The 54892-nt window shown below is 71.7% G+C and carries 64 protein-coding genes and 1 pseudogene (2 of these 65 only partly in view); 33 read left to right on the forward strand and 32 right to left on the reverse strand.

Annotated elements, in window-relative coordinates; all coding sequences use genetic code 11:
* A protein-coding gene (locus tag OG730_RS34475; RefSeq protein WP_327307893.1) for an AAA family ATPase crosses the window boundary here: on the forward strand, position 1 shows a 1-nt sliver of it. Its footprint begins 3011 nt before the window's first position; a 1-nt sliver of its 3012-nt coding sequence is all that appears in the window; its start codon lies beyond the left edge, outside the window; its stop codon straddles the left edge of the window (only 1 of its three bases is visible, at position 1).
* Between the two features lie 90 nt (positions 2-91).
* On the opposite strand, the gene OG730_RS34480 is transcribed toward OG730_RS34475, so the two are convergent.
* The gene (locus OG730_RS34480; protein ID WP_327307894.1) at positions 92-1810 is read right to left on the reverse strand and encodes a DUF885 domain-containing protein; all 1719 of its coding nucleotides are present in this window, start codon (positions 1808-1810) and stop codon (positions 92-94) included.
* 71 nt (positions 1811-1881) lie between these two features.
* Positions 1882-2364, reverse strand: coding sequence for an Lrp/AsnC family transcriptional regulator (locus OG730_RS34485; protein WP_327307895.1), 483 nt, complete (start codon positions 2362-2364; stop codon positions 1882-1884).
* Positions 2365-2424: 60 nt separating this feature from the next.
* Here OG730_RS34485 and OG730_RS34490 point away from each other — a divergent pair, with 60 nt between their 5' ends.
* Positions 2425-3645 (forward strand): trans-sulfuration enzyme family protein, encoded by a 1221-nt coding sequence (locus tag OG730_RS34490; protein WP_327307896.1) that lies wholly within the window; start codon positions 2425-2427, stop codon positions 3643-3645.
* A gap of 1 nt (position 3646) precedes the next feature.
* On the opposite strand, the gene OG730_RS34495 is transcribed toward OG730_RS34490, so the two are convergent.
* The 3 genes from OG730_RS34495 to OG730_RS34505 form a co-directional block, all read right to left on the reverse strand.
* Positions 3647-5110: a GNAT family N-acetyltransferase gene (locus OG730_RS34495; protein ID WP_327307897.1), complete on the reverse strand. Its 1464-nt coding sequence runs from the start codon at positions 5108-5110 to the stop codon at positions 3647-3649.
* A 115-nt stretch (positions 5111-5225) separates the two neighbouring features.
* Positions 5226-6824, reverse strand: coding sequence for an alkaline phosphatase D family protein (locus OG730_RS34500; protein ID WP_327307898.1), 1599 nt, complete (start codon positions 6822-6824; stop codon positions 5226-5228).
* A 153-nt stretch (positions 6825-6977) separates the two neighbouring features.
* Complete coding sequence (locus tag OG730_RS34505; RefSeq protein WP_327307899.1) at positions 6978-7817, reverse strand: alpha/beta fold hydrolase; 840 nt, start codon at positions 7815-7817, stop codon at positions 6978-6980.
* A 305-nt stretch (positions 7818-8122) separates the two neighbouring features.
* Here OG730_RS34505 and OG730_RS34510 point away from each other — a divergent pair, with 305 nt between their 5' ends.
* Positions 8123-8881, forward strand: coding sequence for a GntR family transcriptional regulator (locus OG730_RS34510; protein ID WP_327307900.1), 759 nt, complete (start codon positions 8123-8125; stop codon positions 8879-8881).
* Between the two features lie 587 nt (positions 8882-9468).
* On the opposite strand, the gene OG730_RS34515 is transcribed toward OG730_RS34510, so the two are convergent.
* The 3 genes from OG730_RS34515 to OG730_RS34525 form a co-directional block, all read right to left on the reverse strand.
* A complete protein-coding gene (locus tag OG730_RS34515; RefSeq protein ID WP_327307901.1) occupies positions 9469-10626 on the reverse strand; it encodes an ROK family transcriptional regulator in 1158 nt (385 codons plus the stop codon).
* Between the two features lie 112 nt (positions 10627-10738).
* A complete protein-coding gene (locus OG730_RS34520; RefSeq protein WP_327307902.1) occupies positions 10739-11389 on the reverse strand; it encodes a response regulator in 651 nt (216 codons plus the stop codon).
* A gap of 4 nt (positions 11390-11393) precedes the next feature.
* The gene (locus OG730_RS34525; protein ID WP_327307903.1) at positions 11394-12590 is read right to left on the reverse strand and encodes a sensor histidine kinase; all 1197 of its coding nucleotides are present in this window, start codon (positions 12588-12590) and stop codon (positions 11394-11396) included.
* Between the two features lie 108 nt (positions 12591-12698).
* Between OG730_RS34525 and OG730_RS34530 the strand changes: the two genes are divergently transcribed.
* Together OG730_RS34530 and OG730_RS34535 are read left to right on the forward strand one after the other, a co-directional pair.
* A complete protein-coding gene (locus OG730_RS34530) occupies positions 12699-13610 on the forward strand; it encodes an ABC transporter ATP-binding protein (protein ID WP_327307904.1) in 912 nt (303 codons plus the stop codon).
* A gap of 26 nt (positions 13611-13636) precedes the next feature.
* Positions 13637-14386 (forward strand): ABC-2 transporter permease family protein, encoded by a 750-nt coding sequence (locus tag OG730_RS34535; protein ID WP_327307905.1) that lies wholly within the window; start codon positions 13637-13639, stop codon positions 14384-14386.
* Between the two features lie 102 nt (positions 14387-14488).
* Here the strand turns inward: OG730_RS34535 and OG730_RS34540 are convergent, their stop codons facing one another.
* The 8 genes and pseudogenes from OG730_RS34540 to OG730_RS34575 form a co-directional block, all read right to left on the reverse strand.
* Positions 14489-15118: an HAD family hydrolase gene (locus OG730_RS34540; RefSeq protein WP_327307906.1), complete on the reverse strand. Its 630-nt coding sequence runs from the start codon at positions 15116-15118 to the stop codon at positions 14489-14491.
* Positions 15102-15311, reverse strand: a pseudogene (locus OG730_RS34545) (IS5/IS1182 family transposase); the annotation flags it as partial. The pseudogene OG730_RS34545 and the gene OG730_RS34540, both read right to left, overlap by 17 nt.
* 497 nt (positions 15312-15808) lie before the next feature.
* On the reverse strand, positions 15809-16444 hold the full coding sequence (locus OG730_RS34550) for a VOC family protein (protein ID WP_327307907.1): 636 nt from the start codon (positions 16442-16444) through the stop codon (positions 15809-15811).
* Between the two features lie 128 nt (positions 16445-16572).
* Positions 16573-17133 carry a G/U mismatch-specific DNA glycosylase gene (gene mug, locus OG730_RS34555; RefSeq protein WP_327309546.1) on the reverse strand — a complete coding sequence of 187 codons (561 nt, stop codon included), beginning with the start codon at positions 17131-17133 and terminating at the stop codon, positions 16573-16575.
* Positions 17130-18563, reverse strand: coding sequence for an adenylosuccinate lyase (gene purB / locus OG730_RS34560; RefSeq protein ID WP_327307908.1), 1434 nt, complete (start codon positions 18561-18563; stop codon positions 17130-17132). Before purB ends, mug begins: the two co-directional genes overlap by 4 nt.
* 160 nt (positions 18564-18723) lie before the next feature.
* Complete coding sequence (locus OG730_RS34565) at positions 18724-19515, reverse strand: SGNH/GDSL hydrolase family protein (RefSeq protein WP_327307909.1); 792 nt, start codon at positions 19513-19515, stop codon at positions 18724-18726.
* 84 nt (positions 19516-19599) lie between these two features.
* Positions 19600-20619, reverse strand: coding sequence for a hemolysin family protein (locus tag OG730_RS34570; RefSeq protein WP_327307910.1), 1020 nt, complete (start codon positions 20617-20619; stop codon positions 19600-19602).
* The gene (locus OG730_RS34575) at positions 20616-21956 is read right to left on the reverse strand and encodes a hemolysin family protein (protein WP_327307911.1); all 1341 of its coding nucleotides are present in this window, start codon (positions 21954-21956) and stop codon (positions 20616-20618) included. The genes OG730_RS34570 and OG730_RS34575 overlap by 4 nt, the downstream gene beginning before the upstream one ends.
* Before the next feature lie 368 nt (positions 21957-22324).
* Between OG730_RS34575 and OG730_RS34580 the strand changes: the two genes are divergently transcribed.
* Positions 22325-22756, forward strand: a complete 432-nt coding sequence (locus OG730_RS34580; protein ID WP_327307912.1) for a GNAT family N-acetyltransferase — start codon at positions 22325-22327, stop codon at positions 22754-22756.
* An 85-nt stretch (positions 22757-22841) separates the two neighbouring features.
* On the opposite strand, the gene OG730_RS34585 is transcribed toward OG730_RS34580, so the two are convergent.
* The 4 genes from OG730_RS34585 to bioB all read right to left on the reverse strand — a co-directional run bounded on the left by OG730_RS34585 (position 22842) and on the right by bioB (position 27168).
* Positions 22842-23708: a DMT family transporter gene (locus OG730_RS34585; RefSeq protein ID WP_327307913.1), complete on the reverse strand. Its 867-nt coding sequence runs from the start codon at positions 23706-23708 to the stop codon at positions 22842-22844.
* A 134-nt stretch (positions 23709-23842) separates the two neighbouring features.
* Positions 23843-24544: a dethiobiotin synthase gene (bioD, locus tag OG730_RS34590; RefSeq protein WP_327307914.1), complete on the reverse strand. Its 702-nt coding sequence runs from the start codon at positions 24542-24544 to the stop codon at positions 23843-23845.
* 1 nt (position 24545) lies between these two features.
* Positions 24546-25883: an adenosylmethionine--8-amino-7-oxononanoate transaminase gene (locus tag OG730_RS34595; RefSeq protein WP_327307915.1), complete on the reverse strand. Its 1338-nt coding sequence runs from the start codon at positions 25881-25883 to the stop codon at positions 24546-24548.
* Positions 25876-27168, reverse strand: a complete 1293-nt coding sequence (bioB, locus tag OG730_RS34600) for a biotin synthase BioB (protein ID WP_327307916.1) — start codon at positions 27166-27168, stop codon at positions 25876-25878. The genes OG730_RS34595 and bioB overlap by 8 nt, the downstream gene beginning before the upstream one ends.
* Before the next feature lie 158 nt (positions 27169-27326).
* Between bioB and OG730_RS34605 the strand changes: the two genes are divergently transcribed.
* Positions 27327-28502 carry an 8-amino-7-oxononanoate synthase gene (locus tag OG730_RS34605; RefSeq protein WP_327307917.1) on the forward strand — a complete coding sequence of 392 codons (1176 nt, stop codon included), beginning with the start codon at positions 27327-27329 and terminating at the stop codon, positions 28500-28502.
* A gap of 44 nt (positions 28503-28546) precedes the next feature.
* Here OG730_RS34605 and OG730_RS34610 read toward each other — a convergent pair whose 3' ends face one another.
* Both OG730_RS34610 and OG730_RS34615 read right to left on the reverse strand, forming a co-directional pair.
* A complete protein-coding gene (locus OG730_RS34610) occupies positions 28547-28768 on the reverse strand; it encodes a DUF397 domain-containing protein (protein WP_327307918.1) in 222 nt (73 codons plus the stop codon).
* A gap of 12 nt (positions 28769-28780) precedes the next feature.
* Positions 28781-29668 carry a helix-turn-helix domain-containing protein gene (locus OG730_RS34615; RefSeq protein ID WP_327307919.1) on the reverse strand — a complete coding sequence of 296 codons (888 nt, stop codon included), beginning with the start codon at positions 29666-29668 and terminating at the stop codon, positions 28781-28783.
* 197 nt (positions 29669-29865) lie between these two features.
* Between OG730_RS34615 and OG730_RS34620 the strand changes: the two genes are divergently transcribed.
* Positions 29866-30324, forward strand: a complete 459-nt coding sequence (locus OG730_RS34620) for an ATP-binding protein (protein ID WP_327307920.1) — start codon at positions 29866-29868, stop codon at positions 30322-30324.
* A gap of 120 nt (positions 30325-30444) precedes the next feature.
* Here the strand turns inward: OG730_RS34620 and OG730_RS34625 are convergent, their stop codons facing one another.
* Positions 30445-30834, reverse strand: coding sequence for a VOC family protein (locus OG730_RS34625; protein ID WP_327307921.1), 390 nt, complete (start codon positions 30832-30834; stop codon positions 30445-30447).
* A gap of 304 nt (positions 30835-31138) precedes the next feature.
* Here OG730_RS34625 and OG730_RS34630 point away from each other — a divergent pair, with 304 nt between their 5' ends.
* The 7 genes from OG730_RS34630 to OG730_RS34660 all read left to right on the forward strand — a co-directional run bounded on the left by OG730_RS34630 (position 31139) and on the right by OG730_RS34660 (position 37731).
* Positions 31139-31441 (forward strand): urease subunit gamma, encoded by a 303-nt coding sequence (locus tag OG730_RS34630; RefSeq protein ID WP_266876111.1) that lies wholly within the window; start codon positions 31139-31141, stop codon positions 31439-31441.
* Positions 31442-31455: 14 nt separating this feature from the next.
* Positions 31456-31767, forward strand: a complete 312-nt coding sequence (locus OG730_RS34635; RefSeq protein ID WP_250740174.1) for an urease subunit beta — start codon at positions 31456-31458, stop codon at positions 31765-31767.
* Positions 31760-33481, forward strand: a complete 1722-nt coding sequence (locus tag OG730_RS34640; RefSeq protein ID WP_327307922.1) for an urease subunit alpha — start codon at positions 31760-31762, stop codon at positions 33479-33481. The genes OG730_RS34635 and OG730_RS34640 overlap by 8 nt, the downstream gene beginning before the upstream one ends.
* 31 nt (positions 33482-33512) lie before the next feature.
* The gene (locus OG730_RS34645; protein WP_327307923.1) at positions 33513-34187 is read left to right on the forward strand and encodes an urease accessory protein UreF; all 675 of its coding nucleotides are present in this window, start codon (positions 33513-33515) and stop codon (positions 34185-34187) included.
* Between the two features lie 61 nt (positions 34188-34248).
* The gene (gene ureG, locus OG730_RS34650; RefSeq protein ID WP_327307924.1) at positions 34249-34950 is read left to right on the forward strand and encodes an urease accessory protein UreG; all 702 of its coding nucleotides are present in this window, start codon (positions 34249-34251) and stop codon (positions 34948-34950) included.
* On the forward strand, positions 34950-35798 hold the full coding sequence (locus tag OG730_RS34655) for an urease accessory protein UreD (RefSeq protein WP_327307925.1): 849 nt from the start codon (positions 34950-34952) through the stop codon (positions 35796-35798). Before ureG ends, OG730_RS34655 begins: the two co-directional genes overlap by 1 nt.
* A 244-nt stretch (positions 35799-36042) precedes the next feature.
* Complete coding sequence (locus OG730_RS34660) at positions 36043-37731, forward strand: alpha/beta hydrolase (protein ID WP_327307926.1); 1689 nt, start codon at positions 36043-36045, stop codon at positions 37729-37731.
* A 46-nt stretch (positions 37732-37777) separates the two neighbouring features.
* Here OG730_RS34660 and OG730_RS34665 read toward each other — a convergent pair whose 3' ends face one another.
* The 6 genes from OG730_RS34665 to OG730_RS34690 all read right to left on the reverse strand — a co-directional run bounded on the left by OG730_RS34665 (position 37778) and on the right by OG730_RS34690 (position 43093).
* Entirely contained in the window at positions 37778-38488 is a 711-nt protein-coding gene (locus OG730_RS34665; RefSeq protein ID WP_327307927.1) for a lysophospholipid acyltransferase family protein, read from the reverse strand.
* A gap of 132 nt (positions 38489-38620) precedes the next feature.
* Positions 38621-38779, reverse strand: a complete 159-nt coding sequence (locus OG730_RS34670; RefSeq protein ID WP_254386935.1) for a hypothetical protein — start codon at positions 38777-38779, stop codon at positions 38621-38623.
* Between the two features lie 32 nt (positions 38780-38811).
* Complete coding sequence (locus tag OG730_RS34675) at positions 38812-39756, reverse strand: cytochrome c oxidase assembly protein (RefSeq protein WP_327309547.1); 945 nt, start codon at positions 39754-39756, stop codon at positions 38812-38814.
* A gap of 131 nt (positions 39757-39887) precedes the next feature.
* Positions 39888-40916: a 6-phosphofructokinase gene (locus OG730_RS34680; RefSeq protein ID WP_327307928.1), complete on the reverse strand. Its 1029-nt coding sequence runs from the start codon at positions 40914-40916 to the stop codon at positions 39888-39890.
* Between the two features lie 190 nt (positions 40917-41106).
* Positions 41107-41835, reverse strand: coding sequence for a type 1 glutamine amidotransferase (locus tag OG730_RS34685; protein WP_266876102.1), 729 nt, complete (start codon positions 41833-41835; stop codon positions 41107-41109).
* Between the two features lie 19 nt (positions 41836-41854).
* A complete protein-coding gene (locus OG730_RS34690) occupies positions 41855-43093 on the reverse strand; it encodes a MurT ligase domain-containing protein (RefSeq protein WP_266876101.1) in 1239 nt (412 codons plus the stop codon).
* 123 nt (positions 43094-43216) lie between these two features.
* On the opposite strand from OG730_RS34690, the gene def reads away from it, so the two are divergent.
* Positions 43217-43780 carry a peptide deformylase gene (gene def / locus OG730_RS34695; RefSeq protein WP_327307929.1) on the forward strand — a complete coding sequence of 188 codons (564 nt, stop codon included), beginning with the start codon at positions 43217-43219 and terminating at the stop codon, positions 43778-43780.
* 171 nt (positions 43781-43951) lie between these two features.
* Here the strand turns inward: def and OG730_RS34700 are convergent, their stop codons facing one another.
* A complete protein-coding gene (locus OG730_RS34700; RefSeq protein ID WP_327307930.1) occupies positions 43952-44596 on the reverse strand; it encodes a TetR/AcrR family transcriptional regulator in 645 nt (214 codons plus the stop codon).
* A 186-nt stretch (positions 44597-44782) separates the two neighbouring features.
* Between OG730_RS34700 and OG730_RS34705 the strand changes: the two genes are divergently transcribed.
* Positions 44783-46012, forward strand: coding sequence for an acyl-CoA dehydrogenase family protein (locus OG730_RS34705; RefSeq protein ID WP_327307931.1), 1230 nt, complete (start codon positions 44783-44785; stop codon positions 46010-46012).
* 93 nt (positions 46013-46105) lie between these two features.
* On the opposite strand, the gene OG730_RS34710 is transcribed toward OG730_RS34705, so the two are convergent.
* Together OG730_RS34710 and OG730_RS34715 are read right to left on the reverse strand one after the other, a co-directional pair.
* Positions 46106-47401, reverse strand: a complete 1296-nt coding sequence (locus tag OG730_RS34710; RefSeq protein WP_327307932.1) for a tyrosine-type recombinase/integrase — start codon at positions 47399-47401, stop codon at positions 46106-46108.
* Positions 47402-47782: 381 nt separating this feature from the next.
* Positions 47783-48319: a helix-turn-helix domain-containing protein gene (locus tag OG730_RS34715; RefSeq protein WP_327307933.1), complete on the reverse strand. Its 537-nt coding sequence runs from the start codon at positions 48317-48319 to the stop codon at positions 47783-47785.
* Between the two features lie 212 nt (positions 48320-48531).
* On the opposite strand from OG730_RS34715, the gene OG730_RS44375 reads away from it, so the two are divergent.
* The 16 genes from OG730_RS44375 to OG730_RS34790 form a co-directional block, all read left to right on the forward strand.
* Complete coding sequence (locus OG730_RS44375; RefSeq protein WP_442815123.1) at positions 48532-48738, forward strand: helix-turn-helix domain-containing protein; 207 nt, start codon at positions 48532-48534, stop codon at positions 48736-48738.
* Positions 48735-49097 carry a hypothetical protein gene (locus OG730_RS34720; RefSeq protein ID WP_327307934.1) on the forward strand — a complete coding sequence of 121 codons (363 nt, stop codon included), beginning with the start codon at positions 48735-48737 and terminating at the stop codon, positions 49095-49097. Before OG730_RS44375 ends, OG730_RS34720 begins: the two co-directional genes overlap by 4 nt.
* A gap of 102 nt (positions 49098-49199) precedes the next feature.
* On the forward strand, positions 49200-49505 hold the full coding sequence (locus OG730_RS34725; RefSeq protein WP_327307935.1) for a hypothetical protein: 306 nt from the start codon (positions 49200-49202) through the stop codon (positions 49503-49505).
* Positions 49502-49696: a hypothetical protein gene (locus OG730_RS34730; protein ID WP_327307936.1), complete on the forward strand. Its 195-nt coding sequence runs from the start codon at positions 49502-49504 to the stop codon at positions 49694-49696. The genes OG730_RS34725 and OG730_RS34730 overlap by 4 nt, the downstream gene beginning before the upstream one ends.
* Positions 49689-49991 (forward strand): hypothetical protein, encoded by a 303-nt coding sequence (locus OG730_RS34735; RefSeq protein ID WP_327307937.1) that lies wholly within the window; start codon positions 49689-49691, stop codon positions 49989-49991. The genes OG730_RS34730 and OG730_RS34735 overlap by 8 nt, the downstream gene beginning before the upstream one ends.
* Entirely contained in the window at positions 49988-50158 is a 171-nt protein-coding gene (locus OG730_RS34740; RefSeq protein ID WP_327307938.1) for a hypothetical protein, read from the forward strand. Before OG730_RS34735 ends, OG730_RS34740 begins: the two co-directional genes overlap by 4 nt.
* A gap of 11 nt (positions 50159-50169) precedes the next feature.
* Positions 50170-50370 carry a hypothetical protein gene (locus OG730_RS34745; RefSeq protein WP_327307939.1) on the forward strand — a complete coding sequence of 67 codons (201 nt, stop codon included), beginning with the start codon at positions 50170-50172 and terminating at the stop codon, positions 50368-50370.
* Positions 50367-50618, forward strand: coding sequence for a hypothetical protein (locus tag OG730_RS34750; protein ID WP_327307940.1), 252 nt, complete (start codon positions 50367-50369; stop codon positions 50616-50618). The genes OG730_RS34745 and OG730_RS34750 overlap by 4 nt, the downstream gene beginning before the upstream one ends.
* Positions 50611-50994 carry a hypothetical protein gene (locus tag OG730_RS34755; RefSeq protein WP_327307941.1) on the forward strand — a complete coding sequence of 128 codons (384 nt, stop codon included), beginning with the start codon at positions 50611-50613 and terminating at the stop codon, positions 50992-50994. Before OG730_RS34750 ends, OG730_RS34755 begins: the two co-directional genes overlap by 8 nt.
* Positions 50991-51179 (forward strand): hypothetical protein, encoded by a 189-nt coding sequence (locus tag OG730_RS34760; protein ID WP_327307942.1) that lies wholly within the window; start codon positions 50991-50993, stop codon positions 51177-51179. Before OG730_RS34755 ends, OG730_RS34760 begins: the two co-directional genes overlap by 4 nt.
* Positions 51176-51559: a hypothetical protein gene (locus OG730_RS34765; protein ID WP_327307943.1), complete on the forward strand. Its 384-nt coding sequence runs from the start codon at positions 51176-51178 to the stop codon at positions 51557-51559. The genes OG730_RS34760 and OG730_RS34765 overlap by 4 nt, the downstream gene beginning before the upstream one ends.
* Before the next feature lie 113 nt (positions 51560-51672).
* Positions 51673-52314, forward strand: a complete 642-nt coding sequence (locus OG730_RS34770; protein WP_327307944.1) for a DNA polymerase III subunit beta family protein — start codon at positions 51673-51675, stop codon at positions 52312-52314.
* A 219-nt stretch (positions 52315-52533) separates the two neighbouring features.
* Positions 52534-53355: a PD-(D/E)XK nuclease-like domain-containing protein gene (locus tag OG730_RS34775; protein ID WP_327307945.1), complete on the forward strand. Its 822-nt coding sequence runs from the start codon at positions 52534-52536 to the stop codon at positions 53353-53355.
* An 8-nt stretch (positions 53356-53363) separates the two neighbouring features.
* Positions 53364-54335 carry an AAA family ATPase gene (locus OG730_RS34780; protein ID WP_327307946.1) on the forward strand — a complete coding sequence of 324 codons (972 nt, stop codon included), beginning with the start codon at positions 53364-53366 and terminating at the stop codon, positions 54333-54335.
* A 73-nt stretch (positions 54336-54408) separates the two neighbouring features.
* On the forward strand, positions 54409-54777 hold the full coding sequence (locus OG730_RS34785) for a hypothetical protein (RefSeq protein WP_327307947.1): 369 nt from the start codon (positions 54409-54411) through the stop codon (positions 54775-54777).
* Positions 54774-54892 carry the beginning of a hypothetical protein gene (locus OG730_RS34790; RefSeq protein WP_327307948.1) on the forward strand. 160 nt of this gene lie beyond the right edge of the window, so 119 of the gene's 279 nt are visible here — the first part of the coding sequence; its start codon is at positions 54774-54776; its stop codon lies beyond the right edge, outside the window. The genes OG730_RS34785 and OG730_RS34790 overlap by 4 nt, the downstream gene beginning before the upstream one ends.

Raw genomic sequence — 54892 nt, forward strand, 5'->3', positions numbered from 1 at the left:
ACATACCTGGTCAGCGGCGTCGCTCGTACGGACGGCCGGGCCGGCTCCCACGCGGAGCCGGCCCGGCCGTGCGTCAGAGGTGTCCCGGCGGTCAGAGCTTCGAGAGCTCGTCCACCAGGTCGTCCAGGCCCAGCGAACCCTGGGACAGGGCCGCCATGTGCCAGGCCTTCAGGTCGAAGGAATCACCGTGCGCGGCACGCGCGTTGTCACGGCCCTGCAGCCAGGCGCGCTCGCCCAGCTTGTAGCCGATGGCCTGGCCCGGCATCGACAGGTAGCGGGTCAGCTCGCTCTCGACGAAGTCGCCCGGCCGGCCGCTGTGCAGGCCGAAGAACTCCTGCGCCAGGTCGACCGTCCAGCGCTCGCCCGGGTGGAACGGCGAGTGCTCCGGGATCTCCAGACCCAGGTGCATGCCGATGTCCACGATGACGCGCGCGGCGCGCATCATCTGGGCGTCCAGGTAACCGAGGCGCTGCTCGGCGTCCTTGAGGTAGCCCAGCTCGTCCATCAGGCGCTCCGCGTACAGCGCCCAGCCCTCGCAGTTGGCGCTGACGAGACCGATGCCGGCCTGGTAGCGGGAGAGCTGGTCCGCCACGTGCACCCACTGCGCCAGCTGGAGGTGGTGGCCCGGAACGCCCTCGTGGTACCAGGTGGACACCAGGTCGTAGACGGGGAAGCGGGTCTCACCCATCGTCGGCAGCCAGGTGCGCCCCGGACGGGAGAAGTCCTCCGAGGGGCTCGTGTAGTACGGGGCCGCGGCGCCGCCCGGAGGGGCGATCCGCGACTCCACGCGCTTGACCCGGTCGGCGAGTTCGAAGTGGGTGCCGTCGAGGTTCTCGATGGCCTCGTCCATCAGGCCCTGCAGCCAGGCCTGGACCTCGTCCACGCCCTCGATGTGGGTGCCGTGCTCGTCGAGGTGCTTGAGGGCCTCCCACGGACCGGCGCCCGGCAGGATCTTGGCGGCTTCGGTCTTCATCTCCGCCAGCAGCCGGTGGTACTCCGACCAGCCGTAGGCGTACGCCTCGTCCAGGTCCAGGTCGGCGCCGTTGAAGTAGCGCGACCAGAGCGCGTAGCGCTCGCGGCCCACCGGGTCGGGCTTGCCCTCGACCGCGGGGGCGTACACGTCCCGTACCCAGTCGCGCAGTTCCACGACGGCGGCGGTCGCGGCGGCGGCGGCCTCGTCGAGCTCGGCGCGCAGCGCCTGGGGGCCGGCGGCGGCGAACTCCGCGAAGTAGCCGCCCTTGCCCCCGCTCTCGGAGCCCTCGCCCTGGCCCGCCCACCCGGTGAGCTGCTCGATGAAGGTGGCGGTGGGGCGCGGGCTGCCGAACAGGCCGCGGTCCAGGCCGAGCGCGAGGGACTCGCGGTAGCCCGCGTACGCGGCCGGTACGGCGCGCAGCCGTTCCGCGATCGCGGCCCAGTCCTCGTCGGTCTCGGCCGGGGTCAGGGAGAAGATCTCGCGGACCGAGTGCGCGGGGGAGTGGATGTTGCTGACCGCGCGCAGGCCCTCGTCGGCGTCGAGAACGGCGAGTTCGGCGTTGAGGCGCTCGCGCAGCAGGCGGGCGCAGCGGCGCTCGGCTTCGCTGTCGGCGCCCGGCAGCAGCTCGGCGGCGTCGAGCTTGGCGAGGGTGGTGCGGCAGAGTTCGGCGGTCGCCGCCTGGCCGGCCGGGGAGAGGTCCGGGAGCTTGCCGGAGCTCGAGGCGACACCGAGGTAGGTGCCCGTGATCGGGTCGAGGGCGATGAGGTCGTCGACGTAGGCATCGGCGATCTGGCGGGGCAGCCGCGCGGTGCTGTCACTGGTGATGGTGTCTGACATGTGGACATCTTCGTATGCGCGAAGGGTCCGCGTCATCACCAAAGAGCGTCAGCCTGCTGACCTGAAGAGCGTCAGCCCGCTGCCGTGGGGGGCAGCAGCGGGCCGCAGTCCCACTCCTGGAAGATCAGTCGGGTCTCCACCCGGGCCACTTCGCGGCGCGAGGTGAACTCGTCGAGGACCAGCCGCTGGAGTTCGCCGGGATCGGAAACGGCAACGTGGACGAGGTAGTCGTCCGGGCCCGTCAGATGGAAGACGGACCGCGACGCCGGCAGCGAGCGCACGCGTTCGACGAAGGGACCGATCAGCTCGCGCCGGTGCGGACGCACCTGCACGAGGAGCAGCGCCTCCAGCCCGCGCCCGAGTTTGGCCGGATCGAGCTGGAGCCGGTTGCCGAGGATGATTCCGCAGCGGCGCATCCGGGCGACCCGGTCCAGACAGGTCGACGCGGCGATGCCGACCTCGGCGGCCAGATCGCGGTAGGTGGTCCGGGCGTCGTTCTGTAGAAGGCGCAGAATCCGCAGATCGACCGGGTCCAGAGCGACGGATTCGGACATTGGCCGAACGTAGCACGGAGATTTCCCGCCGGAGCCGTCGCGCTGCGCACAGTACGGCGCATGGAGACGAACGCCCCGACCGTACGACGGTCACTGGCCACAGAAGCGGTTCATGCCGGACGCGAGGACCTCGCCGGGCTCGGACTGCACGCGCCTCCGCTCGATCTGTCGACGACCTACCCGTCGTACGACAGCCGGGCGGAGGCCGCCCGCATCGACGAGTTCGCCACGACGGGAGCCCGGCCCGAGGGCCCGCCGGTCTACGCCCGGCTGGACAATCCGACCACCGCCCGGTTCGAGACGGCCCTGGCCCGGCTCGAAGGCACCGAGAGCGCCGTCGCCTTCGCGAGCGGGATGGCCGCGTTGTCGGCGTGCCTGCTGGTGCGGGGGATGAAGGAGCTGCGTCACGTGGTCGCCGTACGGCCGTTGTACGGGTGCAGCGACCACCTGCTGAGCAGCGGCCTGCTGGGATCCACCGTGACCTGGGTGGACCCGGAGGGCATCGCCGGCGCCATCCGGCCCGACACCGGTCTCGTCATGATCGAGTCGCCCGCCAATCCGACGCTCGCGGAGATCGACCTGCGCGCCGCCGCCGAGGCCTGCGGGGAGGTTCCGCTGCTGGTCGACAACACCTTCGCGACGCCCGTCCTGCAGCGGCCGGCCGAGAGCGGGGCCCGGCTGGTGCTGCACAGCGCCACCAAGTACCTCGGCGGCCACGGGGACGTGCTCGGCGGGGTCGTCGCCTGCGACGAGGAGTTCGCCCGGCAGCTGCGCCAGGTGCGGTTCGCCACCGGCGGAGTCCTGCACCCGCTGGCCGCCTACCTGCTGCTACGGGGGCTCTCGACGCTCCCCGTACGGGTCCGGGCGGCCTCCGCGAGCGCCGCGGAGCTGGCCGGGCGGCTCGCGGCCGACCCGCGGGTGCTGCGCGTGCACTACCCGAAGATCGGCGGAGCCATGGTGGCCTTCGAGACGGCCGGCGACCCGCACGAGGTGATCGCCTCCGTACGGCTGATCACCCCGGCGGTCAGCCTGGGCAGTGTCGACACCCTCATCCAGCACCCGGCCTCCATCAGCCACCGCATCGTGGCCGAGGGGGACCGCCACGCCTCGGGCGTGAGCGACCGGCTGCTGCGCATGTCGGTCGGGCTGGAGGACGTGGACGACCTCTGGGCCGATCTGGACCAGGCGCTGGACCGGGCGATGGCCCGGGAGGGGGCCGGAGTCGGGGTCGGGGTCGGGGCTGGCGCGGCGGTCGGCGCCGGGGTCGGCGCGGGGGTCTAGCTCACTGCCGGCCGCGGGGCAGGCCGCGGGATTCGCCCGGGAGCTCGTACGGGAGCTCATACGGCAGCCGGGAGCTGACCGGGGTGGCGTCGAGCCGGGCCGTGATCACCAGGGTGCCCTCCTCGATCTGGTAGTCGAGGGGGAGGCCGAGACCGCGCATGGCGGCGACCATGCCGGTGTTGTGGGCCTGGGTGACGGCGTACACGCTGTCGCATCCGGCCTCGACGGCCATCGCGATCAGTCGGCCCAGCAGCTCGGAGCCGATGCCGCGGCGCTGCCAGTCGTCCTCGATGAGCAGCGCCACCTCGGTCTCGTCGCCGTCCCAGAGCAGGTGGCCGAGGGCGACGAGCTTGCCGGAGGCGGTGGTCGCGGCGAGGGTGCGGCCGAAGCGCGGGCTCAGCAGGTGGCCGAGGTAGCGGTCGGCGTCGGCGACGGGGCCGTGGTACCGCAGGGCGAGGGTGCGCTCCGAGCAGCGGTCGTGCATGGCGCGGGCCGCGGGCAGGTCGGAGCCGTCGGCGCGGCGGACGGTGATCTCGTTGCCCTCGGGGAGGGTCAGTACGTCCCGGCTGCGCGGGACCCGCGGCCCGAGCCGGGCGTCCAGCTCGACGAGGGCGCGGGCGCGCGCGAACTCGGTCGGGGTGAAGGGCAGGTACGGCCGCTCGATGGTGATCGCACCGCCGGAAGGGTCGCGCAGCTTCATGACCGTGGCCTCCAGGACGCCTTCCACGGGCGCGTCGGCGCCGGTGTTGGGGCGCCCGGAGAGGGTGGTCGCCGGGATCGAGTGGATGGTGCAGCGGCCGAGCAGCTGGCGCAGGGCGAGCGGCAGCTCGGCGGCGTCCAGTGCGGTGCGGGTGGCCAGCCCCAGGACCCGGGTCGGGGTGTCGACCAGGTCGTGGGCGTCGGCGCGCTCGATCCAGGTGCTGTGGCCGCCGGCGCCGGAGATGGCCCGGGTGAGGTCGGCGGAGGGGAGCTGCTGCGGGGCGCGCAGCAGGAACTCGTCCACCGTGCCGCCCTCGGGCAGGGGGTGCGTCTGCAGGGTCAGGATGTCGACCCCGCGGCCGGCCAGCGCGGTGCAGAGCGCGGCGAGGCTGCCGGGCTCGTCGCGCACGGTGGTCCGCATCCGCCACAGGGCGGCGGCGGGCGGGGTGTCCGTACCGTCGGGACCGGTCGTACCGGCCGCCTCCGCGACCGTCCCGGTACCCGTGGCCGGGTCCGGGAGGCCGGTGTCCGTGGGCGGCGGCGCATGGCTGTGGCGGCGTGCCCACCAGGTGTGGAACGCCGCCGTGACCAGGAGCGCGACGGCCGAGGCGACGAGCAGGACCGGGCCGCGGGGGCCGTGCACGACGAGATTGGCGATGGCGTCGGCGACCGCGACGGCGCAGAAGAGAGCGGCGAGTTCGACGACGTCGCGGCGCCAGTGGTGGCGGTGGGGACGCTGGGCAGGGGCAGGAATACGCTCAGTCATGCAGACCACTGTGACGCAGGGGTGTTGCGTGATCACGAACGATCTGTGACCGACTGGTTAAGGATCCATCTGGCCGATTTCGCCCTGTTTTCCGGCCGATTTCAGATGGAGGCGCCTACTGCCCCACCCGTCCGGGCTGCAGGGTCCGCGTGAACAGTACGCCGCCTCCCTGGCGGCGCAGCCGGACGGTGAGCTCGCCGCACTCCCCGTCGATCTCGACCTCACCGTAGTACGGGGGGTTCTCGGACGGGGACATGTTGGCGAAGGGCGCGGACTGGACGTAGACCGTCTCCGGGCCGAAGGTGGCGTCCAGCCGGCCGGCGGGGAACCCGCCCGCGCCGATGGGGCCGGAGACGAACTCCCAGAAGGGCGCGAAGTCGGTGAAGGCGGCCCGCTCGGGCGCGTAGTGGTTCGCGGCCGTGTAGTGGACGTCGGCGGTGAGCCAGAGGGTGCCGGTGATGCGCTGGTGCTTGACGTGGCGCAGCAGCTCGGCGATCTGCAGCTCCCGCCCGAGCGGCGCGCCGGGATCGCCCTGGGCGACGGCCTCGAAGTTCGCGGCCCCGTCGGCCACCACGATGCCCAGCGGCATGTCGGCGGCGATCACCTTCCACGTGGCGCGGGAACGCGACAGCTCGCGCTTGATCCAGGCCAGCTGCTCGGGACCGAGGATGCCGATGGGGTCGTCGGTCTGGCGGCCGGGGGAGTTCGCGTCGCGGTAGGTGCGCATGTCGAGGACGAAGACGTCGAGCAGCGGGCCGTAGCGCATCACGCGGTACATCCGGCCCTCGGCGCGGCCTCCGCGCAGGTCGGTGACCGGGAAGTACTCGCCGAAGGCCCGGCGGGCCCGGCCGGCGAGGGTGTCGACGTCCTTCACGGTGTAGCGGGGGTCGTCGAGGATCTGGCCGGGGTACCAGTTGTTGCGCACCTCGTGGTCGTCCCACTGGGCGAGGACCGGCACCTGGGCGTTGAAATCGCGCAGGTTGCGGTCGAGGAGGTTGTAGCGGAAGTTGCCCCGGTACTCGGCGAGGGTCTCGGCGACCTTCGCCTTCTCCTCGGTGGTCACGTTGTGCCACAGGGTTCCGTCGCGCAGCGGTACGGAGGCCTGGATCGGCCCGTCGGCGTAGATGGTGTCCCCGCTGAAGAGGAAGAAATCGGGGTCCCGCAGCCGCATTTCGTCGAAGACGCGGTAGCCGCCGAGCTCCGGGTTGATGCCCCAGCCCTGGCCGGCGAGGTCCCCGGACCACAGGAAGCGCACGTCGCGGCGTCGGGAGGCCGGGGTGGTCCGGAAGGTGCCGTGGACCGGCTCGCCGCTGCGGCGCGGGTCGTCGGGGTCGGTGAGGGTCACCCGGTAGTGGATCTGCTGGCCGGGCGGGAGCTCGCGCAGCGTGGTGGTGCCCGTGAAGTCGGTGTCCGGGCCGAGCAGCGGGCCGCGGTGGCGGCGCACGGCGTAGCGGAACGACTCGCTCGGGGAGGTCTCGACGTACATCCGCGCGGGGCGGTCGGAACGCGTCCAGACGGTGGCGGAGTGGGCGGTGATCTCGCCGGACTGGACGCCCCAGAAGGCGTTCGGGCGGTCCGAGCGGACGAAGGCGGGCACCGCCGCGTGGGCGGGAGTGGTCAGGACGCCCGTGAGGGCGCTGGACAGGGCGAGGCTCACGGGAACGGCGAGGGAACCGCCGAGCAGGGAGCGTCGGGTGTGCGGCAGAGGTGCCATCGGTGCGTCTCCAGAGGCCGGCGGGGACGGGCCGGACCAGTGTGCTGCCGTACACCGGCCGCACACCGGACCGCCCACGTCGCGCACGCGAACCATGCGTGAACACTGATGCGCATGGCTAGGGCTGACGGCCGGTCAGCACCGGTCAATGCCTCACCGGGCGAGCTTGGTCGTGTCCAGGATGACGCGGGCGACCAGGGCCGGGTCGTCGTTCATGGGGACGTGGCCGCAGCCGGGAAGCGTGACGAGGCGCGCGCCGGGGATGGTGTGCTTCGCGCGGACGCCCTGGCGGCGCAGGAGCAGCCGGTCGCGACTGCCCCAGGCGATGGTGACGGGCAGATCGGGCAGATCCGCGGTGAACCGTACGGAGCCGCCCGCGGCCAGGGTCTGCTCGAAACCGGTGGCCTCGCGCAGGGCGACGGTCTCGGCGACCACGGAGCCGGGCGAACGCCGTCCCGGGCGCGCGTAGATGCTGCCGGTCAGCGCGGCGCGTCCGGCGGAGCTCCGGGCGAGCCGTTCCACCGCGGACAGGGGCAGTGCGCCGGCGCCGGCGCGCATCGCGCGCAGCGCGGTGAAGGCGTAGCGGCGTTCGCCCTCCGACCAGAACCCGGCGGGGGAGAGGGCGGTGACCGAGCGGGCCAGGCCGACGCGCCCCATCTCCAGGGCGAGCAGCCCGCCGAGGGAGTTGCCCGCGACGTGCGGCCGCTCCGTGCCCAGCGCCGCGCAGAGGGCGCCCAGCGCCGGGGCGACGATGCCCAGATCGTACGGAACCCCGTGCGGCAGCGGCTCCGAGACGCCGAAGCCGGGCAGGTCGACGGCGATCACGTCGTACTCGGCGGCCAGGACGTCGGTCACCGGGCGCCAGGCCTGGAGGTGGTGGCCGATCCCGTGGAGCAGCAGGAGCGGCTCGCCCGCGCCCTTGCGCTCGTAAGCGGCGGTGGTGGTGCGGGGGCCCAGCGGCGAATCGATCGTGAAGGAGACCGTGGCGGTCATGCTGCTCCTCGTCGGGGTCGGGCGGCTTCGGCGGCCGTGTGAGACGGCTTGTCAGTAGTGTCTCTCGGCCGGTTACCGCCCGGTAGCCCCTGGGGCCGGGACTTCGTCTTTCGTGGTCCGCGCGAACATCCCGTGAACAGCTTGATGCATATGCCCGATCTGCCCGGTAAAGGGGTGAGCATTGGTCTTGACCAAGGGGGTGCGCCGTCCTATCGTCGCAGGCATAGTGCAGGAACCTTTAATAAACAAAGGCGCGGAACTCACGCTGGAACACGGCGAGTGCGGCGATTGCAGGAGGAGTCAGGGTGGGGACCATGCAGCTCGAATCGGTGCCGGAGCCGAAGTACTTGCACCTCAAGACCGTCCTCAGTGAGGCGCTCGACCAGGACTTCGCCGTGGGCGAGATCCTGCCGAACGAGCGCGAGCTCGCCGCCCGCTTCGGTGTCGCCCGGGCGACCCTGCGCCAGGCCCTGGAGCAGCTCGAACTCGAAGGCCGCCTCCAGCGCCGCCGCGGCGTCGGCACCACCGTCGCCCCGCCGCGCGTGGGCGTCGACGTCGGCGGAGCCCGGAACGGCTGGCCCGGCGAGAGCGTCGACGGGTGGGAGCCGGTCGACGCGGCCGAGGCCGTCGTGCCCTCCGCCGTCCTGAAGCTCCTCGGAACGGCCCCCGGCGAGCTGGTGCTCGCGGTGCGCCGCAGCCGCGTCGAGCAGGGCCAGGTCCTCGCGGCCGAGCTGCTCTACGTGCCGGCCTCCTCGGTGCAGGGCCTCTCCGCGATCGACGCCCCGGCCGGTCCGGCCCGCGCCCGCGCCGTGATGCGCGAGCTGCGGAAGCTGGTCCTCGACGGACAGGACCGCTCGGTGGAACTCGGCTCCGCCCGCGCCGACGACGCGAAGGAACTGGACCGCCTGCCGGGCGCCCCGGTCCTGCTGGTCACCACCCGCTACTTCACGGCGGCGGGCACGGCGGCCGTCTCGGTGGCCACCTACCGCGCGGACACCTGCCGGCTCACCTTCGGCGACTCGGGCGATGTACAGATCACGCACGACACGCGGGTCGCGTCCTGACCCCGCGCTGACGACGTACCGACCGGGGCCGCCACACAGTGGGGGCCCCGCTCTGCGGGGTCTGGGGCGGAGCCCCAGAGTCTTTGCAGCCCGCCAGGCCTCGGAGGCCCGGGGCTGGGGGCCTGGGGGCCTGGGGCCTGGGGCCTGGGGGCCGAGGCTTTCAGCCGTCCGGCCTCCGAGGCCCGGAGCCTGGGACTTTTCAGCCGTCCGGCGTTCGAGGACCGGGGTCCGGGGCGGAGCCCCAGGGGGTCCGGGCGCAGGCCGGTACCCCCTCCAGCCCGTCCGGCGTTTGAGGACCGGGTCCGGGCAGAGCCCGGGGGCCCCTCCCAGCCCCGTCCGGCGTTTGAGGGGCGGGTCCGGGCAGCGCCCGGGGAACGGTGGAAGGGCGGGTAGGGGACTCAGCCCCGCAGGGCCTCACCGACGCCGCCCCGCGGGCTCGACCGGCGCCAGTCCCTGAGCGGCGGCGCATGCACGAATCCGCAGCCCCGCAGCCGGCGACGCGGACCGGTACCGGCAGCGGCACCGGTACCGAGCCCCCAGAAGATCAGCCGCGGCGGGCACCGCATCCGCAGCGCCCCCCAAAAAAATCAGCGGCGGCGCGCGGTGACCGTCTTCTCCACCGCGAACAGCTCCTCCTCCACATGATCCAGCGCCAGCCGCAACGCTCCCGTCGCCACCGCCGCCTCGCCCAGCAGCGACAGCGCCACGCGCGGCGGCCGCAGGCAGTACCGCTCCAGCTCCCGGCGCAGGGGATCCAGTACGCCGTCCAGTCCGGCGGCCCAGCCGCCGACCACGACCAGCTCCGGATCCATCGCCAGGACCAGCGCGGTCACGTCGTGGACGAGGCGCTGGATGAACCGCTCCACCGCCGCCACCGCGCCCACGTCCCCGCGCCTGGCCATCGCGAAGACCTCCGCCACCGCCCGTTCGTCCAGTGGGTGCAGCGGTTCGCCGGTCGTCGACAGCAGTGTCTCCGGAGTGGCCTCGCGCCCCAGCAGGTGCAGCGCGCCGATCTCCCCGGCCGCCCCGCCGAACCCCCGGTGCAGCCGGCCCCCGATCAGGGAGCCCGCTCCGGGGCTGAGCCCGGCCATCACGAAGACCATGTCGTCCGTGTCGGTCGCGGCGCCCTTCCAGTGCTCGGCGACCGCCGCGGCGTTGGCGTCGTTCTCCACCTGTACCGGGCAGCGGAACGAGCGCCGGAGCCGTTCCCCGAGCGGCAGCCCGGTCCACCCGGGCAGGGCCGTGCCGAGGCGGACGGTGCCGTCGGCCTCCACGATCCCGGGGCTGCCCACGCCGACCGCCCGCAGCGAGTCGCGGGGTACCCCGGCGCGGCGCAGCAGGTCGGCCACCGCACCGCGGACCCGGTCGAGGCGTTCGTCGGCGGAGGCCGTCTCGGCGACCTCTTTGGTGCCGGCGCCGATCACCCGGCCGTCCAGCCCTGACAGCAGCACCGCGATCCGGTGCGCACCGATCTCCACACCGAGCAGGTGCCCCGCCTCCGCGCGGAAGCGGAACCGTCTGGCCGGGCGCCCCTGGCGCCGCGCGCCCTCTTCCGCGTCCGCCTCGACGACCAGACCCGTCCCGATGAGTCCTTCGACGACCCCCTCGACGGTGGGCCGCGAGAGGCCGGTGACCCGGGTGAGGTCAGTGAGCGTCGGCGATTCGGCCGCACGCAGGGCCCGCAGCACCACGGCGGAGTTGATCCGCCGCAGCAGAGAGGGGTCCCCGCCGGTCAGCTGCCCCAACGTGTGTCCTCCCAGCGAGCGAGCATGTCAGCCGGATCGTACTGCGCACCGGCCGCGGCGGCGAGAAGCGGCCCCCCATCGGCCGGAATCCGCCCTTCCTCTGGTGGGCCGATCAGGCGGGAGCGACGAAGCCGGACTCGTACGCGGTGATCACGGCCTGGGTCCGGTCACGTGCCCCCAGCTTCGCCAGGATCGCGCTGACGTGGGACTTCACCGTCTCCGTGCCCACGATCAGCTCGCGGGCGATCTCGATGTTGGTCAGCCCCTTGGCCATCAGCCGGAGCACCGCCTCCTCCCGCTCGGTCAGCGCCGCCCGCTCCAGTACCGTCCGCGCCTGCCGGTTGCCGTACTCGGCGGCCAGCGAGCGGACCGCCGCGGGGAAGAGCAGCGTCTCGCCCTCCGCCACCAGCCGGACCGCGTGAACGATCTCCGACGGCCGGGCCCGCTTCAGCAGGAACCCGTCCGCGCCGGCCCGCAGCGCCTGGTAGACGTACTCGTCGTTCTCGAAGGTGGTGACCACGAGGATCTTCGGAGGTGAGTCCACGCTCCGCAGGACCGCCCGGGTCGCCTCGATCCCGTCGAGCAGCGGCATCCGCACGTCCATCGCCACGACATCGGGGCGCAGTTGCCGCACGAGCGGGACCACCGCGGCTCCGTCGGCGGCCTCGCCGATCACCTCGATGTCGGGCTGGGCGTCCAGGACGGCGCGCAGACCCGCACGCACCAGGGGCTCGTCATCGACGAGCAGTACGGTAACCGGCATCCGGTCAGCGTATTCGCTCCAGCGGCAGCCGCGTACGCACCCTCCAACCGCCCTTGTACGGCCCGGTCTCGGTGTTCCCGCCGAGCAGCGCCGCCCGCTCCCGCATCCCGCGCAGTCCGGTGCCGCCTCCGGTGATGACGGAAGGCCGGTCCGGCAGCGGATTGGTCACCTCCAGGTCCAGGCGGTCGGCGACCATGCCGATGCGCACCTTCACCGGTACGGGGCCGCAGTGCCGCAGCACATTGGTGAGCGCCTCCTGCAGGATCCGGTACCCCTCCTGGCTCACCGGGTCGGGCAACTTGTCCAGGGGGCCGATCAGTTGCGCGTCGACGATGGCGCCGGAGGCGCGCGCGGACTCGAACAGCCGGTCGGCCTCTACCAGGGTCGGCCGCTGCGACGGCCGCTGACCGGACTCGCGCAGGACGCGCAGCACCCGGTCCAGGTCCTCCAGCGCGGCCCGGCCCGTCTCCTCGATCGCGCTCAGCGCACGGTCGGTGAACTCGGGATCGCCGGCCGCCCGCGCCGCGCCCGCCTGGACGACGGCCACGGTCAGGGCGTGGCCGATGGAGTCGTGCAGCTCCCGCGCGATGCGGGTGCGCTCCAACAGCTGCTCGGTCCGCGCCTCCAGGGCCGTGAGCCGTTCCGCGGCCGAGGGTCCCAGCAGCCGGCGGGCGATGGCCGTGATCATGTCGCCGAGCAGGACCACGAGGACGATCAGGAGGACCGGCGGCAGCGGAGCCAGCGCCCACGCGGCCCAGGCCGGGAATCCGGCGGGTATCACATTCTCCTGGGTGACCCTGCTGCCGAGTCCGGCCGTGACCAGCTGGACCGTCAGCACCGGCAGCCACACCGTGGCCATCATCGTGGCCAGGGAGACGACGAGCCGTATCTCCAGCCACAGCAAGGTCCGCCAGCGGTCGCTCCAGGTCTGGGATCCGGCGGTGCTGAAGCTGGGCTCCCCGGGCTCCTCCCGCCTGCCCCGGACATTGCGCTCGGAGGGAGCGAGGAGGAACTGCGCCTGGAGCCCTTCCGCCACCCGCATCCAGGGCAGCAGTCCCAGCGGTATGACGATGACGAGCGGTACCCACGGAGCCGCGGGCTCTATGAACATCCAGACGGCCAACATCAGGATGGGCACGCACAGATGCACCCAGCGCGAGTAGGTCACTGGGCGCAGAGCGGCGCGGAACAGTCGGTGCATCCCCTCATCGTCGCAGCTCGGGGCGGTGCGACTCCTCCCCCACGTGGGGGAGAAGGAACCCTCGCATGGGGGAGGAAGAGAGGTGGGGCCGACGGCGAACCTTGAGACATGAACAGCATCGAGATCCGAGAACTGACCAAGGAGTTCGGCCGCACCCGGGCCGTGGACCACCTCACCTTCGATGTCATGCCCGGCCGTGTCACCGGCTTCCTCGGGCCCAACGGGGCCGGGAAGTCGACCACGATGAGGCTGCTGCTGGGCCTGGACCGGATCACCTCCGGGACGGCCACCATCGGCGGCCGGCGGTACACCGAACTCCCCGATCCCCTCCACCGGGTCGGGGCCCTGCTGGACGCGCAGTCGGCGCACGGCGGCCGCACGGCCCGGGACCACCTGCGCTTCCTCGCCGCCGCCAACCGCATTCCGATGAGCCGGGTGGAGGAGGTCCTGGAGCAGTCCGGAATCGCTCCGGCTGCCAAGCGGCGGATCAAGACCTTCTCCCTGGGCATGCGTCAGCGCCTCGGCATAGCGGCCGCCCTGCTCGGAGACCCCGAAGTGCTGCTCCTGGACGAGCCCACCAACGGCCTCGACCCCGAGGGCATCATCTGGATCCGCGAGCTCATGCGCGGCCTGGCCGCCGAGGGCCGCACGGTCCTCGTCTCCAGCCACCTGATGACCGAGACCGCGGCCCTCGTCGACCACCTGGTCGTGCTCGGGCGGGGCAGGCTGCTGGCCGACACCTCCATAGAGGAGTTCATCGACTCCCGCAGTACCCCGAGGGTGCGCCTGCGCACCACGGACCCCGTCCGGCTCCGGGCCACCCTGGCCCGGGACGACTTCGAATTGGTCACCGCCGAGGGCGGGCGGTGGACCGTGGACGGCATGCAGGCCGAGCAGCTCGGCGTCATCGCCGCCCGCGAAGGCATCCCGATGCTGGAACTGATCGACGAGCGGGCCTCGCTGGAGCAGGCCTACCTCGATCTCACGGCGGACAGCGCTCAGTTCGCCGCCACCCACTGACTCATCCCCTTCAAGGAGGCCTCCCCATGAGCACCGCTCTGCCCACCGTCCCCGTCCTGCACTCGGAATGGATCAAGATACGGTCCCTGCGCGGCACCTTCGGAGCGCTGATAGCCGTCTTCGTCGCCACGGTGGGCATCCAGGTACTGACGGCCTCGCTCATCGGCGACGTAGAGGCCGGCAGCATGGGGGACGATCCGCTCCTCGCGGCCTTCTACAGCCTCAACTTCGGCCAGGTCGCCGCCTTCGCCTTCGGTGCGACCGCGCTGTCGTCCGAGTTCCACAACGGCGCCCTGCGCACGTCGCTCGCGGCCGTACCGAACCGGGCGCGGCTCTACCTCTCGAAGATGGCCGTGATCGGCGGGCTGGCCTTCGTGGTGGGACAGCTCACCGCACTGGCCACCTTCCTCGGCGGACAGCGGTTCATGGGCCCCTACACCCTGGAACTCGGCAGCCCGGGCACCTACCGCGCCGTCTTCGGCTGCGGTGCGTACCTCGCGGTGATGGCCCTGCTGTCGGCCGGACTGACGGCGGCGCTGCGCAGCGCTTCGGCCGTCCTGTGCCTTCTCATACCCTTCACGCTGATCGTGTCGTTCATCCTCGCGGCGCAGGCGGGGGGCATCGCCCAGTACCTGCCGGACCGTGCGGGTCAGATGATGATGCGGCTGGACACCTCGGTGGGCCTCGCCCCGTGGGTTGGCTTCGGGGTCATGGTCCTGTGGGCGCTGGTCGCGGTGGGCGGCGGCTGGCTGGCGATCCGGCGGCGGGACGCCTGACGCCGGAGCGGCTCGGCGGGGTGGGCCGGCTCCCCCCTCGAGGCGGTCCGTTCCGGTAGCCGGGCTGACCCCGCCGGACTGCGGCGGGGTCAGCGGGCGGGGTCAGTATGCGGCGAGGAGGGCGGGCAGTTGGCGCATGTCGTCGAAGACGACGGTTCCCGGGCCTTCGAGCCGATCGGCGGCGGTGAGACCGCCGGCGTAGCCGCAGGCGCGCATTCCGGCGGCGCGGGCCGCCTGGACGCCGGGCCGGCTGTCCTCGACGACCGCGCAGGCGGCGGGATCCACACCCATCCGCTCCGCGGCGTACAGGAACAGGTCCGGAGCGGGCTTGCCGCGGGCGACCTCGGTGGCGCTGTGGATGCGGCCCGCGAAGCGTGGGTAGAGGCCGGTGCGGCCGAGGGTGTGGCGCATCTTCTCGTGCGAGCCGCTGGAGGCGACACAGACCGGCAGGGTGATCGCGTCGAGCGCCTGGGGCAGTCCCTCCACGGGCGACAGCCCCGAGTCCACCGCCTCCCGGTGGAGTTCCTCGAAACGGTCCCACCAGCGGGCAGCCACCTCGGGACCGAGCCGGTCGGTGATCTGCTCGCGGATGGAGAGCGAGGAGCGCCCGATGAACCGGTCGACGACCTCGGCCTCGGTGAGCGGCCAGCCGAACTCAGCCCCCAGGGCGACCTGGACGCGGGCGGCTATCCGTTCGCTGTCGACGAGGACCCCGTCACAGTCGAATATCACGAGCTCTATCGGCTTGCTGCCATTCGTTGATCGCGGCGACCAGGATGGTGGCCTCACGGCGGACCGCCAGCTTGCCGAACCGGGTGGCCACCGCCCGGTTCCGCTTCAGTCGGTTGATGCCGCACTCGACCGCGTGACGGGCCTTGTAGTCCTCACGGTCGAAGGCCGGAGGCCGCCCGCCGGACTCTCCCCGGCTCTCCGGCATGAGGGGGCGGGCGGTCCAGGCCGGCCCGGACGAGCCAGCGGCCGTTGGGGTGGGGCTGCCGACGGGCGGTGGCGTCCCGCCAACGTGCGGTGCGAACTTCTGACGTGCCCCTGAGCGCGTTCATCTCTTTCGGCCCCTGCACGATTCGGCATGACCCGGTGTCCTGGTCCACGAGGATGGGCCAGTTCCCCCCGATCCTGATCTGGCGTCCCTGCTCGTCTTTCGCCGTGGGAGACCAGGTGAAGCCGTAGGTGCCCGTGACGGCCGGGGTCGCCCACAGGCCGAGCCTGAAGGCCCACTCGTCCCAGCGGTCGGTCAGGGTCCGGCCGAACTCTTCCGCGAGTCTGCGTGCTTCGCGCTCTCCAAGAGGCCCTCTCCATCGCTCTCCACCACTTGAGAGAACTGACGGTACGGGACCGAAGCAGGCCAGACGTGCCGGCCGGGAGCGGCCGGCCGGCCGCTCCCGCGGGGCAGTCGGGCTCGGGTCAGATGGTGACCGGGCCGTGGGCGGTGGTGAACTCGACCGAGACCAGGCCCGGTTCCTCGTCCTCGATCCAGGTGACGTCGATCTGCTCGAGGGGGTGATCGGCCGGCTCGCCGAGGAATTCGGCGATGGAGGCCGCGTCGCCGGCGATGGAGACACCGTGGATGGTGGTGGAGGTGCGCGGGTCGGCGCTCGGGCGCTCCTCGATGGGGACCGACCACTGGAGGAAGTAGGGGAGTTGCGGGTCTTCCATCAGTTCCAGCAGGCCGATCTGCTTCCACCTCAGGTCGAACCCGTCGGGGCGGACCCGGTGGCCCTCCGCCGAGGTGCGGCCGAGGCGGGCCTCGACCGGGGCGATGTCGTCGACGGAGACCACCCAGCCGAGCCAGCCGCCGCCCTCGGCGGCGCGGCGCGCGACCGCTTGGCCGAAGGGCGCGCGGTCGGCGGCGGGGTGGTCGAGCGTGGTGACGACCTCGACGTAGGTGCCGCCGCTCAGCGGGAGGATGAAATTGCGGGTGCCGAATCGCGGGTGCACGCCCCCGTCGACGAAACCGGCGCCGAGGGCCGATCCGATCCACTGGATGGTGGAGACGAAGCTGTCGCGGGCCACCGCATAGGACACATGATCAAGTCGCACTTCGTCATCATGACCCGGCGACCCGCGCACATCCCGGCGCCACGCCCGCCGCTCCGGCCGCGTCCGCCGTGGATTCAGCCGTGGAGCGGGTCGATCACCCTGCGCACCGCACTTCCAGGAGACAGGCTCTAGACGTCGGCTTCGGCAGGACCGGGGTGTTCGGCGGCCGCGCGGAGGCGGGCGTATTCCTGGGCCATTGAGGCGGCCGTCCAGTGGGCGTTGAGGCCGCTGGGGTTGGGCAGGGCCCAGATGCGGGTGGTGCCGATGGTGCGTTCCTGGGGGCCGATCCGGGCCTTCCGATCGCCGAAGGCGGTGCGGTAGGCGGTGACTCCGACCACCGCCAGCCACTGGGGGCGCAGGAGTTCCACCTTGGCCGTCAGGAGGCGGCCTCCCTCGCGGAACTCCTCAGCGCTCAGCTCGTCGGCGCGGGCCGTGGCGCGGGCCACGACGTTCGTGATGCCGAGGCGGTAGGTCAGCAACTCCTCCTGCTCGGAGGGGGAGAGCAGGCGCGGGGTGAAGCCCGACATGTGGAGGACCGGCCAGAAGCGGTTGCCCGGGCGGGCGAAATGGTGGCCCGTCGCGGCGGAGAGGAGGCCCGGGTTGATCCCGCAGAAGAGGACACGAAGACCGCCCGCGACCACGTCCGGGAGGACGCGGTCGCGGGCGGCGTTCAGCTCGTCGGGGGTCAGAGGATCGACCCGGGGGTGTAGCCCGCGGCCTCGGGGTGCTCCTTGGTGATCTCCTCGATGCGCGAGACCACCGCGGCGACCTGGTCGCCCGCCGCGCCGGTGAAGGAGAGCTTGTCGGCCATCAGGGCGTCCAGCTGGGCCCGGTCCAGCGGCATGCGCTCGTCGGCGGCCAGCTTGTCCAGCAGCTCGTTGCGCTCGGCACCCTGCTCGCGCATGGCGAGGGCGGAGGCCACCGCGTGCTCCTTGATGACCTCGTGGGCGGACTCGCGGCCGACCCCGGCCCGCACGGCGCCCATCAGGACCTTGGTGGTCGCGAGGAACGGGAGGTAGCGGTCCAGTTCGCGGGCCACGACGGCGGGGAAGGCGCCGAACTCGTCGAGGACCGTCAGGAAGGTCTCCATCAGGCCGTCGAGAGCGAAGAACGCGTCGGGCAGCGCGACCCGGCGGACCACGGAGCAGGAGACGTCGCCCTCGTTCCACTGGTCGCCGGCCAGCTCGCCGGTCATCGACGCGTAACCGCGCAGGATGACCATCAGGCCGTTCACGCGTTCGCAGGAGCGGGTGTTCATCTTGTGCGGCATCGCGGACGAGCCGACCTGGCCGGGCTTGAAGCCCTCGGTCACCAGCTCGTGGCCGGCCATCAGGCGGATCGTCTTCGCGATGGAGGAGGGCGCGGCGGCCAGCTGCACCAGGGCGGTGACCACGTCGTAGTCGAGCGAGCGCGGGTAGACCTGGCCGACGGAGGTGAAGGCCTGGCCGAAGCCGAGGTGGGCCGCGATGCGCTGCTCCAGGTCGGCCAGCTTCGCGGCGTCGCCGCCCAGCAGGTCGAGCATGTCCTGAGAGGTGCCGACCGGGCCCTTGATGCCGCGCAGCGGGTAGCGGGTGAGCAGGTCGTCCAGGCGGCCGTACGCGACCAGCAGCTCGTCGGCGGCGGTGGCGAAGCGCTTGCCCAGGGTGGTCGCCTGAGCGGCGACGTTGTGGGAGCGGCCGGCCATGACCAGCTCGGCGTGCTCGCCGGCCAGCTTGCCGAGGCGGGCGAGGACGGCGACCGAGCGGTCACGGATCAGTTCCAGCGAGAGCCGGATCTGGAGCTGCTCGACGTTCTCGGTGAGGTCGCGGGAGGTCATGCCCTTGTGGACGTGCTCGTGTCCGGCGAGGGCGTTGAACTCCTCGATGCGGGCCTTCACGTCGTGCCGGGTGATCTTCTCACGCTCCGCGATGGAGGCGAGATCGACGGTCTCCAGCACGCGCTCGTAGTCGGCGAGGGCCGCGTCGGGGACCTCGATGCCGAGATCCTTCTGGGCGCGGAGCACGGCGAGCCACAGCCGCCGCTCCAGCGTCACCTTGTACTCGGGGGACCACAGGACGGCGAGCTCCGCGGAGGCGTAGCGGCCGGCCAGGACATTGGGGATGCGGGGCTTGGCAGTCACGTGTAGGGATTCTACTTGGGCCTCGGCTGTGCGTTTACGCAGGTAGGGGACCCGGCCGGGATTGTGCCTTGCTACGAGAGCCGACGGGGGACCGGCGGGGGACCGTGAGGGCCGCCCGGAGCGGCCGGGGGCGGCCGGCTGTGCGCCCCCGCCCGGCCGGTCACACGAGCCGGTCGGCCGCCGGAGCCTCGTACGGCAGCAGTGCCGGGCGCTTGGCGGGCCGGCCGTCGCCGCTGGAGCGGCCCGTCAGGCGGCGGCCGACCCAGGGGAGCAGGTGCTGCCGGGCGAAGCTGAGGTCCTGCGAGCGGCGCGCCGTCCAGCCGGGAGGGACGGCGGGCGGCAGTTCGGCGTTCCAGTCCGCCTCGGGCGGCAGGCCCAGCGTCTGCCAGACCGCCTCCGCGACCCTGCGGTGGCCCTCGGCCGTCAGGTGCAGCCGGTCCACGTCCCACATCCGCGGGTCGCCGAGCGCGGAGGACCCGTACAGGTCGACCACGAGGGCGCCGTACCGCGCGGCGAGCTCCTCGATGATGACGAAGAGCTCCTCCATACGCGGGCGGAAACGTTCCATCACGGGGCCGCTGCGACCCGGCGAGCGCATCAGGAGCAGCGTCCCGCAGGAGGGTGCCAGCAGGCCGACGGCCTCCTCCAGGTGCCCGCGCACCCGGCCCATGTCCACCTTGGGGCGCAGGGTGTCGTTCAGCCCGCCGACCAGGGTCACGACGTCGGCGCCCATCTCGGCGGCCGCGGGCGCCTGCTCCCCGGCGATCTGCCCGATCAGCTTGCCGCGGACCGCGAGGTTCGCGTAGCGGAAGCCCGGCTCGCGGGCGGCGAGGCGGTCGGCGAGCAGATCGGCCCAGCCCCGGTAGGAGCCGTCGGGCAGCAGGTCCGACATGCCCTCGGTGAAGGAGTCGCCGACCGCGACAAAACTGGTGTAACGCGCATTCATCTCCATGGCGGGAGCGATGCTACCGCGCGGTACCCCCACCCCGCAGGCGGGGCCGGGGGTACCGCGCGCACCCGTGCCGGGCTCCGCCCGCTACGTGGCGGCCGGTCGGCCGAACAGCTCCCGCAGCACGTCCTCCATCGTGACCAGGCCCGTCATGACCCCGTCCGGCGCGAGCACCGCCGCCAGGTGCGTACGGCTGCGCCGCATCGCGGTCAGCACGTCGTCCAGCGGGGTCTCCGCCCGGACCTGCGCGATCGGCCGCAGCGCGGTGACCGGGAAGGGCTCGTCCCGCTCCGTCGCGTCCAGTGCGTCCTTGACGTGCAGGTATCCCAGGATCCGGCCCTGCGCGTCGATCATCGGGAACCGGGAGTACCCGGACTCGGCCGACAATCGCTCCAGACCGGCCGGTGTGATGCCCTCGCGGGCCGGAACCACCCGGTCCGCCGGCAGCACCACATCGGTCACGGGCCGCCGCCCCAGTTCCAGGGCGTCGTGCAGCCGCTCGCTCGCGCGGTCGTCGATGAGTCCCGCGTCGCTGGAGTCCTTGACGATCCGGGCCAGCTCGTCGTCCGAGAAGGTCGCCGCGACCTCGTCCTTGACCTCCACCCGCAGCAGGCGCAACAGGGTGTTGGCGAAGGCGTTGATCGCGAAGATCACCGGCTTCAGCCCCCGGGTGAGGGCCACCAGCGGCGGACCCAGCAGCAGCGCCGTCCGTACCGGCTCGGCCAGTGCCACGTTCTTCGGCAGCATCTCGCCGAAGAGCATGTGCAGGTACGTGGCCAGGGCCAGCGCCACCACGAAGGAGATCGCGTGGGTCAGCCCGGACGGCACCCCGAAGAAGTCGAAGGCCGGGGTCAGCAGGTGGGCGATGGCCGGCTCGGCCACCACGCCCAGCACCAGGGTGCACAGGGTGATGCCCAGCTGGGCCGCCGCCATGAGCGCCGACACGTGCTCCAGGCCCCACAGCACGGCGCGCGCCCTGCGGTCGCCCTGCTCGGCGTGGGTCTCGATCTGGCTGCGCCGTACGGAGATCATGGCGAACTCCGCGCCGACGAAGAAGGCGTTGACGACCAGGGTCGCCAGGCCGATCAGCAACTGGACGGCGGTCATCGGGCCTCCTCCACACCATCACCGGGGGTCGGTTCGGCCGGCACGTGCAACAGCACCCGCGCGGCCCGCCGCCCGCTCGCGTCCACCACGTCCAGGCGCCAGCCGTCGAGCTCCAGGCTGTCGCCCACCATGGGGATCCGCCCCAGCTCGGTCGCTATCAGGCCGGCCAGCGTCTCGTACGGGCCGTCCGGCACCCGCAGTCCGATCCGCTGGAGCTGGTCGGTGCGTGCGGAGCCGTCCGCGGAGAACAGGGTGCGCCCGGAGTCGTCCTCCCCGGCCGGGGCCAGGTCGGGGGTCTCGTGCGGGTCGTGCTCGTCGCGGACCTCGCCGACCACCTCTTCGACGATGTCCTCCAGCGTGGCCACACCGGCCGTGCCGCCGTACTCGTCGATGACCACGGCCATGGTCTGCTTCCCGGACAGCCGGTCCAGCAGCCGGTCCACGGTCAGCGACTCCGGTACGAGGAGGGGCTCGCGCAGCAGCTGCGACACCGGGGTGCGGTGCCGCTCCTCCGCCGGCAGGGCCAGTACGTCCTTGATGTGGACGGTGCCGACGACGCTGTCGAGGCTGCCCCGGTAGACGGGGAACCGGGACAGGCCCGTGGCGAGCGTCGCGTTCGCCACGTCCTCGGCGGTGGTCTGCAGGTCGAGGGCGGTGACCTGGACCCGCGGGGTCATGACGTTCTCCGCGGTCAGGTCCGCGAGGTTCAGGGTCCGCATGAACAGCTCGGCGGTGTCCTTCTCCAGGGCGCCGGCCCGCGCGGAGTGCCGGGCCAGGGCCGCCAGCTCCTGCGGGGTGCGTGCCGAGGCGAGTTCCTCGGCGGGCTCCATGCCGAACCGGCGCACCATGTGGTTCGCCGTGGTGTTCAGATGGCTGATGAAGGGCCTGAAGGCACGGCTGAAGACCCGCTGGAAGGTGGCGACCCGCTTGGCGACGGCCAGCGGGGAGGAGATCGCCCAGTTCTTGGGGACGAGCTCGCCCACGACCATCAGGACGACGGTCGACAGCACGGTGCCGAGGATCAGGGCGGTGGAGGACGCGGCTCCGGCGGACAGTCCCATGGCTTCGAAGGGGCCCTTGAGGAGGGCCGCGATCGAGGGCTTGGAGATCATGCCGATGACCAGGCCGGTCACGGTGATGCCGAGCTGCGCGCCGGAGAGCTGGAACGTCAGGCTGCGGACCGCGGTCAGGGCGCTGTCGGCGCCGCGCTCGCCGCGCTCGACGGCCCGTTCCAGTTCGCTGCGCTCGATGGTGGTCAGCGAGAACTCGGCCGCGACGAAGACTCCGCAGGCAAGGCAGAGCAGCAGCGCCACGACGAGCAGGAGCACTTCGGTCATCGGTCCTTCACCTCCGTCCCATGATCAGCCAGGAGGAGGGGTGTCGCGCGCTGTCGCGGACGGGAAGGGAGGGGACTGGGAGGCTCGCCCATGGACGGACGCTCACACCTTTCGTTCGGAGGGGGTACCGAGGGGAGAAGAGGAACAGCTGCCTACAGGGTAAAGGAAGAGCAAAGTGGGCGGATCGTTCCTTCGGCGGACCCGCCCGGCCCCGGGGGCGGGTGATGCCCCGATGGGACCGGATGTGAACGATCCTCGCATCCCGCCCGCGTCCGCGTCCGGGAGACCGGGCGCGGACGGGCCGGGGCCCGTCTCGCCAGACGGAAGTCGGTGGCGGGCCACCGGCCGTGCGTGCTTGGCTCCGGGACATGACCGATCTGCACATACGGGCCGCCCTGCCGGCCGACGCCGAGACCGTCCTCGCCTTCTGGAAGGAAGCCGCGGAGGGCACCTCGATCACGGACGACGCGGACGGCGTGTCCCGGCTCGTCACCCGAGACCCCGAGGCACTGATCCTCGCGGAGAGCGACGGGGTCCTGGTCGGATCCGTGATCGCCGGCTGGGACGGCTGGCGGGCGTCCCTGTACCGGCTCGCCGTACTGCCCTCCCGTCGTCGCCAGGGGATCGCCACGGCGCTCCTGGAGGCGGCCGAACGCCGCTTCGTCGCCGCCGGGGGCCGCCGCGGCGACGCGATGGTCCTCGAAGCGAACGAACGCGCGCAGCGGGCCTGGGCCGCGGCCGGCTACCACCGCGAGGACCACTGGCGGCGCTGGGTCAAGCCGCTGGTGGAGACGCCCTGACACCGGGATCCCGCTCCCGCGCCCGCTCCCGGCCCCCGCGCCGGCGAGGGGCGGGAGCGGCCCCCGGGGGGCCCGGGCCGCCGCGTCAGGTCGCGTCGGGTTCGGTGCCCGCGCCCTTCCTGGCCAGGGTGAGTACTCCGGCGCAGATCAGGGACAGGCCCAGCAACTGCGGCAGCAGCCACCAGTGGGCCCGGAGCCGTTCCTCGTACAGCAGCACGCCCAGGGCGACGCTCACGCCCGCGTCGCCGAGCGTCAGCGCCGGCTGCGAGGCGACCAGCGGGCCGCCCTGCATGGCGTGTTCGAGGAGCAGGAGGGCGCAGATGCCGGTAGCGGCGAAGGCGTAGGTCTCCCAGGTGCGCAGGAAGGCGCCGATGCCGTCGTCGTCGAGGACGTGCGTGGCCGACTTCATCAGCGCGGCGGTCAGCGCGTAGCAGACGGCGGTGGCCGCGCCGAGGCATCCGGCCCGCGTCCGGCCGGGCCGCCGCCGCAGGCCGGCCACGGCGAGCACCGCCACCGCGACCGCGCAGGCCGCCAGGGCCAGGACCCACCGGTCGGCCGGGACGTCGGTACGGTTCCCCGTCGGTGAGGCGGCCACCAGGACGATTCCGAGTCCGGCCACCACCGCTCCCACGGCCAGCCACAACGGCCCCGGCATCCGGGTCCGCGTCACCAGCGAGGCGATCAGCAGCGCGAGCGGCAGCTCCAGGACGAACAGGGGCTGTACGAGGGCCAGCGCGCCCGTGGCCAGCGCCACGGCCTGCCCGGCGCCGGCGGCGATCACCGCCAGGATCCCGCCGACCCAGAGGGGCTGGCGCAGCAGGTCGAGGACCAGCCCGAAGCGGAACCCGTCGCTCTGCGGCACGGTGAGCGCCGCCCGCCGCTGGAGGACGGTCGCGAGCGCGTTGCTGAGCGCCGCGAACAGCGCGAAGAGGACCGGCACGAGGAAGCCCACGCCCCGATCCTCATCCGCACCGCCGTCACGGCCCACCCCGACACCGTCGGGTGGCCGCGCGGCGGCGCCCGTTCCCCCGTCCGGCCGTACGGGCCCTGCCGCCCCGGTCCGCCCGCGGGGCCGCGGTGGCCGGGTCAGCCGGAGGGCGCCGTCCAGGTGCCGTGGAGGGCGGCGGCGAGCCAGTCGGGCGCCGAGGTGCGGAAGGCCGCCGGGGGCAGGGTGCCCGCGCCGGCCGGGACCGCGCCCAGGAGGGGGAGTCCGGAGACCGAGGGCAGGTCGGCCAGGTTGCAGCGGGCGGCCAGGTCGGGTTCGGCCGGCCAGCTGCCGATCACCACGCCCGGGGAGGTCAGGCCGCGGGCCCGGAGGGCCTCCGCCGTGAGGGCGGTGGAGTTGAGGGTGCCGAGGCCCGCCGGAGCCACGATCAGCACCGGGGCGCCGAGCAGTCGGGCCGCGTCCGCCAGGGTGTGGCCGGCCTCGTCGAAGCGGACCAGGAGGCCGCCCGCGCCCTCGACCAGGACCAGGTCGTGGGAGAGGGCGAGTTCGCGGGCCGTTTCCGCGATCCGCTCCGGGGAGAGCGTCGGGAGCCCCGAACGCCGGGCCGCCGTGTCCGGGGCCAGCGGCTCCGGATAGCGGGCCAGCTCCACCGCGGTGACGGCGGAGCCGGCCAGTCGGCCGACCTCCGCCGCGTCTCCGGGCTCGTCCGGGCCGACGCCCGTCTGGGCCGGCTTCAGTACGGCCACCGAGAGGCCCGCCGCGAGCGCCGCCGCCGCGACGGCCGAGGTGACGACCGTCTTGCCGATCTCGGTGCCCGTCCCCGAGACCATCAGGACCGCCATCTCAGGCCTCCCTCGCGGCCGCGACCACGGCCCGGCAGATGCGGGCCACGTCCGCGTCGCCCGTGACGAACGGCGGCATCGTGTAGATCAGGTCCCGGAACGGGCGCAGCCAGACGCCCTCCCGGACCGCCGCCGCCGTGGCGCGGGCCATGTCCACCGGGTGGTCGAGCTGGATGACGCCGATGGCGCCCTGGACCCGTACCTCCTGGACGCCCGGCAGCTCCGCGGCCGGGGCCAGGCCCTCCAGCAGGGCGGCCTCGATGCGCTTGACCTCGCCCTGCCAGTCCTGGCCGAGCAGCAGGTCGATGGAGGCCAGGGCCACCGCGGTGGCCAGCGGGTTGCCCATGAAGGTCGGCCCGTGGGCCAGGACCGGGACCTCGCCCCGAGAGATGCCGTCCGCGACCCGCTCCGTGCAGAGCGTCGCGGCGAGGGTGAGGTAACCGCCGGTCAGGGCCTTGCCCAGGCACATCACGTCCGGGGTGATCCCGGCGTGGTCGGCGGCGAACAGCGCGCCCGTACGGCCGAAGCCGGTGGCGATCTCGTCGAGGATGAGCAGCACGTCGAACTCGTCGCACAGCTCGCGCAGCACCCGGAGGTAGCCCGGATTGTGGAAGCGCATGCCGCCCGCGCCCTGGACGACCGGCTCCACGATCACGGCCGCCAGTTCGTCCGCGTGCGCGGCGAACAGGGAGCGCAGGTGGGCGGCGTAGGACTCGTCGACCGGAGCGGAGAAGCCGCTCGGCGGGGCGTCCGCGAAGAGCTGGCGCGGGAGGATCCCCGACCACAGCTCGTGCATGCCGCCCTCGGGGTCGCAGACGGCCATCGGCTGCCAGGTGTCCCCGTGGTAGCCGCCCCGCCAGGTCAGCAGGCGGCTCTTCCCGGGGCGCCCCACCGAACGCCAGTACTGGAGGCACATCTTCACCGCGACCTCGACGGAGACCGAGCCGGAGTCGGCGAGGAAGACGTGCTCCAGACCGGCCGGGGTGAGCTCGACGAGCCTCGCGGCCAGCCGGACGGCGGGCTCGTGGGTGAGCCCGCCGAACATCACGTGCGACATCCGGCCGAGCTGGCCGGTGACCGCCTCGTTCAGCGCCGGGTGGTTGTACCCGTGGATCGCCGACCACCAGGAGGACATGCCGTCGACCAGCTCGTCGTGTCCCTGCGAGGGCTCGGCCAGCCGGAGGCGGACCCCCGAGGCGGAGGCGACGACGAGCGGCTCCTGCCGCCCGGGCATCGGGCCGTACGGGTGCCATACGTGCTGCCGGTCCAGCGCGAGCAGTTCGGCGGCCGGCAGCGCGTCGGGCGAGCCCGTCTCCGAGGGCCCCGCCTGATCAGGCATTGGGAGCGAGATCCGTTCCCGCACCGCGGCGGCGCACCGCCACCAGACCGGGCCGGACCTCACCCGCTTCGGCCTGCGCCGGTACGGGTCCGTCGGCCGGAGCGGCCACGGAGGCCGCTACGGGGGCCTCGTGCCCGGCGTGCCCCGAGCAGCCGCCGCACGCCGAGCCGCAGCCGGCCTCGTCCGCCGTGGCGGAGGAGCCGCAGACAGAGGCGCCGGAGCCCGGGGCGCCGGAGCCCTTCGAACCGCAGCCCCCGGCGGTGGCCGCCGCCGCGATGTCGGAGCGGTGCGCGGGAAGGGTCGTCGTACCGGCGCCCTCCACCTCGAAACCGGCGTCCGCGATCATCTCGAGGTCGGCCTGTCCGGCCTGGCCCTCACTGGTCAGGTAGTCGCCCAGGAAGATCGAGTTCGCCACGTGCAGCGCCAGCGGCTGCAGGGTGCGCAGGTGCACCTCGCGGCCGCCCGCGATGCGGACCTCGACGTCGGGGCAGACGAAGCGGACCATCGCGAGGATGCGCAGGGCGCGCTGCGGGGTGAGGTTCCACTCCTTGGCGAGCGGGGTGCCCTCGAAGGGGATCAGGAAGTTGACCGGGACCGAGTCGCTGTCGAGCTCGCGCAGCGCGTAGACGACGTCGACGAGGTCCTCGTCGCTCTCGCCCATGCCCGCGATCAGGCCCGAGCAGGCCGACAGACCGGCGGCGTGCGCCTTCTGCACCGTGTCGACCCGGTCCGCGTAGGTGTGGGTCTTGGTGATCTGGCCGTACGTGGCCTCGGAGGTGTTCAGGTTGTGGTTGTAGGCATCCGCGCCCGCGTCCTTCAGGCGCTCGGCCTGGCCGTCCGACAGCAGACCGAGGCAGGCACACACCTCGACGCCCTCGTTCTGCTCCTTGATGGCCGCGATCGTCTTGCCGACACGGTCCACGTCGCGGTCCGTCGGACCGCGTCCGCTCGCCACCAGACAGACCCGCTTGGCCCCGCCGGCTACGCCCGCGGCCGCGGCCTGGGAGGCCTCCTCGGGCTTCAGCCACGTGTACTTGAGGATCTCGGCCTTCGATCCCAGGCGCTGGGAACAGTACGAGCAGTCCTCGGGGCAGAGCCCCGACTTCAGGTTGACCAGGTAGTTCAGCTTGACCCGGCGTCCGAACCACTGTCGGCGCACCTTGCCGGCCGCGGCCACCACGTCGAGCAGTTCGTCGTCAGAGGTCGCCAGCACGGCGAGTGCCTCTTCGCGGGTCGGCAGCTCACGCCGCAGCCCCTTGTCCACGAGGGTGTTCAGCAGGTCCATGATGCCGATCCTGTCCCACACGGGTACTCCCGGCCAAGGAGAGATCGAACAACATGGCCGGAAGAGAGTGTGTGTATCGCCACACCTGACGCAGGGGTCACGGACGGTTAGGGTCGGGCAGGTCTGTGGACTGCCGACAAAAAAGCCGAGGACCGTCGATGCCGCACCAGCACATCCCCGCCCCCGTGGACGTCTTCTCCTGGATCGACGACGCGGAGCAGGCCCGGGAGCAGGCCGGACTCGTCCGGACGCTGCGCCCGCGTCCGGCCGCCTCCCCGCTCCTGGACCTCGCGAGCAACGACTACCTCGGACTGTCGCGGCACCCCGAAACGGTGCGGGGAGCCAGCGAGGCGGCGGAGCGCTGGGGCGCCGGAGCCACTGGATCACGTCTGGTCACGGGTACGACCGAACTTCATGCGGAGCTCGAGCGGGAGCTGGCGGCCTTCTGCGGGTTCGAGGCCGCGCTGGTGCTCTCCTCCGGATACGCGGCCAACCTGGCCGCCGTCACCGCGCTCAGCGACCGGGGCACCCTGGTGGTCTCGGACGCGGGCAACCACGCCTCGATCGTGGACGGCTGCCGGCTGTCGCGCGCCGAGACCGCCGTCGTCCCGCACTCCGACCCGGACACCGCGCGCAAGACCCTCGCCGCCCACCGGGGGCGGGCGCTGCTGGTCACCGACTCGGTGTTCTCGGTCGACGGGGACGCCGCCCCGCTCGCGGCCCACGCCGAGGCCTGCCGGGAGCAGGGCGCGGCCCTGCTCGTGGACGACGCGCACGGCCTCGGGGTCCTGGGCGAGGGCGGCCGCGGGGCGCTGCACGCCGCCGGGCTCGCGGGGGCCCCCGGGGTGGTCGCGACGCTCACCCTCTCGAAGTCCCTGGGCAGCCAGGGCGGCGCGGTGCTCGGCCCGGCCAAGGTGATCCGGCACCTGGTCAACACGGCGCGGACCTTCATCTTCGACACCGGGCTGGCCCCGGCCGCGACGGGCGCCGCACTGGCGGCCCTGCGCCTGCTGGAGCGGGAACCGGAGCGCGCGGACCGGGCCCGCGCGGTGGCCGCCGAACTGTACGGGCGGCTCACCGCGTCCGGCCTGACCGCGGCCCGGCCGGACGCGGCCGTGGTGTCGGTACGGGCCCCGTCGGCCTCGGCGGCACTGCGCTGGGCCGCCGACTGCCGCGAGGCAGGTCTGTCCGTGGGGTGCTTCCGGCCGCCGTCGGTGCCGGACGGCATCTCCCGGCTGCGACTGACCGCGCGGGCGGATCTCACGGGGGCGGAGATCAGCCGTGCGGTCGGGACGATCCTGGGGACCGCTCCGGCCGGAGCCACGGACCGCTGAACGGAGCCGCTACGGGCGCTCCGGCGTTCGTGAGAGCCGCGTTCCTACGTCCCGAGATCCGCGCGAACGCAGACGAGGAAGCCGTCCCAGGCATGCCCGGTGAAGAGCACAGCCGGGCCGTCCGCCCGCTTGGAATCGCGGACGGCGAGCAGGCCGCCGCTGAGGACGGCCGTTTCCACACAGTTGTTCATTCCGGTGCTGCGGCTGCTTCGCCGCCACCGCGCGCTGTTCAGAAGTCCGCCTGTGGATAAGGGGGTTGCGGACACGGGGGTGCCTCCTTACGCGTCGTCAGCGAGGGCGCTGATGAGATCCGACGAGTCGCGGGGCGGGAGGGCGTGCGCCTGGATGGTGCGGAACGCGGCGCTGTACGCCTCAAGGTCTTCCTTCCGCTCCAGATAGAGGCTACTCGTCAAATGGTCGAGTACCACCACATCCAGATCGGCGATGTTCGGAAATGAGAAGATGACGAACGGTCCTGTCAGGCCGAGATGTCCCCCCACGCTGAACGGCAGTACCTGAAGCCGCACTTGGGGCAAACGCGCCACCTCCACCAGGTGCCTCAACTGTTCCTCCATCACCCCGGACCCGCCGATCGTGCGCCGCAGCACCGCCTCGTCGAGCACCGCGCTCAGCTCCAGCGGCGGATCGGCCCGCAGGACGGACTGACGCGCCAGTCGTACGTCGACCAGCGCGTCCACCTTCGGCTCCGGCAGCCCGCCCAGCGCGGCCCGGGTCACGGCGCGCGCGTACCCGGGGGTCTGCAGCAGACCCGGCACCACCGACAGTTCGACGGTGCGGGCCGAGCGGGCACCCGCCTCCAGGCTGATGAAGTCCCGGTACTCCTGCGGCAGCAGCCCCCGGTAGTCGTGCCACCACTGGCGCCCGCGCCCGGTGTCGGCGTCCGGGGCGGGGCCCGCCGCCGAGGCCGAGAGGGCTTCCAGCAGGGCGCGCTGCTGCGCGCTCACGACGTCTTCCCCGTAGACGTCGAGCAGGATCCGGATGTCCTCCACCTTGACGCCGCTGCGCCCCGTCTCGATACGACTGATCTTCGACTGGTGCCATCCCGCCAGCCGGGCCGCCTCACCGCTGGTGAGTCCGGACCGGTCGCGAAGGGCACGCAGTTCCTCGCCGAGCTTGCGCCGACGCACTGCGGGACCGTGCTGCACACCCGCCTCCTTCCACCGGCACAGGTCGCACCAGTCTGCCGTCCAAATACGCTCTTCCGTAGCAGAGTTCACCGCATTGAGCGACAGATATATGCATATCTTGAGGGATCTGCGGAAACGGCGGGACGATGGGTGGCACTCTGGCGTCCAGCACAGATCCGGGGCGGCTTCGCCCCGGTGGGAAAGGGACCGTCGCCATGGCAGATCACCTGGAAGCATCCGTCACTCTGCCGAGCGATCCCGCCTCGGTCGCGGCCGCCCGCCGCTACGTCGCGGAGGTACTGGGTGAGTGGGGACTGTCCGACGGGACCGAAGCCGCCGACAGCATCCGGCTCATCGTCTCGGAACTGGCCACCAACTCCGTCCAGCACACCTTCGGGAAGTCGCCGACCTTCACGGTGGACATCCGCCTGGAGCGCGAGGAGTGGCTGCGCATCGGGGTCACCGACAGCCACCCGCGCTGGCCCAAGCGGCTCCCGGCCGCCGTCCAGCAGGACAACGGCCGGGGGATGGTCATCATCCGCTGGCTCGCCGCGGAGGCGGGCGGCCGGCTCTCGGTCAGCCCGACCGAGGACGGCGGCAAGACCGTGTGGATCGCCCTGCCCTGGACGGCCTCGGCCGCCGGCGCTCCGGCGAGGACCGCGACCGGCTGTTGACCGGCCGAGCGATCGCGGCGCCTCATCGGTTGAGCGGTTGCGGCACCTCACCGGCCGAGCGATCGCGGCACCTCCCCGGCTGAGCCGTCGCGGCACCTCCCCGGCCGAGCGGTCGCGGCGTCAGGACCCGGCGCGCTCCGCGGCGCTGCGCTCCATGCAGAACTCGTTGCCCTCAGGGTCGGCGAGCACGGCCCAGCCGGTACCGTCCTGCCGGCGCTGGTCGGAGACCAGCTTCGCGCCGAGCCCGAGCAGCCGCTCCACGTTCTCGTCGCGGGTGCCGGTGGTCGGCTGGATGTCCAAGTGGACGCGGTTCTTCCCGGACTTGCCCTCGGGCACCCGGATGAACAGCAGTCCGCTCACCCCCGGCTGCCCCGGCACGAGGGAGATCTCGGGGTCGTCCGCCAGGTCGTCCGGGTGGAGGGGCCAGCCGGTGACCTCGGACCAGAACCGCGCCAGCGCGTAGGGCTCCTGTGCGTCGAAGGTGATGTGGTGGACGGGGTTGACGAACATGCGGCTCCTCGTGAGCGGTTCCGTATACGGAACCGGGCGGTGCGGCGCCCGGAGTTGAACCGGGTACCTGCCCGAAACGTGGGTTAACTCAGCGGAAAAGCGCGGCACCTAGCGTGGCGGCCACGTTCCTTCCGTCAATGGTCACCCATGGGCCGGCAAAGCGGCGATGGGCGGGACGGAAAGCCTTTCCCTGTGTTGGGCAAGACACGCTTGGCTCGGATATGCGCAGGTCAACAAAGTGTTGACGGCCCATAGGGTCGGCTCGGCACGAGGTTGATCATGTCCCGGAAGCTTGGTGATTGCTGTGCAGCTGACCCCCCACGAGCAGGAGAGACTGCTCATCCACGTGGCCGCCGACGTGGCCGAGAGACGCAAGGCGCGGGGTGTGCTCCTCAACCACCCCGAGGTGATAGCCCTGATCACCGCACACATCCTCGAAGGAGCCCGCGACGGGCGGACGGTGGCCGAACTGATGGCCTCCGGGCGGACCGTGCTCTCCCGCGAGGAGGTCATGGAGGGGATACCCGAGATGATCCACGACGTCCAGGTCGAGGCGACCTTCCCGGACGGCACCAAGCTCGTCACCGTCCACGACCCCATCGTTTGAGAGCGAGTACCCGCATGATCCCCGGCGAAATCGCCTACGGGGACGGCCCGGTGCGCCTCAACGAAGGCCGGCCCGTCACCCGACTCACCGTGCTCAACGCCGCCGACCGGCCCGTCCAGGTCGGCTCGCACTACCACTTCGCCGAGGCCAACCCCGGCCTCGACTTCGACCGCACCGCCGCCCGCGGACTGCGCCTCGACATCGCCGCCGGCACCGCGGTCCGCTTCGAGCCGGGCATCCCGGTCGCCGTGGCCCTCGTACCGCTGGCGGGGCTGCGCACCGTGCCCGGACTGCGCGGGGAGACCGGAGGGCCGCTCGATGGCTGAGATATCGCGCCAGGTCTACGCCGACCTCTTCGGGCCCACCACGGGCGACCGGATCCGCCTCGCCGACACCGACCTCTTCGTCGAGATCGAGCAGGACCTCGCCGGCGGCCCCGGCCGGGCCGGCGACGAGGCCGTCTTCGGCGGCGGCAAGGTCATCCGCGAATCCATGGGCCAGGCCCGCACCACCCGGGCCGAGGGCGCCGCCGACACCGTCATCACCGGAGTGGTGATCCTCGACCACTGGGGCATCGTCAAGGCCGACGTGGGCATCCGCGACGGCCGGATCTGCGGCATCGGCAAGGCCGGCAACCCCGACACCATGGACGGCGTGGACCGCGCGCTGGTGATCGGCCCCGAGACCGAGATCATCGCCGGCAACGGGAAGATCCTCACCGCCGGCGCCGTCGACGCCCACGTGCACTTCATCTCCCCGACCGTGATCGAGGAGGCCCTGGCCTCCGGCATCACCACCCTCGTCGGCGGCGGCACCGGCCCCGCGGAGGGCACCAAGGCCACCACCGTCACCCCCGGGCCCTGGCACCTGGCCCGCATGTTCGCCGCGCTGGAGGCCTTCCCCGTCAACATCGGCCTGCTCGGCAAGGGCAACACCATGTCCCGCGAGGGCATGTACTCCCAACTGCGCGGCGGGGCGCTCGGCTTCAAGCTCCACGAGGACTGGGGATCCACCCCCGCCGTCATCGACGCCTGCCTCACCGTCTGCGAGGAGACCGGCGCCCAGGCCGCCATCCACACCGACACCCTCAACGAGGCCGGGTTCGTCGCCGACACCCTCGCCGCCATCGGCGGCCGGACCATCCACTCGTACCACACCGAAGGCGCCGGCGGCGGGCACGCCCCCGACATCATCACCGTGGTCTCGGAGCCGAACATCCTGCCCAGCTCCACCAATCCGACCCGGCCGCACACCGTCAACACCGTCGAGGAACACCTCGACATGCTGATGGTCTGCCACCACCTCAACCCCGCGGTCCCCGAGGACCTGGCCTTCGCCGAGTCCCGGATCCGGCCCTCGACCATCGCCGCCGAGGACGTCCTGCACGACCTCGGAGCCATCTCGATCATCTCCTCCGACGCCCAGGCCATGGGCCGCGTCGGCGAGGTGATCCTGCGCACCTGGCAGACCGCCCACGTGATGAAGAAGCGCCGGGGGTCCCTGCCCGGGGACGGGCCCGCCGACAACCACCGGGCCCGGCGCTACGTCGCCAAGTACACGATCAACCCGGCCGTCGCCCAGGGCCTGGCCCGCGAGATCGGCTCCGTCGAGACCGGCAAGCTCGCCGACCTGGTGCTGTGGAAGCCCGCCTTCTTCGGGGTCAAACCCGAACTGGTCATCAAGGGAGGCCAGATCGCCTACGCGCAGATGGGCGATGCCAACGCCTCCATCCCCACCCCGCAGCCGGTCCTGCCGCGCCCGATGTTCGGGGCGTACGGGCGGGCCCCCGGGCTCAACTCGGTCAACTTCACCGCCCAGGCCGCCCTCGACGACGGACTGCCCGAACGGCTCGGACTCGGAAAGGAGTTCGTCGCCATCGAGAGCACCCGCAAGGTGACCAAGGCGGACATGCGCAACAACGACGCCATGCCGAGGGTGGAAGTCGACGCCGACACCTTCACCGTCACCATCGACGGCGAGGTGGTGGAACCGGCCCCGGCGGCGGAACTCCCCATGGCCCAACGCTACTTCCTCTTCTGATGGGGCCTCTTCTGAGGGGTGGGGTCGTCCGATGAGCCTCGCCACCCTCCTCGTCCTCGCCGACGGCCGCTTCCCCGCCGGAGGGCACGCCCACTCCGGCGGGGCCGAGGCCGCCTGCAAGGCGGGCCGGATCCACGACGCCGCGACCCTGGCGGAGTTCTGCCGGGGCCGGCTGCACACCGCCGGGCTCGTCGCGGCCGGGCTCGCCGCGGCGGCCGCCCTCGGGATCGACCCGGCGGCCCTCGACGAGGCCGCCGACGCCCGGACCCCCTCGCCCGCGCTGCGCGCGGCCGGGCGGCGGCTCGGGCGCCAGCTGATGCGGGCGGCCCGCGCCACCTGGCCCGGAGCGGAACTGGACGCGCTGGCCGCCGCGTTCCCGCGCGGGGCGCACCAGCCCGTGGTGCTCGGCGTCACCGCCCGCTCGGCGGGGCTCGGGCCGCTCGACGCCGCGCACGTGGCGGCGTACGAGAGCGTGAGCGGGCCGGCCACCGCCACCGTGCGGCTGCTCGGCCTGGACCCCTTCGAGGCGACCCGGGTCCTGGCCGGGCTCGCCCCCGAGCTCGACTCCGTGTCCCGGCGCGCCGAACGGGCCGCGCTGCGGGCCCGGACCGACGGTCCGCACACCCTGCCCGCGGCCTCCTCACCGCTGCTGGACATCGCGGCGCAGGCCCATGCCGACTGGCCGGTACGGCTGTTCGCCTCCTGACCCGCGCCCCGCACACCCCCGCACGCCCCGCGCCCCCTGCTTCGGCTCAAGGAGACCTGCCATGCACCTCGACTCTTCCCTCGACGATGCGGCCTTCCCGCACCGCCACACCCACAGCGCCGAGACGCTGCGCTCGGACGGGACCCGCCGGGCCCTGCGCATCGGCCTCGGCGGGCCCGTCGGCTCCGGCAAGACCGCCACCGTGGCAGCCCTCTGCCGGGCCCTGCGCGCGGAGCTGTCGATGGCCGTGGTCACCAACGACATCTACACCCGTGAGGACGCCGAGTTCCTGCTCCGCGAAGCCGTCCTGCCTCCCGAGCGGATCAGCGCCGTGGAGACCGGCGCCTGCCCGCACACCGCCATCCGCGACGACATCTCCGCCAACCTGGAGGCCGTGGAGGAACTGGAGGAGGCCTTCCACGGCAACGGACGGCTCGACCTGATCCTCGTCGAGTCCGGCGGGGACAACCTCACCGCCACCTTCTCCCGGGGTCTCGTCGACGCCCAGATCTTCGTCATCGACGTGGCCGGCGGCGACGACATCCCGCGCAAGGGCGGCCCCGGCGTCACCACCGCCGACCTGCTCGTGGTCAACAAGACCGACCTCGCCCCCCACGTCGGCTCGGACCTGGGCCGGATGGCCCGCGACGCCGCCGAACAGCGCGGCGAACTGCCCGTGGCCTTCCAGTCCTTGCGCGGCGAGGAGGGCGTGGCCCCGGTGGCCGCCTGGGTGCGCGAGCGGATCGCCGCATGGACCGCCTGATGAGCCCTACGGCGCTCCCCGAAGCCCTTCCCGCGCCGACGGGCACGCTCCCCGAGGCCCTCCCCACGCCGGCGGGCGCGCCCGCCGCCCCTCCGGCCGGCCTGCGCGCCACCGCCCGGATCGCCGCCGCCGCCGACGGGCGGGGCTCCACCGCCCTGCCGCTGCTGGCCGGGGAGGGACCGCTCGCCCTGCGGCGCACCCGGGGCGGGCCGGGCGAGGCGGGCGTCATGCTGGTCGGCGCCATGAGCGCCCCGCTGGGCGGCGACCACCTCAGGATCGAGGCCACCGCCGGGCCGGGCGCCCGGCTGGTGCTCCGCTCGGCGGCGGCCACCCTGGCGCTGCCCGGCCGGCACGGGGAACCCGCGCGGTACGACGTACGGCTGCGGCTCGGGGACGGGGCGGCCGTGCGCTGGCTGCCGGAGCCCCTCGTCTCGGTGCGCGGCAGCGACCTGCGGGTCCACACCCGGGCCGAGCTCGCCCCCACCGCCCGGCTCCTGCTGCGCGAGGAGCAGGTGCTCGGCCGCACGGGGGAGGCGCCGGGCCTGCTGCGCGCCCGGCTCACCGTGACCCGGGACGGAAGACCGCTGCTGGAACAGGAACTGGCCTGCGGACCCGGCGCACCCGCCGGCTGGGACGGCCCGGCGGGACTCGCGGGCCACCGGGCGCTCGGCCAGCTGCTGGTGGTGGACCCGGAGTTCGCGAAGGCCCCGCCGCGGGCCGGGATGCTCGGGGAGTTCGCGGCGCTCACCCCGCTGGCGGGCCCCGCCGTCCTGGTCACGGCCCTGGCCCCGGACGCGCTGCGGCTGCGCGAACTGCTCGACGCCGCCTGCGCCGCCTACGGTCGGTGACCTCCGGCGGCGCCCGCGGCGGACGGCCACGGAACGCGGGGCCAAACCCGGGACCAACCCGGGACGAACCCGACACCGCTCAGCGGTACACGCATTTCCGGATATCGGGTTGGCAAAGAACCGCCCCGCGCTCTGTCGCCCGCTCCTGATCAGGCGGAAGTATCCCCTGCACATGCCGACGCACGTCCACACCGGCACGAACCACGCCGCCCACGGCGGCAGATGACGCAGGGGGAACAACCACGTGATACGCAACGCGGCGCTGGGGAGCGCCGCCACTCTGATCACCGGCACGCTGGCGGCGGGCCTGCTGCTCGCCCCGTCCGCGTCGGCCTCGCAGGCCTTCGAGTCCGGGTCCTACGGCCGGGACAACCCGATCGCCGAGGCGATCGGCACCCAGATCGCCGCCGCCCGCGCGGCCCGCGCCGGGATCGACTGGAAGGACTGTCCGGCCGACTGGGGCTTCGCGGCGCCCATCCAGTGCGGCTACGTGAAGGTCCCGCTCGACTACAGCAAGCCCTTCGGCAAGACGATCGACCTCGCGGTCGACCGGGCCGTCAGCACCGGCACCAAGGAAGAGCGCCAGGGCGCGCTCATCTACAACCCGGGCGGCCCCGGCGGCTCCGGCATGCGCTTCCCCCGCCGCAGCACCACCAACAGCCCGCTGTGGGTGAACACCGCCAAGGCGTACGACTTTGTCGGCTTCGACCCGCGCGGCGTGGGCCACTCCGCGCCGATCTCCTGCATCGACCCGCAGGAGTACGTCAAGGTCCCCAAGGCCGACCCGGTGCCGGACAGCAAGGCCGACAAGGACGCCCAGCGCAAGCTGGCCGAGGAGTACGCGGACGGCTGCAAGGAGCGCAGCGGCGAGATGCTGCCGTTCATGACCACGCCGAACGTCGCGCGTGACCTGGACGTCATCCGTGCCGCCCTCGGCGAGAAGAAGCTGAACTTCCTCGGCGTCTCCTACGGCACCTACATCGGCGGGGTCTACGCGACCCTGTTCCCGACGCACGTGCGCCGCATGATCGTCGACAGCGTGGTGGACCCGTCCCGCGACAACATCTGGTACGAGGCCAACCTCGGCCAGGACATCGCCTTCCAGACGCGCTGGAACGACTGGGAGGACTGGGTCGCCAAGAACGACGCCTCCTTCCACCTCGGCACCACCCGCGCCGCGGTCGAGGCCAAGTGGCTGACGCTGCGCGCCAAGGCCAAGGCCAACCCGCTCGGCGGGATCGTCGGCCCGGCCGAGCTCATCGGCTTCTTCCAGAGCGCCCCGTACTACGACTCCTCCTGGGTGCCCGTCGCCCAGACCTGGGCCGCGTACGAGGCCGGGGACGAGCAGGCGCTGATCGACGCCATCGCCCCCGACATGAGCGACACCGCGGGCAACGCCTCGGCGGAGAACGGCAACGCCGTCTACACCGCCGTGGAGTGCGCCGACGCCAAGTGGCCCACCAGCTGGTCCAAGTGGGACCGCGACAACACCAAGCTGCACGCCCAGTACCCCTTCATGACCTGGGCCAACGCGTGGATGAACCTGCCCTGCGCCACCTGGAAGTCCAAGCAGCACAACGCGATCGAGGTCGGGGTCGGCGCCCACCGCGGCCTGCCGCCGGTGCTGATCGTGCAGTCCGAGCGTGACGCCGCCACGCCGTACAAGGGCGGGGTCTCCCTGCACAAGCGGCTCGCCGGCTCGCGTCTGATCACCGAGAAGGACGCCGGCTCGCACGGTGTCACCAGCCTGGTGAACCCCTGCGTCAACACCCGGGTCGACACCTACCTGCTCACCGGCAAGGTGGACGCCCAGGACGTGACGTGCGCTCCGCACGCCACCCCGGTGGCCCCGGCCCCCGTCGCCGCCAAGCTGATCGCGCCGGCCCCGGCCGCCGACCAGCGGGCGATCGACGAGCGCCCGGCCATCCGCTAGCGGGGCCGTGCGGGCAGAGCCCGCACGGCACGGCACGGGAGAAGGCTCAGCGCGTCCTGCGCCGGGCCTTCTTCCGTGCTTCCTCTTCCTCCGCCTTGACCTCGCCGGCGTACCGGTCCACGTACTCCTGGCCGGACAGGGCGAGGACCTCGTACATGATCTCGTCGGTGACGGCCCGCAGCACGGCCCGCTCGCCCTCCATCCCTTCGTACCGGGCAAAGTCCAGCGGCCTGCCGAAGCGGATCGTGACCCGGCGGATGCTGGGGATCTTCTGCCCGGGCGGCTGGATCTCGAAGGTCCCGACCATCGCGCACGGGACGACGGGCACCTTGGCGCCCAGCGCCATCGCGGCCACGCCCACCTTGCCCTTGTAGAGCCGCCCGTCGTGCGAGCGGGTGCCCTCCGGGTAGATGCCGAGCAGTTCGCCCTTGGCCAGCACCCCGAGCCCCTCGCGGAGCGCCGCCTGACCGGCGTCCTTGCCGGAGCGGTCCACCGGGATCTGGCCGGCGCTGCGGAAGAAGGCGGCCGTGAGCCGCCCCTTCAGGCCCGGTCCGGTGAAGTACTCGGCCTTGGCGAGGAAGGTGATGCGCCGGCCCAGGATCGCCGGCATCAGGAAGTGGTCGGAGAAGGAGAGGTGGTTGCCCGCGATGATCGCGGCCCCGTCCTCCGGAATGTTCTCCAGGCCTTCGATGCGGGGCCGGAACAGGAGCCGCAGCAGCGGCCCCAGGATCACGTGCTTGAGCAAGTGGTAGAACACCAGGCGGCTCCCGTCGACGTCCCATGGTCACGGACATCCTACGGACGGCTCGCCAGGGGCGTGGAGGGCGCGGTCACTCAGTACCTACTCAGGCACCTACTCAGCTACCGCCCTGCTCGGGTGCCGCCCTACTCACGTACCGCCCGAGGCGGCCATGCCCGCGGTGAGCAGCCCCAGCACCACCCAGCCGAACCACAGCCAGCCGTTGCTTCCGAGGGCCACGGAATACGTGGCGATCGCCACCAGAGAGGCGAAGGTCATCAGCGCCATAGCCTTCACGGATCCGGTCATGCCCCATGGTGGCGCCTGAAGGTGGTTCCGCGCTACTGGCCACGCGCTTGGAGCGAGGCCAGATACGAGTTGTAGGCCGCCAGCTCCTGATCGCCGTTGCGGTCCTCGGACCGGTCGGAGCGATTCGCCGCCCGCTGTTCCGAGTGGTACCACTGGTAGACCAGCGCGATCAGCACCAGCACCGAGGGGATCTCGCTGAAGGCCCAGGCGATGCCGCCGCCCCACTGCTGGTCGAGCAGCGGGTCGATGCCGAGGGAGGCGGGCGGGTTCGCGTACGTCTTGATCATCGGCTCGCTGCCCATCATCAGCGCGATGCCGAAGAAGGCGTGGAAGGGCATTCCCGCGAACAGCTCCAGCATCCGCATCACGTAGCCGGGGCGGTGCGGACCCGGGTCCACACCCATGATCGGCCAGAAGAAGACGAGGCCGACGGCGAGGAAGTGCACCATCATCGCGATGTGACCGGTCTTCGACCCCATCAGGAAATCGAAGAGCGGGGTGAAGTAGAGGCCGTAGAGGCTCGCGATGAACACCGGGATGGTGAACACCGGATGGGTGATCACCTTCATGTACCGGCTGTGCAGGAGCATCAACAGCAGCTCGCGCGGCCCCTTGTGACCGCGGGCGGCCGGCGCCAGCGCGCGCAGCGCCAGCGTCACGGGCGCGCCCAGCAGCAGCAGGATCGGGCTGAGCATGCTGATCACCATGTGCTGCACCATGTGCACGCTGAACATGACCATGCCGTAGTCGTTCAGCTTGGTGCACATCATCAGGGCCACGCTCAGCACGCCGATGGTGAAGGCGACCGTCCGCCCGAGCGGCCAGGCGTCCCCGCGCCGCCGCAGCCGCACCACGCCCCACCCGTACAGGGCGAGGCCGAGGAGCGAGCCGATCAGGAAGAAGGCGTCGAAGGAGAACTCCAGCCCGCGCCCGAGGGTGAAGGGCGGCAGGTCCATGTCCATGCCGGGCATGTCCATGCCGTCGTGCGCGAGGTAGCTCAATCTCTTCACTCCTTGACCCGTGGTGCCCCACCACAGTAATGCCGCCCCCGGACGGGAATCGTCCGGGGGCGGCCATTACGGGAGTGACCCGTGGAAAAGGGGAAAGATCACAGGACGTTCTGCGCCTCGTCGTAGCGCTCGGAGGGGACCGTCTTCAGGGTCTGCACGGCCTCGTCGAGCGGGACCATGACGATGTCCGTGCCGCGCAGGGCCGTCAGCATCCCGAACTCGCCCCGGTGGGCGGCCTCCACCGCGTGCCAGCCGAAGCGGGTCGCGAGGACGCGGTCGTACGCCGTGGGCGTGCCGCCGCGCTGGACGTGGCCCAGGATGACCGGCCGGGCCTCCTTGCCGAGACGTTCCTCCAGCTCGACGGCGAGCCGGTTGCCTATGCCGGCGAACCGCTCGTGGCCGTACATGTCGGTGCCGCCCTCCTCCAGCGCCATCGAGCTGCCCTCGGCGGGCTTGGCGCCCTCGGCGACCACGACGATCGCGAAGCGCTTGCCCTGCTCGAAGCGTTCGCCGACGACCGCCGTCAGCTCCTCGATGTCGAAGGGGCGCTCCGGCACGACGATGGCGTGCGCGCCGGCCGCCATGCCCGAGTGCAGGGCGATCCAGCCGGTGTGGCGGCCCATGACCTCCACGACCATCACGCGCTGGTGGGACTCCGCGGTGGTCTTCAGCCGGTCCAGGGCCTCGGTGGCGACCCCGACCGCGGTGTCGAAGCCGAAGGTGACGTCGGTGGAGGCGATGTCGTTGTCGATCGTCTTCGGGACGCCGACGATCGGCAGGCCGCCCTGCGACAGCAGGTTCGCGGCCTTCAGGGTGCCCTCGCCGCCGATCGGGATGATGGCGTCCAGGCCGAGATCGGCGACGTGGCCGCGGGCCCGCTCCACGCCGTCGCGCAGATGGGCGGGCTGGACCCGGGAGGAACCCAGAATCGTTCCGCCGCGGGCCAGGATGCCGCTCACGGCGTCCAGGTCGAGCTTGCGGTAGTCGCACTCCAGCAGGCCGCGCCAGCCGTCGTGGAAACCGATGACCTCGTCCCCGTGGTCGACGACGGCGCGGTGCACGACGGAGCGGATGACGGCATTGAGCCCGGGGCAGTCGCCTCCGGAAGTGAGCACACCAATGCGCATGGCAGGAGGACCTTTGCAACGTGGGCCGACGACCGGACCACGTCGTCCGGTTGGAACTACCCAGCACCCTACAAGCGGATCGAGGGTGGACTGAACCATCCTCCACATGCTGGTCAGATCAGTCGTACGAAAACACGTCGGCCCGGACCCCACCAGGGGAATCCGGGCCGAACGAAGGGTGCCTCGAGGGCTACGCGGGCTGCGTGGCCGCCGCGATCCGCTCGGCGCGCAGCGCGTCGTACCAGCGGTCGTCGATGGGCGGCAGCGCGTTCACGTCGAGGGCCAGCTTCAGCAGCAGGTCCGCGATCTGCGGGTTGCGGGCCAGCACGGGACCGTGCATGTACGTGCCGAACACGGTGTCGTTGTACGCGCCTTCGGTGCCGTCGCCGGTGCCGTTGCCCCGGCCCATCGAGACGCGGGCGAAGGGCTTGGCCGTCGGGCCGAGGTGCGTGACGCCCTGGTGGTTCTCGAAGCCGGTCAGCTGCGGCAGCCCGAGCCGCGGGTCGATGTCGCCCAGCACGTCGCCGACGCACCGCTCGCCCTCGCCGCGCACGGTCACCACGTCCAGCAGGCCGAGGCCCTGCTGCCGCTCGCCCACGTCGTTGACGAACTCCTGGCCCAGGATCTGGTATCCGGCGCAGACGGAGAAGACGATCGCCCCGTTCGAGACGGCGCGCTCCAGACCGCCGTCGCGCACCAGCCGCTCCGCGGCCAGCCGCTGCGGCCGGTCCTCGCCGCCGCCGATCAGGTAGATGTCGCCCGAGGTCGGGATGGGCTGGTCGCTGCGCACGTCCACGCGCTGCACGTCCAGGCCGCGCCGGCGGGCCCGGCGCTCGACGACCAGGGCGTTGCCCTGGTCTCCGTACGTGCTGAGCAGGTCGGGGTAGACCCACACCAGACGCAGGCTGTTGTCGCTCATGCTCTTGTCCTTATGGGTACTAGTTGCCGACGCGGCGGCGCACGTCCTGGAAGGCGGTGTAGTTGGCGATCAGCTCGATCTGTCCGGGCGGCGCCAGCTGCACGGCCTCGTCGAGGGTCTCGCACACCCGGAAGTCCAGGCCCGCGACTTCCAGACGGACCGCGAGGTCCAGCTTGCGGTCGCCGATCACGAAGATCGGGTGGCCGGCCAGGCGCGGGTAGTCCACGTCCCACAGCCAGGAGGTGTCGGTACCGTCCGCGCCGCGGGCGTTGACCGAGAGGATCACCGGGGTCGGCGGCGGGTCGATCAGGGAGAAGGTCTCCAGCCAGCCGGCCGGGTTCTTCGCGAGCAGCAGGCGCAGTTCGCGGCCCTGGAAGCTCACCACGTCGTAGCGTCCGGCGACGGCCTGCACCTGGTACATCCGCTCCAGCGCCACCTGCGGCGGGACGCCGAAGACGGCTGCGACGGCGGCCGAGGTGGCCGCGTTCGCCTTGTTGGCGCGGCCCGGGAGCTGCAGGCTGATCGGCCAGGCGCTGCCGTGCGGGTCGAGCACGTGGTCACCGGAGAGCACCCAGCTGGGGGTGGGTCGCCGGAAACCGCACTCGCCGCAGAACCAGTCGTCGCCCGGGCGCTGCATGACGCCACCGCAGGAGGGGCACGACCAGGCGTCGTCCTTCCACTCCTGGCCGGCCGCGACCCACACCACGTTCTGCGAGGAGGAGGCGGCCCACACGATGAGCGGGTCGTCCGCGTTCGCGACGACGACCGCCTTGGAGCCCGAGAGGCCCTCGCGCCACTTCTCCGCGAGCATGCGGGTCTCGGCGGCGCGGTCCAGCTGGTCGCGGGAGAGGTTCAGCAGGGCGATCACCTTGGGGGTGACGTCCCGGGCCACTCCGGCCAGGTACTTCTCGTCCACCTCGATGACGCCGTACCGGGCGTCGGAGCCGCCCGCCAGGGCGGAGGTGATGCCCGCCGGCATGTTCGCGCCCAGCGCGTTGGAGACGACCGGACCGCTGGCCCGCAGGGCCTCCGCGATGAGCCGGGTCGTCGTGGTCTTGCCGTTCGTCGCCGAGACGAGGACGACGTCGAGATGCTGCGCCAGTGCGCCGAGGAGATCGGGGTCGAGTTTGAGCGCGACCTTGCCTCCGATCACCGATCCGCTTCCGCGTCCCGCGGCCCGCGACACCGCCGCCGCGGCCTTGCCCGCCGTCACGGCCAGCTTGGCCCGCGGCGAAAGCGGCTCTGTGTTGCCTGCCATCGTCCCTTGTCCTCCTTGCGTCGGTCGCCCCCAGCCTATCCATGACCTGCCCGCGCCCTGACCGCGGCGCCCCCGGTCCGCCGAAGATCTCCTCATATAGTCGCCCGTCGTACTCTTACGGCCATGCGACAGCGCCCCCTCCCCGGTACCTCCGGCATCGTCCGCACCATGAGCCTGCTGGGCGACCCGGTGCTCCATTCCGCTTGTGCGGAGGTCACCGAGTTCGGCCCGGCCCTCGACCGGCTCATCGAGGACATGTTCGCCACGATGTACGCCGCGCAGGGCGTGGGTCTCGCCGCGAACCAGATCGGTGTCGGGCAGCGGGTGTTCGTATACGACTGCCCCGACGACGAGGACGTCCGCCACGTCGGGCACGTCGTCAACCCGCGGCTGGTGTCCGCCGACGGGGACGAGTTCCTCGGTCCCGAGGGCTGCCTGTCCCTGCCGGGGCTGGAGGCGGGGACGCCCCGCTACGACAACGCGGTGGTGGAGGGTGTCACGTCGGACGGCGCGGCCGTGCGGATCTCCGGGACCGGGTTCTTCGCGCGGTGTTTGCAGCACGAGTGCGATCACCTGGCCGGTGGGGTGTACGCGGACCGGGTGACCGGGTTGCGGGCCCGTCGCCTGCGGCGGGCCATCCGCAAGACGGACTGGGGTCTCGCGGGGCTGCGCGCGCTGGGGGAGTGAGCCCGGCGGGGCCGGGGTCCTGGGGCTCCGCCCCGGACCCCGCGCCTCAAACGCCGGCGGGGCTGGATGTGGCCCCGGCGGCGCCGGATGTGCCCGGGCGGGCCCGCGGGAGCGGATGCGGCCCCGCATGCGCCGGATGTGCCCGGGCGGCGCCGGGTGCCCGCGGCGGACTCAGAAGCCCGGGCCGTCCGCTCTGTTGCCCGCCGTGGCCAGGCGGCCCCAGAGGAGGTCGGTGAGGGCGCTGACCAGCTCCGTGCGGTCGCAGGGGCGTTCGCCGAGCCACCAGTCGCCCGCCGCGTGCATCATGCCGACGATGCCGTGGCCCCAGACCCGCGCGAGGCGTTCGCCGCCGGGGCCCAGGTCCACGCGTTCGCCGATCACCTGGGCCAGTTCCTCGCCGAGGCGGCGCAGCAGCGGGGCCGAGTGCAGGCCCACGTCGAAGCCGCGCTCCGGGGCCTGGGAATCCTCGGCCGGGTGCATGAGGAAGCGGTAGACCTGGGGGCGGGCCTCGATCGCGGCGAGATAGGTGTCGAGGGTCGCCTCCACCCGGCGCCGCCGCTCGGCGGGGGCGTCGAGGGCCGCGCGCAGCGAGTCGAGCAGGGCGTCCGTGTGCCGGACGGCCAGGGCCTGGTAGAGGCCCGCCTTGTCGCCGAAGTGGCGGTAGAGGATGGGCTTGGTGATCCCGGCCTCCGCCGCGATGGCGTTCATGGACGCCTTGGGGCCGTCCCTGAGGACGACCCGGTCGGCGGCCTCCAGCAGCTCCCGCCGCCGGCGTTCACCCGCTCCCGGCTCGCCGGACTGCCGTGTGGTCTCCATGCCGTGTCACTCCCCGCCCTTGCGATGTCCTTCAGGCCCACGCAACGTAACACCCCGCACACCCCGGTGATCTCATCGGACGCCCGTGATCGCCGCTGCTTGACAGTGCTTACCGGCCGGTAACAGACTGGAGTCGGCGTGGGGGTTACCGTTGGTAACAACTTCTAGACGAAAGATGGAGGGGACATGGCGGAGTTCACCATGGATCTGAACGACGACCAGAAGCAGGTACGGGACTGGATCCACGGCTTCGCCGCCGACGTGATCCGCCCCGCCGCCGCGGAATGGGACGAGCGCGAAGAGACTCCGTGGCCCGTCATCCAGGAGGCCGCCAAGGTCGGCATCTACTCCCTCGACTTCTACGCCCAGCAGTTCTTCGACCCCACCGGACTCGGCATCCCGATGGCCATGGAGGAGCTGTTCTGGGGCGACGCGGGCATCGCTCTGTCGATCGTCGGCACCGGGCTCGCCGCCATCGGCGTCGTCGCCAACGGCACCGAGGAGCAGATCGGCACCTGGATCCCGCAGATGTACGGGACCCCCGACGACGTGAAGGTCGCGGCCTTCTGCTCCTCCGAGCCCGACGCCGGCTCCGACGTCGGCGCGATGCGCACCCGCGCCGTGTACGACCAGGCCACCGACGAGTGGGTGCTCAACGGCACGAAGACCTGGGCGACCAACGGCGGCATCGCCAACGTCCACATCGTGGTGGCGGTCGTCGACCCGGAGCTGGGGACGAAGGGGCACGCCTCCTTCATCGTGCCGCCGGCCACCCGGGGCCTTTCCCAGGGGCAGAAGTTCAAGAAGCACGGCATCCGCGCCTCGCACACCGCCGAGGTGGTGCTGGAGGACGTACGGATCCCCGGTTCCTGCCTGCTCGGCGGCAAGGAGAAGCTGGACGAGCGGCTCGCGCGGGCCCACGAGCGGGCCAAGGCGGGCGGTGGGGAGCGCGTGAAGAACGCGGCCATGGCCACCTTCGAGGCCTCCCGCCCGGCCGTCGGCGCCATGGCGGTCGGCACGGCGCGCGCCGCGTACGAGGTGGCGCTGGACTACGCGAAGACCCGTACGCAGTTCGGCCGGCCGATCATCGACAACCAGGGCGTCGCCTTCCAGCTCGCGGACATGCGGACCTCCATCGACGCGGCCCGGCTGCTGGTGTGGCGGGCCTCCTGGATGGCGGTCGCGGGCAAGCCCTTCACCTCGGCCGAGGGCTCGATGTCGAAGCTGTTCGCGAGCGAGACCGCGAAGAAGGTCACCGCGCAGGCGGTCCAGATCCTCGGCGGCAACGGCTTCACCCGCGAGTACCCGGTGGAGCGCATGCACCGCGACAGCGCGATCTACACCATCTTCGAGGGAACGAGCGAGATCCAGCGGCTGGTGATCGCCCGCACCCTCTCGGGCATGCCGATCCGCTAGCCAGTCTCTACAGCTAGACACGCGTAACCAGGTTCGCTGGGGGAGCCCGCTCAAGCTTGCTCTGCTTGGGCTCCCCGAGTGTACGCGCGGCATCTAATCGCCCTCTGGGAGATTCTTGGGAGATCTCCGCACGCGCCCTCGCTTGAACGGGGGATAGCGGCCCAGTTCCCGCTGGTCCACGACCGTCTTCATCGCCTGCTCCCAGCGTGCCTGCAAGGCTTTGGCGATGGCAAGCTCCATCGCCAGAGTCACGTGCGAGTAGGTGCCCTCGACACCGGGCAGCACGTGCCCCATGCGCGCCTCGACGGCGACCCGCGGGTGGTTGCCCTCGTCGAGCCAGACCTTCTGGGAGTGCCGCAAGCCGTGAGGTGTCAGTCCCTCAACGCCGAGGACGGGACGAGTGCCCTCGCGGGCTTTCGCGCCCCGTACAACCCCCCGTGGCGCCCTCCCGAGCACCATGGGATGCCATGTCTCCGCATACCAGTCCCCTGCTCGTAGAAGCCGGCCCCCCTTGGGGGCAGTGAACACCCACTCGGAAGCGGGCCTGCTGTCGAGGAGGGTCTGCAACAGCTCTGCCAACGCAGGCGGAATGATCAGTCCGCGGCCGGAGTCGTACTTGTTGCCGATCTGGGTGAACACGCCGTCGACGTACTGCCCTTGCTCTTGCGAGTGGATCCGGGCTCCAAGTCCCGTGTCCTTGAGCTCGACGTGATCGCGATGGAGGCCGGCCAACTCGCCGATCCTCATGCCCGTATAGGCCGAGGTCAGCACCAATGCGTACTCGTTGAGCCCCCCCACGATCAACCCGTTCCGGGCGATCAGGAGCGCCTGCCGCGGAGTCGCCGTGACCTTCTGGTTCTTGGGCTTGGGAACGAACCGCCCGCGGCGCCCGCCGTTGCGGGACTGGACGGGATTGTCGAGGCGGAGCCCCTCTGTGACCGCGTCGTTCATCATCGTCCGGAACACGGACACGATGGCGTCGGCATAGTTCTTCGACAGCTTGCGGCGGAGATCCTTTTCCCACGTTGAGATCGCAGTGGGTGAAAGCTCCTTGACGGCCACGCCGCCCCACTCAGGCTCGATGTGGTTGCGGATGCGGAGTCGGTATTCCTTCTCGCTGAGAGGTCCGACGTCGATCGCGGCGAGCCAGGTGTGGGACCACTCGCTGACCGTGACCCGCGCGCTCCGGGATCCGATGACGGTCTTACCTCGCCGGAGATCGGCCTCTAGCCCCTGCGCAAAGATCTCAGCCGTCCGCTCGGTGTAGAAGGGCTTCCCTTCGTCGTCACGGCTGACAGAGCCCCACTTGCCGTTAGGGAGCTTGTAGCGCCCGCGGTAGCGCCATTTCCTGGCCTGCTTGTCGTAACCGCGCTTCTCGCCGAAAGCCATGGATGACCTCGATCAACATTCAGAGCCTGGTCGCTTCGCGCCGGCCTATGGCTCGGCGTCAGCCTGCGACGGCGCGCAGATGGGGGCGGGAGGGCGCTGCTGACTGTCGATCCCACTCGCCAACGATGTCATTGAAGACTGACTGCAAGACGAGTGCGCCATCGCGCGACAGCAACTCGGAGTCGACGAAGATCGCCATAGAGGCTGGACCGTCCTCGATCCAAACCTGTACGCCGAGGGGCATACCCGTCACGCTTAGAACCTGTATTTGCATAGGTCCCCCAAGACCACCTCTTGGGCGCCCCCCTCGCGGTGTCCGCATATGACACCACACCTGCGCACCTAATGTGGAGAGAACGTACAGAAGTGATGATCCGTCAGTTAGGCCTCACTGGCCGCACGCGGCTCATCATCGTCGTCGTTGGGAAGGTCCTGAAGCTGGCGCTCTGCTCGGCGCCAAGCCTGGAGGGCCTGTCGAATCTCCTCAGGCGAGGCGTCTGGCGCACCCCTGACGACGACGGTCATCCGCACGTCCCCCTTGGTGGGCAGTCTGATGACAGCGGTGTCGACGAGCCGGCCACCGTTCTTCAGCTCGTCCACGATGCGGAGCGGCAGGTCGCTCCTGTCTAGATCCGGCGCCTCGGGCGACGGGACTTCGGTCTCGCTGTCGGCAGGGTTCGGCGGGTCGCCGCCAGCCAGTACGGCGGAGATGTCCCCCTCCGACCACCTATAGAAGGCAGCGGCGAGGGGGGCTGTGCCTGGCATGCGCACGAAACCGCGGCCGTACCGGGCTGTTTCAAGGTTCTGGATCGTCGATTCGTCCACTCCGATGGCGGTAGCAACCTGCTCCTGGGTCATGCCACGCCACTCGCGGGCGGCCTTGAAGGCCTTGCCCAGCTTCACCCAATCCTTCTCCATGGCGCCCATGATGCCGCAGCCCTAGGAAACACGCACCTACCGGTACCCCTATTTGACCTGTATCGATCGGTGCTTGAGGGCTCAATTTGTTTCCTGATCGCGCGCCGTTCTGCGCCGGAGCGAGGCGTTGAACCGAACGAACACCGCGCAACACCTAAGGAACACCGAGCAACCCCTTGCGTCCGAGTCACCTGTCGGGCTACGTTCATCTCGTGACACCGAACGGAGCCGCAATCAGATCCATTCGTAAGGCCCAGGGTCGGGGTCTGAGGTGGCTCGCGGGCCGAATAGATCGGTCCCCCGGCTATCTCTCCAAGATCGAACAGGAGAGACAGAGCGCCGGCCCGGAAACCCTCCGCCGCATCGCCGCCGTGCTGGACGTGCCAGTGGGCGCCATAACCAAGGAGAGCAGCCAGTGACCAGGAACAACCTGGCCAGCGTCCAGACCTACGCAACCTCACCCAGTGACGTTCAGGCCGCCAACGAGGACCTTGAAGTCGATGGGCCTCAGGCCGCCGATGCCGACAGCACGCTGATCGAGCGCCTGGCTACCGCCGTAGAGGCCCTCGTGAGGCAGACGCAGGACCCGGAGCTGCGGTGCTACCCCGCGGCCGAGGTCGCCGAGATTCTCGGCAAGACCGAGAACTGGGTCGTTGAGGCCATGCAGGACCGCCGGGTCCCCTTCACCTACATCGGCAAGTCGCCGCGCATGACGGCAGCGCACATTCGATGGGTGCTGGCCAACGGCGAATTGATGCCGTACACCGCAGCCGCCTAGCTGCGGCAAACGGCCCCGACCGCCGGGCCTTACACCGCCGGCCAGGGCCTCCCGAAGTACCGCCCCTCACTGCACGTACATGCAGGAAGAAGAGGAACCCCGATGTCCCACATCATGCCCGATCCCGAGTTCGACACCCCCGACGAGTTCGACCGACTGATGGCCGAGAACAAGGTTCCGGTGCTCACCCCGTTCGCCGCGATGTTCAACAAGGCGGAGGAGGTGCTGGCGGACTCGGTTCGACTGGAGGGCTTCACCCCCGAGGAGATCGGCCGGATGGCCCTCGAGTGCCTGCCGGAAGCCGAGCAAGCCGCAGCGCTGGATGAGCTGTTCTACACGTACTGGGCGGCCCGTGAGCAGGACCGCCAGACCCTCGCCCGCCACCAGGCTGCGGGCGGCGCGCGATGAGCATCCGTGACGACATTCTGGCCGGTCTACGGATCGCCGAGTCCGGCTCCGTCGGTGACGAGACGCCTGAGCAGCTGCTCGCTCGGTACGACGCTCGGGTTCTGCGTGAGACCGCTGACTGGCTGAAGGCAGTCGGCGAGCCGCAGGCAGCCCACCTGCTCAGCACGCTGGGCGGTGAGTCCCGTGGCTGACCTCCTCCCCGCCTCCGCAGTCGAGTCGTTCCAGGCTCCGGACCACAGCGTGTGGTGCTTGCGCCGGACGTTCATCGACTCCACCTACCACTCGTGGCACTGGGACGGCGCCCCGTTCCGCCCGGACGCCGGCCCGGCGATGCAGTCCCCGGACTTCCCGCTGCTGCGGATGCCGCTGATCGCCCTGATCGCCGAGGGCCTGCACTCCGACACGTCCGCAGCGAAGGCGGCCGGCGAGATGGCGTTCCAGCTCCACGACATGTGCGACGCCGGACTCATCGGCGGTGCCGCGTGAGCGCCCCGACGGAGCCGCGTCCCGTCGCCGACGTCGTGCAGGACGCACTCATCGCGGCAGCCAACGAGTTCCAGGAACTGTTCGGCCCGCCGGCCACGTGGTCGGGGACCGTCTGGCTCGAGTACCGCCTCGATCAGCACATCGCCCGGCAGCGGGCCACGAACTAGGGGGAAGCAGCATGACCGCGATCCGTACCGAGACGATCCTCTCCGAGCTCCTGACGGACGTGCCGCCTGCCCTTGAGGCGCCGGCGTTCCTGCGGAGCCTGGACCTGATCCCGCGCCGCGTGCCGGCCTGGGTCGTCGATGAGGCAACCCGGAAGTCGATCCTCGACGGCTTCCTCGATGTCCCCGATGACCTGATGGGGAGCCGGTCGTGAGCTCCCATCCGATGAACGACCGCATCGAGGTGATGGCCAAGCCCCCGCAGGAGGCCGTCGTCCGCGAGGCCGAGCAGCGTGACGCTGCCGCCTACGTGGCCGACCACGCCCGGGATGACGCCGACCGTGACCTCCTGATGGACATCCTCGGGCTCGTCACCCGGACCCGCACCGCGGCGCTGGCCGTCGGCTCGCTCCTGCTGCTCGCCCTCGGGCACCACATTCAGACCGGAGGCCACAGTGTCTGACCAGAAGCCCGCCCGCATCGTGATGGACGTCGACCGCGACGGTTGGACCAAGGGCCTCCAGCTCAACATCGTGGGGCTCGACGAGAACGACCACGGTTGGGGCTACCGGCTCGCCGGGCCCAAGTACAACGGCTCCAGCACGAACCTCCTCCGCGTCGAGCTGACGGAGCGCGACGCGACCGAGATCCGGCAGATGCTCGACAAGGCCTTCCCGCTGGTAGACGCCGAACTGACCGAGGCCACGGCCAAGCTGAAGAGCGCCGAGAAGGCTGTCGACGACCTGCGGACCCTGCTCGTCGAGCGTGACGCGCAGATCGCCGGACTCCTCGCCGACGAGGTCGACCTCAGCGACGAGCAGGCGGGAGTCCCCGCATGAGCGGCGACAGCGGCTGGCACTACGGCCCGACCGGGGAAGCCGACCCCGGCTTCATCGAGGGCACCGCTCACCAGCCCGACGGAATCCAGGACCATATGGACGCGTGGGGTAACCCGCACCCGGGCGACCTCGGAGGATGCCTGCCCTGCCGGATCGACGCAGGCCTGCCGGGAGTCACACGATGAGCCTCCTCGGCATAGCCCGCCCCCACGGCCGTCACCGCGCGGTCGACGAGGTTTTGCGGCTCCGCTCCCAGCTGGTGCCGCTGCTGATCCTGATCTGCGACCTGTCCCGCCGGCTCGCGATAGCGACCGCCGGGTGGGATGCGGCGAACGCGAAGGCCAGTCGGCTCGGGGATGCAGAGTCCCGGGCGGCCGAGGCCACGCGCCAGCTGCAAGCCCAGACCGCCGAACTCCACGCCCTCCGCGCCTTCAAGGCCAACGCCAACGCGGTCAGCGACCTGCCGTGGCACCCGGCGGTCGCGGAGACGCAGCCGATCCCGGTCCTGCCGCTGCACCTCTCGCCGCTCGCCGGCGTCAGCCCGGGCCACGTGCCGGGCTTCTGATCCCGTCCGCCGCCGGATGACCACAGGCCGACGGCGGACGCACCAACCACGCAGGACGCCCCCGCCGAGGTGAATTCGGCAGGGGCGCACCCCAAGCATCCCAGGAGACAAGCATGTCAGTACGTCTCAGCGCCTACGACCTGCACAAGGCACTCACTCAGATCGCCCCGCATGTCAGCGACGACTTCGCACTCCCCGTCCTCAACGCTGCACGCCTCGAGGTCGACGGCGGCAACCTCTTCGCCATTGCCACCGACCGCTTCACGATGGCCGTCGCCCGCGTCGGCATCGTCGAGACCGCGACGTGGCAGGCCCACATCCCTGCCGAGCAACTGCCGGCCGTCATCGCCTGGCTCGACGCTGCGGGCACCGTCACCATCACGCTCGAGGCCGCTACGGACGGGGACCTCACCCGCCTCACCTTCGACGACGGCGCAGGCGGGCTGCGGGTCAACACCGACACCAGCGGCTACAGCCACTTCCCCGATTGGCGGAAGTACGTGAGCGAGCACCTGTCGGAGCCGGCCGGGCCGGTCTCGGACAGTGGGCTCGACGTGGGATTCCTCGCCCGCTGGCGGCACGCCGGGGAGAGGTTCCGCGCCTCGCAGGCTGGCTCCCACAAGCCGCTCATCCTGATGGACGACGACGCCACGTTCATCGGCATGCAGATGCCCGTCCGATGGGAATCCGCGGGCCGAGACGAGCTAGTCGGTCAGTGGGTCCGCATCCTGGCGCCCGCCGCAGCAACCGCCTGACCATCCGAGCCGGCCGTCGAGCGCGCTCCAACGCAGCTCCGGCCACCGGCCCTCGCTCCGCCTCCCCCGACGGGGCGAGGGCCGACCCATCCCTGAATCAGGAGAAGCCATGCCCCGCCGATGCATCAACGACGACTGCCAGGACGAGAACGGCCCCTGGGTCCCCACCCCCGACGGCGACGTATGCGAGGACTGCTGGGACGCCCAGGACGCCGAGCAGTGACCGGCGCCGCCGACATCGAGCCTGGCTTGTACGACATCCCGGCCGAGCTGTACCACTCGGATCCGGTCCCCGGCGGCAGCCTCTCCGCCTCGGGCGCCAAGGTTCTCGCCGACTGCCCGGCCCGCTACGCCTACCTCCTCGACCACCCGCAGCCGTTCAAGCCGGCGTTCGAGTTCGGGACCGCAGCCCACACCGTGGTCCTGGGTGACGGGCCGAAGCTGGTCGTAGTGGAGGCCGAGCTCTGGAACACGACCGAGATCAAGGCCAAGGTCACCGCGATACGGCAGGCGGGCGGAATCCCGTTGAAGCAGGCCGCCTACCAGCAGATCTGCGACATGGCCGAAGTCCTGGCCGCGGACCCAGAAGCCTCAGAGATCCTCACCCCGGGCTCCGGAGTAGCCGAGCAGTCGATCTTCTGGACCGACGGTCAGATCTGGTGGCGGAGCCGCTTCGACTGGCTCCGCTCCGACCTGATCGCCGACTACAAGACCACGCAATCGATCCACCCGGACAAGCTCAGCAAGACCGTCCACGAGCTCCGCTACACGATCCAGGAGCACATCTACCGGCGCGGCGCCTACGAGCTCGGCCTGATCCCCGACGGCGGCGCCTTCAAGTTCATCTTCCAGGAGAAGCAGCCGCCGTACCTCGTCCAGGTGGCGGAGCTCGACCCGGTAGCCCGGTACGCCGGCCTGCGAGACACGCACCTCGCAGCAGGCCGCTACCTGTACGGCCGCGAGACCGGCCACTGGCCCGCCTACAGCGAGACCTCCACCGTCATCGGGCTGCCGCCCTACATCGAGCGCCAGTACGCCTAGGAGCCACCGTGTCTCAACTTCCCCCGCCCGTCCGAACCGGCCGGGCACCGCAGCAGCAGACCGACGAGTACGACGACGGCCCCTTCACGTTCCGGCCCGCCACCAAGGACGGCCACAAGGCCCGCCTGTCGATCCAGGGGCCGTCCGGATCGGGCAAGACCTACACCGGCCTCCAGATCTCCGACGGACTCGCCGAGGGCCGCCGCTTCGCGGTCATCGACACCGAGCGCGGAGCCGCCTCTCTCTACCTCGACGACATCAAGGCTCCGTTCGACACGCTACCGATGCACACCTACCACCCCGACAACCTGGTCAAGGCCCTGGCCGTCGCGGCTCATGCCGGCTACCCCGTCGTGATGGTCGACTCCCTCACCCACTTCTGGAAGGGAGCCGAGGGCACCCTCGACCAGGTCGAGAAGTTCGCCAAGGCCAAGTTCGGCGGCAACACGTTCGCAGGCTGGAAGCCCGCGGGCGAACTGCAGAACGACATGATCGAGGCGCTGATGGCCTACCCCGGCCACGTCGTCGCGACGATGCGCGCATCGGAGAAGTGGACCCTCGAACGAGGGAAGAAGGACCCGGTCAGCAAGGGGATCCAGGCCGAACAGCGCAAGGGCATCGAGTTCGAGTTCGGCGTCGCGGCCGAGATGGACAACGAGAACAACCTCTGGTTCATCAAGTCCCGCTGCCCCGCCTTCAGGGACGCCCGAATGAAGCGTCCGCACGGCGGCCGGGACATCGCCAAGCCGTACCTGGACTGGCTGCGGGCCGGCGCCAAGGAGATCGACACCAGCGCGTGGATCGACGCAGCCAGCGCCGCCGACGCCACCCCGGCCAGCCTGCTCGCTCTGTACCGCGAGGTCGAGGCCGCCAGCGCGCTCGCCACCCCGCTCATGCACCCCGAATCCGGCCAGCCGACCAGCCTCGGCGACTACATCCGGATGCGCGGCACCGCCCTGAAGGCCGCCGCTCAGCAGTAGCACCACTCGGGCGGCTCTCGCCCGAAACGAGAGCCGCCCACCCCAGTGAACCGCACGTGAGAGGACCACCGCCATGACCCGTCGCCTCACCGTCGCCGAACGCCACGCCTCCGCCAAGAAGGATCTCCTCCTCGAGGAGATAGCCGACCAGTCCTCGTGGGACCAGTTCCTCGTCGAGCAGGCCGTGTTCGCAGCCATCCGCGCCTACGGCACCACCTCCGCCAACGACCTCCGCGACCTGCTCCCCGAGTTGGGCCATGGCTTCCTCGGCGCCGCGATCAACGCGATGCGGACCGGCGGCCTCATCCAGCACACCGGGCAGGTAGTCCCCTCCACGCTCGACAGCACCCACGGGCATCGGATCTCCGTCTGGCAGTTCACCGACAAGGGCATGGCAGTCGCGGTCAAGAGCGCCGCCGCACGGATGGAGCGGGCCGCATGAGCCCCGGCGACTGGGTGTGGGCCTGCATCGGCACAGCGTCCGGCCTGATCTTCCTCAGCTCCTACGGCTGGGACGTCTGGCACAAGCGCCACACCGACCGCCGCTTCCAGGCCAC

The organism is Streptomyces sp. NBC_01298 (genome assembly GCF_035978755.1).
Lineage (GTDB): Bacteria > Actinomycetota > Actinomycetes > Streptomycetales > Streptomycetaceae > Streptomyces.

Coding starts and splice junctions, on each gene's coding strand:
- OG730_RS34575 (WP_327307911.1), bottom strand. CDS start 21,956: ATGACCGAAGTGCTCCTGCTCGTCGTGGCGCTGCTGCTCTGCCTTGCC.
- bioD (WP_327307914.1), bottom strand. CDS start 24,544: ATGGCGGTCCTGATGGTCTCGGGGACGGGCACCGAGATCGGCAAGACG.
- OG730_RS34785 (WP_327307947.1), top strand. CDS start 54,409: ATGACCCGTCGCCTCACCGTCGCCGAACGCCACGCCTCCGCCAAGAAG.
- OG730_RS34530 (WP_327307904.1), top strand. CDS start 12,699: ATGAACAGCATCGAGATCCGAGAACTGACCAAGGAGTTCGGCCGCACC.
- def (WP_327307929.1), top strand. CDS start 43,217: ATGCGACAGCGCCCCCTCCCCGGTACCTCCGGCATCGTCCGCACCATG.
- OG730_RS34640 (WP_327307922.1), top strand. CDS start 31,760: ATGGCTGAGATATCGCGCCAGGTCTACGCCGACCTCTTCGGGCCCACC.
- OG730_RS34505 (WP_327307899.1), bottom strand. CDS start 7,817: ATGACCGCCACGGTCTCCTTCACGATCGATTCGCCGCTGGGCCCCCGC.
- OG730_RS34715 (WP_327307933.1), bottom strand. CDS start 48,319: ATGGAGAAGGATTGGGTGAAGCTGGGCAAGGCCTTCAAGGCCGCCCGC.
- OG730_RS34745 (WP_327307939.1), top strand. CDS start 50,170: ATGACCGCGATCCGTACCGAGACGATCCTCTCCGAGCTCCTGACGGAC.
- OG730_RS34770 (WP_327307944.1), top strand. CDS start 51,673: ATGTCAGTACGTCTCAGCGCCTACGACCTGCACAAGGCACTCACTCAG.
- OG730_RS34535 (WP_327307905.1), top strand. CDS start 13,637: ATGAGCACCGCTCTGCCCACCGTCCCCGTCCTGCACTCGGAATGGATC.
- OG730_RS34580 (WP_327307912.1), top strand. CDS start 22,325: ATGACCGATCTGCACATACGGGCCGCCCTGCCGGCCGACGCCGAGACC.
- OG730_RS34760 (WP_327307942.1), top strand. CDS start 50,991: ATGAGCGGCGACAGCGGCTGGCACTACGGCCCGACCGGGGAAGCCGAC.
- OG730_RS34565 (WP_327307909.1), bottom strand. CDS start 19,515: ATGGAGATGAATGCGCGTTACACCAGTTTTGTCGCGGTCGGCGACTCC.
- OG730_RS34690 (WP_266876101.1), bottom strand. CDS start 43,093: ATGGCAGGCAACACAGAGCCGCTTTCGCCGCGGGCCAAGCTGGCCGTG.
- OG730_RS34485 (WP_327307895.1), bottom strand. CDS start 2,364: ATGTCCGAATCCGTCGCTCTGGACCCGGTCGATCTGCGGATTCTGCGC.
- OG730_RS34520 (WP_327307902.1), bottom strand. CDS start 11,389: ATGCCGGTTACCGTACTGCTCGTCGATGACGAGCCCCTGGTGCGTGCG.
- OG730_RS34595 (WP_327307915.1), bottom strand. CDS start 25,883: ATGCCTGATCAGGCGGGGCCCTCGGAGACGGGCTCGCCCGACGCGCTG.
- OG730_RS34710 (WP_327307932.1), bottom strand. CDS start 47,401: ATGGCTTTCGGCGAGAAGCGCGGTTACGACAAGCAGGCCAGGAAATGG.
- OG730_RS34765 (WP_327307943.1), top strand. CDS start 51,176: ATGAGCCTCCTCGGCATAGCCCGCCCCCACGGCCGTCACCGCGCGGTC.
- OG730_RS34570 (WP_327307910.1), bottom strand. CDS start 20,619: ATGACCGCCGTCCAGTTGCTGATCGGCCTGGCGACCCTGGTCGTCAAC.
- OG730_RS34605 (WP_327307917.1), top strand. CDS start 27,327: ATGCCGCACCAGCACATCCCCGCCCCCGTGGACGTCTTCTCCTGGATC.
- OG730_RS34675 (WP_327309547.1), bottom strand. CDS start 39,756: ATGGACATGCCCGGCATGGACATGGACCTGCCGCCCTTCACCCTCGGG.
- OG730_RS34490 (WP_327307896.1), top strand. CDS start 2,425: ATGGAGACGAACGCCCCGACCGTACGACGGTCACTGGCCACAGAAGCG.
- ureG (WP_327307924.1), top strand. CDS start 34,249: ATGCACCTCGACTCTTCCCTCGACGATGCGGCCTTCCCGCACCGCCAC.
- OG730_RS34480 (WP_327307894.1), bottom strand. CDS start 1,810: ATGTCAGACACCATCACCAGTGACAGCACCGCGCGGCTGCCCCGCCAG.
- OG730_RS34655 (WP_327307925.1), top strand. CDS start 34,950: ATGAGCCCTACGGCGCTCCCCGAAGCCCTTCCCGCGCCGACGGGCACG.
- OG730_RS34625 (WP_327307921.1), bottom strand. CDS start 30,834: ATGTTCGTCAACCCCGTCCACCACATCACCTTCGACGCACAGGAGCCC.
- OG730_RS34620 (WP_327307920.1), top strand. CDS start 29,866: ATGGCAGATCACCTGGAAGCATCCGTCACTCTGCCGAGCGATCCCGCC.
- OG730_RS34525 (WP_327307903.1), bottom strand. CDS start 12,590: ATGCACCGACTGTTCCGCGCCGCTCTGCGCCCAGTGACCTACTCGCGC.
- OG730_RS34700 (WP_327307930.1), bottom strand. CDS start 44,596: ATGGAGACCACACGGCAGTCCGGCGAGCCGGGAGCGGGTGAACGCCGG.
- OG730_RS34635 (WP_250740174.1), top strand. CDS start 31,456: ATGATCCCCGGCGAAATCGCCTACGGGGACGGCCCGGTGCGCCTCAAC.
- OG730_RS34705 (WP_327307931.1), top strand. CDS start 44,783: ATGGCGGAGTTCACCATGGATCTGAACGACGACCAGAAGCAGGTACGG.
- OG730_RS34680 (WP_327307928.1), bottom strand. CDS start 40,916: ATGCGCATTGGTGTGCTCACTTCCGGAGGCGACTGCCCCGGGCTCAAT.
- OG730_RS34670 (WP_254386935.1), bottom strand. CDS start 38,779: ATGACCGGATCCGTGAAGGCTATGGCGCTGATGACCTTCGCCTCTCTG.
- OG730_RS34495 (WP_327307897.1), bottom strand. CDS start 5,110: ATGACTGAGCGTATTCCTGCCCCTGCCCAGCGTCCCCACCGCCACCAC.
- OG730_RS34685 (WP_266876102.1), bottom strand. CDS start 41,835: ATGAGCGACAACAGCCTGCGTCTGGTGTGGGTCTACCCCGACCTGCTC.
- OG730_RS34500 (WP_327307898.1), bottom strand. CDS start 6,824: ATGGCACCTCTGCCGCACACCCGACGCTCCCTGCTCGGCGGTTCCCTC.
- OG730_RS34725 (WP_327307935.1), top strand. CDS start 49,200: ATGTCCCACATCATGCCCGATCCCGAGTTCGACACCCCCGACGAGTTC.
- OG730_RS34730 (WP_327307936.1), top strand. CDS start 49,502: ATGAGCATCCGTGACGACATTCTGGCCGGTCTACGGATCGCCGAGTCC.
- OG730_RS34645 (WP_327307923.1), top strand. CDS start 33,513: ATGAGCCTCGCCACCCTCCTCGTCCTCGCCGACGGCCGCTTCCCCGCC.
- bioB (WP_327307916.1), bottom strand. CDS start 27,168: ATGGACCTGCTGAACACCCTCGTGGACAAGGGGCTGCGGCGTGAGCTG.